At 59.8% G+C, this 56,651-nt stretch carries 52 protein-coding genes, 1 tRNA gene and 1 pseudogene; 33 read left to right on the forward strand and 21 right to left on the reverse strand.

Annotated features, from left to right (window positions below; translation table 11 throughout):
* The first annotated feature begins 278 nt into the window (after window positions 1-278).
* On the forward strand, window positions 279-767 hold the full coding sequence (locus SIAM614_RS17640) for a GNAT family N-acetyltransferase (protein WP_006936593.1): 489 nt from the start codon (window positions 279-281) through the stop codon (window positions 765-767).
* 587 nt (window positions 768-1,354) lie between these two features.
* Here the strand turns inward: SIAM614_RS17640 and pyc are convergent.
* Window positions 1,355-4,795 (reverse strand): pyruvate carboxylase, encoded by a 3,441-nt coding sequence (gene pyc / locus SIAM614_RS17645; protein WP_006936595.1) that lies wholly within the window; start codon window positions 4,793-4,795, stop codon window positions 1,355-1,357.
* An 800-nt stretch (window positions 4,796-5,595) separates the two neighbouring features.
* On the opposite strand from pyc, the gene SIAM614_RS17650 reads away from it, so the two are divergent.
* The 5 genes from SIAM614_RS17650 (at window position 5,596) to SIAM614_RS17670 (ending at window position 11,821) form a co-directional block, all read left to right on the forward strand.
* Window positions 5,596-8,778, forward strand: a complete 3,183-nt coding sequence (locus SIAM614_RS17650; protein WP_006936596.1) for a DEAD/DEAH box helicase — start codon at window positions 5,596-5,598, stop codon at window positions 8,776-8,778.
* 35 nt (window positions 8,779-8,813) lie between these two features.
* Complete coding sequence (locus tag SIAM614_RS17655) at window positions 8,814-9,179, forward strand: RNA-binding S4 domain-containing protein (RefSeq protein ID WP_085956406.1); 366 nt, start codon at window positions 8,814-8,816, stop codon at window positions 9,177-9,179.
* 215 nt (window positions 9,180-9,394) lie between these two features.
* Entirely contained in the window at window positions 9,395-9,727 is a 333-nt protein-coding gene (gene fdxA / locus SIAM614_RS17660; protein WP_006936600.1) for a ferredoxin FdxA, read from the forward strand.
* 456 nt (window positions 9,728-10,183) lie between these two features.
* Entirely contained in the window at window positions 10,184-10,768 is a 585-nt protein-coding gene (locus SIAM614_RS17665; protein ID WP_006936606.1) for a CarD family transcriptional regulator, read from the forward strand.
* Between the two features lie 189 nt (window positions 10,769-10,957).
* Entirely contained in the window at window positions 10,958-11,821 is an 864-nt protein-coding gene (locus tag SIAM614_RS17670; protein ID WP_006936607.1) for an RNA polymerase factor sigma-32, read from the forward strand.
* A gap of 84 nt (window positions 11,822-11,905) precedes the next feature.
* Here SIAM614_RS17670 and SIAM614_RS17675 read toward each other — a convergent pair whose 3' ends face one another.
* Window positions 11,906-13,432 (reverse strand): M48 family metalloprotease, encoded by a 1,527-nt coding sequence (locus SIAM614_RS17675; RefSeq protein WP_081455287.1) that lies wholly within the window; start codon window positions 13,430-13,432, stop codon window positions 11,906-11,908.
* Window positions 13,392-14,306: a hypothetical protein gene (locus SIAM614_RS17680; RefSeq protein WP_006936609.1), complete on the reverse strand. Its 915-nt coding sequence runs from the start codon at window positions 14,304-14,306 to the stop codon at window positions 13,392-13,394. The genes SIAM614_RS17675 and SIAM614_RS17680 overlap by 41 nt, the downstream gene beginning before the upstream one ends.
* A 376-nt stretch (window positions 14,307-14,682) precedes the next feature.
* Between SIAM614_RS17680 and SIAM614_RS17685 the strand changes: the two genes are divergently transcribed.
* From SIAM614_RS17685 to SIAM614_RS32055, 3 genes are all read left to right on the forward strand, one after another.
* A tRNA-Arg gene (locus SIAM614_RS17685) sits at window positions 14,683-14,759 on the forward strand.
* A gap of 910 nt (window positions 14,760-15,669) precedes the next feature.
* Window positions 15,670-17,124, forward strand: coding sequence for a hypothetical protein (locus tag SIAM614_RS17690; RefSeq protein WP_006936610.1), 1,455 nt, complete (start codon window positions 15,670-15,672; stop codon window positions 17,122-17,124).
* Between the two features lie 385 nt (window positions 17,125-17,509).
* Window positions 17,510-17,872 (forward strand): ParB/Srx family N-terminal domain-containing protein, encoded by a 363-nt coding sequence (locus tag SIAM614_RS32055; protein ID WP_157139929.1) that lies wholly within the window; start codon window positions 17,510-17,512, stop codon window positions 17,870-17,872.
* Window positions 17,873-18,223: 351 nt separating this feature from the next.
* Here the strand turns inward: SIAM614_RS32055 and SIAM614_RS32060 are convergent, their stop codons facing one another.
* Window positions 18,224-18,370, reverse strand: coding sequence for a hypothetical protein (locus SIAM614_RS32060; protein WP_006936611.1), 147 nt, complete (start codon window positions 18,368-18,370; stop codon window positions 18,224-18,226).
* 334 nt (window positions 18,371-18,704) lie between these two features.
* Window positions 18,705-19,436: a FadR/GntR family transcriptional regulator gene (locus SIAM614_RS17695; protein ID WP_006936612.1), complete on the reverse strand. Its 732-nt coding sequence runs from the start codon at window positions 19,434-19,436 to the stop codon at window positions 18,705-18,707.
* Between the two features lie 171 nt (window positions 19,437-19,607).
* On the opposite strand from SIAM614_RS17695, the gene SIAM614_RS17700 reads away from it, so the two are divergent.
* Genes SIAM614_RS17700 through acuI form a run of 3 tightly spaced genes read left to right on the forward strand, consistent with a single transcriptional unit; the run spans window position 19,608 to window position 22,045 of the window.
* Window positions 19,608-20,390: a DUF2182 domain-containing protein gene (locus SIAM614_RS17700; protein WP_040440565.1), complete on the forward strand. Its 783-nt coding sequence runs from the start codon at window positions 19,608-19,610 to the stop codon at window positions 20,388-20,390.
* A 10-nt stretch (window positions 20,391-20,400) separates the two neighbouring features.
* Window positions 20,401-21,027 (forward strand): DUF1326 domain-containing protein, encoded by a 627-nt coding sequence (locus tag SIAM614_RS17705; RefSeq protein ID WP_006936615.1) that lies wholly within the window; start codon window positions 20,401-20,403, stop codon window positions 21,025-21,027.
* 25 nt (window positions 21,028-21,052) lie between these two features.
* Window positions 21,053-22,045, forward strand: a complete 993-nt coding sequence (acuI, locus tag SIAM614_RS17710; protein ID WP_040440544.1) for an acryloyl-CoA reductase — start codon at window positions 21,053-21,055, stop codon at window positions 22,043-22,045.
* Window positions 22,046-22,190: 145 nt separating this feature from the next.
* Here acuI and SIAM614_RS17715 read toward each other — a convergent pair whose 3' ends face one another.
* Window positions 22,191-23,096 carry a LysR family transcriptional regulator gene (locus SIAM614_RS17715; protein WP_006936617.1) on the reverse strand — a complete coding sequence of 302 codons (906 nt, stop codon included), beginning with the start codon at window positions 23,094-23,096 and terminating at the stop codon, window positions 22,191-22,193.
* 99 nt (window positions 23,097-23,195) lie between these two features.
* Here SIAM614_RS17715 and SIAM614_RS17720 point away from each other — a divergent pair, with 99 nt between their 5' ends.
* The 8 genes from SIAM614_RS17720 (at window position 23,196) to SIAM614_RS17760 (ending at window position 29,201) form a co-directional block, all read left to right on the forward strand.
* On the forward strand, window positions 23,196-23,810 hold the full coding sequence (locus tag SIAM614_RS17720; protein ID WP_157139930.1) for an FMN-dependent NADH-azoreductase: 615 nt from the start codon (window positions 23,196-23,198) through the stop codon (window positions 23,808-23,810).
* Window positions 23,811-24,094: 284 nt separating this feature from the next.
* A complete protein-coding gene (gene rpmI, locus SIAM614_RS17730; protein ID WP_006936619.1) occupies window positions 24,095-24,292 on the forward strand; it encodes a 50S ribosomal protein L35 in 198 nt (65 codons plus the stop codon).
* A gap of 26 nt (window positions 24,293-24,318) precedes the next feature.
* A complete protein-coding gene (gene rplT, locus SIAM614_RS17735; protein WP_006936626.1) occupies window positions 24,319-24,678 on the forward strand; it encodes a 50S ribosomal protein L20 in 360 nt (119 codons plus the stop codon).
* Between the two features lie 213 nt (window positions 24,679-24,891).
* Complete coding sequence (locus SIAM614_RS17740; protein ID WP_006936636.1) at window positions 24,892-26,322, forward strand: alanine/glycine:cation symporter family protein; 1,431 nt, start codon at window positions 24,892-24,894, stop codon at window positions 26,320-26,322.
* A gap of 112 nt (window positions 26,323-26,434) precedes the next feature.
* Window positions 26,435-26,962 (forward strand): MAPEG family protein, encoded by a 528-nt coding sequence (locus SIAM614_RS17745; RefSeq protein ID WP_040440546.1) that lies wholly within the window; start codon window positions 26,435-26,437, stop codon window positions 26,960-26,962.
* Between the two features lie 19 nt (window positions 26,963-26,981).
* Window positions 26,982-27,638 (forward strand): 3'-5' exonuclease, encoded by a 657-nt coding sequence (locus SIAM614_RS17750; protein WP_006936638.1) that lies wholly within the window; start codon window positions 26,982-26,984, stop codon window positions 27,636-27,638.
* 323 nt (window positions 27,639-27,961) lie between these two features.
* Window positions 27,962-28,234 (forward strand): hypothetical protein, encoded by a 273-nt coding sequence (locus SIAM614_RS17755; RefSeq protein ID WP_006936639.1) that lies wholly within the window; start codon window positions 27,962-27,964, stop codon window positions 28,232-28,234.
* Between the two features lie 646 nt (window positions 28,235-28,880).
* Window positions 28,881-29,201 (forward strand): hypothetical protein, encoded by a 321-nt coding sequence (locus SIAM614_RS17760; protein ID WP_157139931.1) that lies wholly within the window; start codon window positions 28,881-28,883, stop codon window positions 29,199-29,201.
* Window positions 29,202-29,217: 16 nt separating this feature from the next.
* Here SIAM614_RS17760 and SIAM614_RS17765 read toward each other — a convergent pair whose 3' ends face one another.
* Together SIAM614_RS17765 and ggt are read right to left on the reverse strand one after the other, a co-directional pair.
* The gene (locus tag SIAM614_RS17765) at window positions 29,218-30,603 is read right to left on the reverse strand and encodes a multicopper oxidase family protein (RefSeq protein ID WP_006936641.1); all 1,386 of its coding nucleotides are present in this window, start codon (window positions 30,601-30,603) and stop codon (window positions 29,218-29,220) included.
* 107 nt (window positions 30,604-30,710) lie between these two features.
* On the reverse strand, window positions 30,711-32,306 hold the full coding sequence (gene ggt, locus SIAM614_RS17770; RefSeq protein WP_006936643.1) for a gamma-glutamyltransferase: 1,596 nt from the start codon (window positions 32,304-32,306) through the stop codon (window positions 30,711-30,713).
* A gap of 134 nt (window positions 32,307-32,440) precedes the next feature.
* On the opposite strand from ggt, the gene SIAM614_RS17775 reads away from it, so the two are divergent.
* Window positions 32,441-32,872 (forward strand): GlcG/HbpS family heme-binding protein, encoded by a 432-nt coding sequence (locus SIAM614_RS17775; RefSeq protein WP_006936646.1) that lies wholly within the window; start codon window positions 32,441-32,443, stop codon window positions 32,870-32,872.
* A 122-nt stretch (window positions 32,873-32,994) separates the two neighbouring features.
* On the opposite strand, the gene SIAM614_RS17780 is transcribed toward SIAM614_RS17775, so the two are convergent.
* Both SIAM614_RS17780 and phaR read right to left on the reverse strand, forming a co-directional pair.
* Window positions 32,995-33,495, reverse strand: coding sequence for a GNAT family N-acetyltransferase (locus SIAM614_RS17780; RefSeq protein WP_006936648.1), 501 nt, complete (start codon window positions 33,493-33,495; stop codon window positions 32,995-32,997).
* A gap of 19 nt (window positions 33,496-33,514) precedes the next feature.
* Window positions 33,515-34,105: a polyhydroxyalkanoate synthesis repressor PhaR gene (gene phaR, locus SIAM614_RS17785; protein ID WP_006936650.1), complete on the reverse strand. Its 591-nt coding sequence runs from the start codon at window positions 34,103-34,105 to the stop codon at window positions 33,515-33,517.
* 295 nt (window positions 34,106-34,400) lie between these two features.
* Here phaR and SIAM614_RS17790 point away from each other — a divergent pair, with 295 nt between their 5' ends.
* Window positions 34,401-35,582: an acetyl-CoA C-acetyltransferase gene (locus SIAM614_RS17790; protein WP_040440547.1), complete on the forward strand. Its 1,182-nt coding sequence runs from the start codon at window positions 34,401-34,403 to the stop codon at window positions 35,580-35,582.
* Window positions 35,583-35,702: 120 nt separating this feature from the next.
* The gene (phbB, locus tag SIAM614_RS17795; protein ID WP_006936655.1) at window positions 35,703-36,431 is read left to right on the forward strand and encodes an acetoacetyl-CoA reductase; all 729 of its coding nucleotides are present in this window, start codon (window positions 35,703-35,705) and stop codon (window positions 36,429-36,431) included.
* Between the two features lie 48 nt (window positions 36,432-36,479).
* Here the strand turns inward: phbB and SIAM614_RS17800 are convergent, their stop codons facing one another.
* Window positions 36,480-37,223: a DUF3299 domain-containing protein gene (locus SIAM614_RS17800; protein ID WP_157139932.1), complete on the reverse strand. Its 744-nt coding sequence runs from the start codon at window positions 37,221-37,223 to the stop codon at window positions 36,480-36,482.
* A gap of 139 nt (window positions 37,224-37,362) precedes the next feature.
* Here SIAM614_RS17800 and SIAM614_RS17805 point away from each other — a divergent pair, with 139 nt between their 5' ends.
* The 3 genes and pseudogenes from SIAM614_RS17805 (at window position 37,363) to SIAM614_RS31265 (ending at window position 39,456) form a co-directional block, all read left to right on the forward strand.
* A complete protein-coding gene (locus SIAM614_RS17805; protein ID WP_006936659.1) occupies window positions 37,363-38,004 on the forward strand; it encodes a septation protein A in 642 nt (213 codons plus the stop codon).
* 153 nt (window positions 38,005-38,157) lie between these two features.
* Window positions 38,158-38,604 (forward strand): annotated as a pseudogene (locus tag SIAM614_RS32985) (transposase); the annotation flags it as partial.
* 129 nt (window positions 38,605-38,733) lie between these two features.
* On the forward strand, window positions 38,734-39,456 hold the full coding sequence (locus SIAM614_RS31265; RefSeq protein WP_006936663.1) for a DUF3800 domain-containing protein: 723 nt from the start codon (window positions 38,734-38,736) through the stop codon (window positions 39,454-39,456).
* A gap of 520 nt (window positions 39,457-39,976) precedes the next feature.
* Here SIAM614_RS31265 and SIAM614_RS17820 read toward each other — a convergent pair.
* The 4 genes from SIAM614_RS17820 to SIAM614_RS17835 form a co-directional block, all read right to left on the reverse strand.
* On the reverse strand, window positions 39,977-40,399 hold the full coding sequence (locus SIAM614_RS17820; RefSeq protein ID WP_006936665.1) for a hypothetical protein: 423 nt from the start codon (window positions 40,397-40,399) through the stop codon (window positions 39,977-39,979).
* A gap of 188 nt (window positions 40,400-40,587) precedes the next feature.
* Window positions 40,588-40,773: a 50S ribosomal protein L32 gene (gene rpmF, locus SIAM614_RS17825; RefSeq protein WP_006936667.1), complete on the reverse strand. Its 186-nt coding sequence runs from the start codon at window positions 40,771-40,773 to the stop codon at window positions 40,588-40,590.
* 181 nt (window positions 40,774-40,954) lie between these two features.
* Complete coding sequence (gene mtgA, locus SIAM614_RS17830; RefSeq protein ID WP_006936670.1) at window positions 40,955-41,698, reverse strand: monofunctional biosynthetic peptidoglycan transglycosylase; 744 nt, start codon at window positions 41,696-41,698, stop codon at window positions 40,955-40,957.
* Window positions 41,685-42,905 (reverse strand): SAM-dependent methyltransferase, encoded by a 1,221-nt coding sequence (locus tag SIAM614_RS17835; RefSeq protein WP_006936672.1) that lies wholly within the window; start codon window positions 42,903-42,905, stop codon window positions 41,685-41,687. The genes mtgA and SIAM614_RS17835 overlap by 14 nt, the downstream gene beginning before the upstream one ends.
* A 145-nt stretch (window positions 42,906-43,050) precedes the next feature.
* On the opposite strand from SIAM614_RS17835, the gene SIAM614_RS17840 reads away from it, so the two are divergent.
* Entirely contained in the window at window positions 43,051-43,956 is a 906-nt protein-coding gene (locus tag SIAM614_RS17840; RefSeq protein ID WP_006936674.1) for a polyprenyl synthetase family protein, read from the forward strand.
* Between the two features lie 331 nt (window positions 43,957-44,287).
* Here the strand turns inward: SIAM614_RS17840 and SIAM614_RS17845 are convergent, their stop codons facing one another.
* Genes SIAM614_RS17845 through SIAM614_RS17855 form a run of 3 tightly spaced genes read right to left on the reverse strand, consistent with a single transcriptional unit; the run spans window position 44,288 to window position 47,245 of the window.
* Window positions 44,288-45,232 carry a prephenate/arogenate dehydrogenase family protein gene (locus tag SIAM614_RS17845; RefSeq protein WP_006936675.1) on the reverse strand — a complete coding sequence of 315 codons (945 nt, stop codon included), beginning with the start codon at window positions 45,230-45,232 and terminating at the stop codon, window positions 44,288-44,290.
* A 7-nt stretch (window positions 45,233-45,239) separates the two neighbouring features.
* The gene (hisC, locus tag SIAM614_RS17850; RefSeq protein WP_006936676.1) at window positions 45,240-46,376 is read right to left on the reverse strand and encodes a histidinol-phosphate transaminase; all 1,137 of its coding nucleotides are present in this window, start codon (window positions 46,374-46,376) and stop codon (window positions 45,240-45,242) included.
* Entirely contained in the window at window positions 46,373-47,245 is an 873-nt protein-coding gene (locus SIAM614_RS17855; protein WP_050789423.1) for a chorismate mutase, read from the reverse strand. Before SIAM614_RS17855 ends, hisC begins: the two co-directional genes overlap by 4 nt.
* Before the next feature lie 219 nt (window positions 47,246-47,464).
* Here SIAM614_RS17855 and metX point away from each other — a divergent pair, with 219 nt between their 5' ends.
* Entirely contained in the window at window positions 47,465-48,667 is a 1,203-nt protein-coding gene (gene metX, locus SIAM614_RS17860; RefSeq protein WP_006936678.1) for a homoserine O-acetyltransferase MetX, read from the forward strand.
* Window positions 48,668-48,671: 4 nt separating this feature from the next.
* On the forward strand, window positions 48,672-49,304 hold the full coding sequence (gene metW, locus SIAM614_RS17865; RefSeq protein WP_006936679.1) for a methionine biosynthesis protein MetW: 633 nt from the start codon (window positions 48,672-48,674) through the stop codon (window positions 49,302-49,304).
* A gap of 262 nt (window positions 49,305-49,566) precedes the next feature.
* Here metW and SIAM614_RS17870 read toward each other — a convergent pair whose 3' ends face one another.
* Entirely contained in the window at window positions 49,567-50,343 is a 777-nt protein-coding gene (locus SIAM614_RS17870) for a class I SAM-dependent methyltransferase (RefSeq protein ID WP_006936680.1), read from the reverse strand.
* 138 nt (window positions 50,344-50,481) lie between these two features.
* On the opposite strand from SIAM614_RS17870, the gene gloB reads away from it, so the two are divergent.
* The 4 genes from gloB to SIAM614_RS17890 all read left to right on the forward strand — a co-directional run bounded on the left by gloB (window position 50,482) and on the right by SIAM614_RS17890 (window position 53,363).
* Window positions 50,482-51,264, forward strand: coding sequence for a hydroxyacylglutathione hydrolase (gene gloB / locus SIAM614_RS17875; RefSeq protein ID WP_006936681.1), 783 nt, complete (start codon window positions 50,482-50,484; stop codon window positions 51,262-51,264).
* A gap of 125 nt (window positions 51,265-51,389) precedes the next feature.
* Entirely contained in the window at window positions 51,390-51,605 is a 216-nt protein-coding gene (locus SIAM614_RS17880; RefSeq protein WP_006936682.1) for a hypothetical protein, read from the forward strand.
* A gap of 44 nt (window positions 51,606-51,649) precedes the next feature.
* Window positions 51,650-52,093, forward strand: coding sequence for a cupin domain-containing protein (locus SIAM614_RS17885; protein ID WP_006936683.1), 444 nt, complete (start codon window positions 51,650-51,652; stop codon window positions 52,091-52,093).
* Between the two features lie 481 nt (window positions 52,094-52,574).
* Window positions 52,575-53,363 (forward strand): DUF1206 domain-containing protein, encoded by a 789-nt coding sequence (locus tag SIAM614_RS17890; RefSeq protein WP_006936688.1) that lies wholly within the window; start codon window positions 52,575-52,577, stop codon window positions 53,361-53,363.
* A gap of 38 nt (window positions 53,364-53,401) precedes the next feature.
* Here SIAM614_RS17890 and SIAM614_RS17895 read toward each other — a convergent pair whose 3' ends face one another.
* Both SIAM614_RS17895 and ftsY read right to left on the reverse strand, forming a co-directional pair.
* Window positions 53,402-54,832 carry a mechanosensitive ion channel family protein gene (locus SIAM614_RS17895; RefSeq protein ID WP_006936689.1) on the reverse strand — a complete coding sequence of 477 codons (1,431 nt, stop codon included), beginning with the start codon at window positions 54,830-54,832 and terminating at the stop codon, window positions 53,402-53,404.
* Between the two features lie 148 nt (window positions 54,833-54,980).
* Window positions 54,981-56,405, reverse strand: a complete 1,425-nt coding sequence (gene ftsY, locus SIAM614_RS17900) for a signal recognition particle-docking protein FtsY (protein ID WP_006936695.1) — start codon at window positions 56,403-56,405, stop codon at window positions 54,981-54,983.
* Window positions 56,406-56,651 lie beyond the last annotated feature (246 nt).

Below are 56,651 nucleotides of genomic sequence, written 5' to 3' on the forward strand. Positions count from 1 at the left end.
CTTGTCCGGAATGACATTGGTGGGAGCTCAAACGCCTCGAATTCGGCAACAATTATAACCGGAACATCACCGGACTCGCCTGCGCCTCTCCCCTCCAGTGACAGACGAAAGGAAAACAAAAGTTGCCCGAAATGATCCTGCGCGGCTTTTGAAATGGGTGTCCCAAGCGTTCAATCCTTCGCGACGCTTGCGCGGCTCTTCAGGTTGAGGCTGACTATGCAGAAAAACCGAAACAGCAAGCTTCTGGCAATCATTCAGAAGCGGGAGTAACGCACGTTTTGGACCGTTCAGTCATTCACCTTCACAACGCCCGGCCAGAAGAAACAGAAACTCTGGCTCGCATTGGCCTGGAGGCATGGCTGAACGGCATCGCTCCTCTTGTCCCGGACAAGGTCCGTCAGGAGATCCTTGCTGACAATCCCTTCCTCCCCTTTCTCAAGACACTCGGGCCTGCGGTGATCGTCGGGACAATCAACAGCGAACCTGCAGGCATCGGCGCCTGCGAACACGCCGATGACACCATCTCCGACATCTGGGTCGCTCCTGCCTTCGAGGGGCGCGGTGTTGGTTCAACCTTGGTCAGAGCACTTGAAACAGAGGTCCTCGGTCGCGGTCACCCCGTCGCCCACATCCAGGTCGCCGCGCTGAATAGCCGTGCTTTCGGCCTTTACCACCATCTAGGATATCGGGAAGAGTGGCGGCAGATCAGCTTCGATCCGATCCTGAAGATCGAGCTGGAAAAGGTTGGGCTGTCGAAGCGGCTTTAGCCTTTGGCCAAGCGAAAGCCTGAGCAGCTTCCAGGCAAACATTCAAAGAAACTCGGCCATCGTCTCTTGTTACCCCACACACGTTTTCACAGGAAACGCGGGCGGTGCCCCAGGATAATTCAGCGCTGCAAGCAATTTGCACTTGCCCAGGAATGCTGGATCTCGGGTCTGCGCTACGCTTCGCCCGGGATGACAATCTTTAGTCTGGAGGCCGTTAAAAAAGCGCGCCAAGACAGGCCTTTAACTCGGTCTGGAGCCTCCTTCACCGTCATTTCGGACAAGCGAGGCGGAGCCGAGTGCTGATCCGGAATCCAGACATCAGCGTGAGCGCAGCGAACGCCGAATACTCAAGCTGAAATATCGACGCGCTTTCAGCGCGACATATGTCTGGATTCCGGATCTGCGTGCAACGATTTTGCACTTGTCCGGAATGACATTGGTGGGAGCTCAAACGCCTCGAATTCGGCAACAATTATCACCGGAAAATCGCTTTACTCGCCCCGCACCTCCAGTGACGGACGCTAACGAAACAAAAAAGCCGCCCGAAATGGCTCCGGGCGGCCTTTGATATTGCTATCGCAAGCGTTTTAGCTTTCGAAGACGACCAGAAGGTCCTTGGCGTCGATCTGGGAGCCCGGTGACACCAGGACTTCCTTCACCTTGCCATCGCGTTCGGCGTGGAGCGCGGTTTCCATTTTCATGGCTTCGATCGAGACCAGCACGTCACCTGCGGTAACGTCCTGTCCGGCGGTGACCGCCACCGTGGAGATCACGCCCGGCATCGGTGCGCCGACATGGGCGGTGTTTCCGTCCTCGGCCTTGCGCATCGTGGCGGCACCGGTTGCGCCGTGGGCGCGGTCCGGAACCTTGATAATGCGTGGTTGGCCGTTGAGCTCGAAGAAGACCTTCTTCTCGCCCTTCTCGTCGGTTTCGCCAATCGCCTGGCAGCGGATCACCAGCGTCTTGCCTGCTTCCAGGTCGACGGAGATCTCGTCGCCCGGCTCCAGACCGTAGAAATAGACCGGGGTCGGCAAGACGGAGGTCGGGCCGTATTGCTGCTGGGCCTTGTCGAAGTCTGTGAACACCTTCGGGTACATCAGATAGGAGGCAAGCTCGATGTCGCTGATGTCGTGGCCGGTCTTATCGGAAACCGTCTTGCGCTCCGCATCCAGATCGGCCTCCTTCAAGAGCGAACCGGGGCGAACGGTAATCGGGGCCTCGCCCTTCAGAACCTTTTTCTGAAGCGCTTCCGGCCACCCGCCCGGAGACTGGCCGAGATCGCCGTGCAGCATCTTGACGACGCTGTCCGGGAACGCCACGTCCTTGGCCGGATCCTCGACCTCAGCCACACTCAGCCCCTGGCTGACCATCATCAGTGCCATGTCGCCGACGACCTTGGAAGACGGCGTCACCTTGACGATGTCGCCGAACATCATGTTGACGTCGGCATAGGCCTGCGCCACCTCGTGCCAGCGGGTTTCCAGACCGAGCGAACGGGCCTGTTCCTTGAGGTTGGTGAACTGACCGCCCGGCATTTCATGCAGGTAGACTTCCGACGCGCCGAAACGCAGGTCGCTTTCGAAAGCCCGGTATTGGGTGCGCACGGCTTCCCAGTAGAACGAGATCTGGCGGATGGTCTTGGCATCGAGACCGGTATCGCGCTCAGACCCGCGCAGGGCTTCCACGATGGAACCGAGGCATGGCTGGGACGTCAGGCCGGACAGCGCGTCCATGGCCGCATCCACCGCATCCGCTCCCGCTTCGACCGCAGCCAGAACAGTCGCCGCTGCAATGCCCGAGGTGTCATGCGTGTGGAAGTGGATCGGCAGGCCGACTTCCTGCTTCAAGGTCCGGATCAGAACCCTTGCGGCTTCCGGCTTCAACAGGCCGGCCATGTCCTTGAGGCCCAGGATATGCGCGCCGGCGGCTTCCAGTTCCCTGGCAAGGCCGACGTAGTATTTCAGGTCGTATTTCGGCCGGGCACTGTCCAGCATGTCGCCGGTGTAGCAGAGCACGCCTTCGCACAGCTTGCCTGCTTCCTGGACCGCGTCCATGGAAACACGCATGTTCTCCACCCAGTTGAGGCAGTCGAACACGCGGAAAAGGTCAATGCCGTTTTCCGCAGCTTCCGCCACGAAATACTTGACCACATTGTCCGGATAGTTGGTGTAGCCGACGCCGTTGGAGCCGCGCAGCAGCATCTGCAGCAGGATGTTCGGCGCTTTTTCGCGGACCTTGTGCAGGCGCTCCCACGGGCTTTCGGTCAGGAAGCGCATGGCGACGTCGAAGGTCGCCCCGCCCCAGCACTCCAGCGAGAACAGGCTCGGCAGGCCGGCGGCATAGGCGTCCGCAATGTTGATGATGTCGTGGGTGCGCATGCGGGTGGCCAGCAGTGACTGATGCGCATCGCGCATGGTGGTATCGGTCACCAGCGTCCGTGTCTGGCCCTTCATCCAGTCGGCAAAGCCCTTCGGCCCCAATTCGTCCAGCAGCTGACGTGTGCCGGACGGCTTGGCATCGCCGAAATTCGGGATGACGGGCGCAGCGACATCCTTCGGCGGACGGGCACGGCTCTTGGTTTCCGGATGCCCGTTCACCGACACATCGGCGATATAGGTCAGGAGCTTGGTCGCCCGGTCCTGACGCTTGGTCTGCTCGAACAGCGCCGGTGTCTCGTCAATGAAACGGGTCGTGTAGTTGTTGGCCTTGAAATCGGCGTGGCTGATGATGTTCTCCAGGAACACCAGGTTGGTGGCCACACCGCGGATGCGGAATTCGCGCAAGGCGCGGTCCATGCGTTTGCGGGCATCTTCCGCGGTCGGGGCCCAGGCCGTGACCTTTTCCAGAAGCGGATCGTAGAAGCGCGTGATGACCGCACCGGAATAGGCCGTGCCGCCATCCAGACGGATGCCGAAGCCGGTTGCCCCGCGATAGGCGGTGATGCGGCCGTAATCCGGAATGAAGTTCTGCTCCGGGTCTTCGGTCGTGATGCGGCACTGCAGGGCATGGCCGTGAAGTTGGATCTGGTCCTGGGAGGGAACGCCGCTTTCCGGCGTGCCGATCTTCTCGCCTTCGCAGATCTTGATCTGCGCCTGCACGATATCGATACCGGTGACTTCTTCCGTCACCGTATGCTCCACCTGAACGCGCGGGTTCACCTCGATGAAGTAGATATCGCCGGTGTCGGCATCCATCAGGAATTCGACCGTGCCGGCGCCCCGGTAATTCACCGCCCGGCCGATCTTCAGCCCGTATTCGCAAAGCTCCGCCCGCTTTTTGGCCGACAGATATGGCGCAGGGGCGCGCTCGACCACTTTCTGGTGGCGGCGCTGAATGGAACAGTCGCGCTCGAACAGATGAACCACGTTCTCGCCGTCACCCAGGATCTGCACTTCGACGTGGCGCGCCCGCTGAACCAGCTTCTCCAGATAGATCTCGTCCTTGCCGAAGGCTGCCTTGGCTTCGCGCTTGGCTGCCACAACTTCCTTGGAAAGGGTCGCCTCGTCCGGAATGACGCGCATGCCGCGGCCGCCGCCGCCCCAGGAGGCCTTGAGCATGACCGGATAGCCGATTTCGGCGGCCTGGCGCTTGATCTCGTCCATGTCGTCCGGCAGCGGATCGGTGGCCGGCATCACCGGCACACCGGCCTCGATAGCCAGATTGCGGGCGGCCACCTTGTTGCCAAGACGGCGCATGGTTTCCGACTTGGGACCGATGAAGGTGATGCCCGCTTCCTCGCAGGCGTCCACGAACTCGGGGCTTTCGGACAGGAGGCCGTAACCGGGGTGAATGGCGTCTGCGCCGGAGAGTTTGGCAACCCGGATAATCTCGTCGATGGAGAGGTACGCCTCGATGGGCCCGAGCCCCTTGCCGACCTGATACGCCTCATCGGACTTGAACCGGTGCAAGGCCAGTTTGTCCTGCTCGGCATAGATCGCGACGGTCTTCATGCCCAGTTCGTTGGCCGCACGGAACACCCGGATCGCGATTTCAGACCGGTTAGCAACGAGAATTTTTGTTATCGCCAAACGCCTTCTCCCCCTAATTTTGCGCAAAACAAAAGCCTGTTTCGGCAAGATTTCTACTTTGGTCGGACGCACTTGAAAAGGGCCAGAAGCCATGTCCCTTTTTTAACCTGGAAAAAATTTTTGCGCCTGCGCCCGTAACCGGCGGAAAACGAACATTAATTCGATTTAAATCCAGAGACTGTCGGACTTTTCGAAAAAGGTGCAGCGCAGCAATTGAGTCAGCGAACCAGCGGCCGTTGCCTCCAAAACCGACCTTCCGGCAAACGCGAGCCATTTCGGGACACATTCCTGTCAGACACCGCAAAAGCCTCGGCAGCCGTCCCGCCCGACTAGACAGAAACCCGCGGCAAGCCCACTAGATCTTGTGAGAACAAATCCGCAACCGGCTTGAATCACCGATTCGGACGGGATTCGTTCACCCTGTGTGCCGAAGTAAACGCCATCCGCCCGAAAGGGCACATCGGCGTTTTCCAAAAATTAATCATTGACAGAGATTCGAGCCAAATCAGCAGCCCCCGCTCAAAATGACTCAAGTTCTTGACGAGATTCACGATTTGGTGCCTCTGCCCACACTTGAAACCACATGTCGTAGGGAACAAATCCTGAATCGTCCGGAGTAGCCGATTCGGTTTCGGTTTGTTCCAGAGTCGTTCTCCACAACATTTTTCAACCGCCAAAAACCTGACTGACTGGCCAAAAGAATAAGGACATGCCCGCCTCGGCTGTGCTAGACACGCCACACCAGATATAGGCGCCACCCGTTTGCGCCGGTCCGAAGAAAGCCGATCACAAGCCTCTCCATGCCCCGCCCCCAGACCATGCCGCTGCCGCCGTCTGCCCGGTCCCGCACAGTGACGGCCGTGCTCGGACCGACCAATACCGGCAAGACCCATCTCGCCATCGAACGCATGCTGGCCCAGCCTTCCGGGCTGATCGGACTGCCGCTGCGCCTGCTCGCGCGCGAAGTCTATAACCGTGTGGCCGACCGTGCCGGTCCGGACGCGGTGGCCCTGATCACCGGCGAGGAAAAGATCGTCCCGAAGAACCCGCGCTTCTGGGTGTCGACGGTTGAAGCCATGCCGCTGGACCTGAAGACGGACTTCGTCGCCATCGACGAGGTGCAGCTTGCCGGCAACCTCGATCGCGGCCACGTCTTTACCGATCGCATCCTGAATGTGCGCGGTCAGTCCGAAACACTTCTGCTGGGCGCGGCCACTGCCCGTCCGCTGCTGGAAAAGCTGCTGCCGGGCCTCAACGTGGTCACGCGGCCGCGCATGTCGGTGCTGGAATATGCGGGTTCCAAGAAGGTTTCGCGCCTGCCAGCCCGGTCCGCCATCGTCGCCTTTTCGTCCGATGAAGTTTACTCCATTGCCGAGCTTATCCGCCGCCAGCGCGGCGGGGCGGCCGTGGTGCTCGGGTCGCTGAGCCCGCGCACGCGCAACGCCCAGGTGGAACTGTTCCAGAACGGCGATGTCGACCATCTGGTGGCGACCGATGCCATCGGCATGGGGCTCAACCTCGATGTCCATCACATCGCCTTTGCCGGCAACCGCAAATATGACGGCTATCAGTACCGCCAGCTCACCGCTTCGGAGATGGGCCAGATCGCCGGACGGGCCGGCCGCCACACCAAGGACGGCACCTTCGGGGTGACCGGACGGGTCGATCCGCTGGACGACCATCTGGTCGAACAGATCGAAAGTCACCATTTCGACAGCCTGAAAGTGCTGCAATGGCGCAACAGTGCGCTGGATTTTTCGTCGGCAAACGCTTTGCGTTCCAGCCTCGACATGGTGCCCCGGGAAGAGGGTCTCGCCAGGGCACCCATCGGTGACGACATCACCGCCCTTGAACATTTATTGCGCGATCCCGCAATATCCGGCATGGCAAAGGGCCAAAAAGCGGTCGAATTGCTATGGGACGTGTGTCAGGTCCCCGACTATCGTAAGATCGCCCCGGCGAACCACGCAGAGTTGCTGAACACCATTTACACCCACCTGATGCAGGACAATGCGATTGCCGATGACTGGTTCTCGCGTCAATTGGCCTTCGCAGACCGCACAGATGGTGATATCGACACTCTCGCAAACCGGATTGCACATATCCGGACCTGGACCTATGTCGCCAACCGTCCCGACTGGCTGGCCGATCCGGCCCACTGGCAGGGCGAGACACGCGACATAGAAGACAAACTATCTGACGCCCTTCACGAGCGGCTGACGCAGCGGTTCGTGGATCGGCGTACAAGTGTATTGATGCGACGTTTGAGAGAGAACGCAATGCTGGAAGCGGAAATTACATCGAGCGGCGATGTGCTCGTGGAAGGTCAGCACATCGGAAATCTGCTTGGCTTCCGGTTTGCCCCTGACGCGGCAGCGGAAGGACCGGACGGCAAGACCGTACGCGCCGCTGCGCAAAAAGCCCTGACCACCGAAATCGAGTCCCGTGCGGACAAGCTCGGCAAGTCCGAGAACTCCGATTTCGTCCTCACCTCCGAAGCGGTGATCCGCTGGCGTGGCGAACCCGTGGCAAAGCTTGTTGCCGGGGAAGACGTGCTGGCACCGGTCGTTCTGCTTTTGGCGGACGAACATCTGTCCGGCCCGGCACGCGACAACGTGCAGGCGCGGCTGGACCTGTGGGTCAAGGCTCAGATCGATACACTGCTGAAACCGCTTGTGGACCTGAAGGCCGGCGAAGGCCTGGAAGGCCTTGCCCGCGGCATCGCCTTCCGCATCGTCGAAGGCCTCGGCATTCTGGAGCGCCAGGAAGCTGCCGACGAAATTCGTCAGCTGGATCAGGACATGCGCGCCAGCCTGCGCAAGCACGGCATCCGCTTTGGCGCTTACACCGTGTTCGTGCCGGCCCTGCTGAAGCCGGCACCGAGCCAGCTTCTGGCGCAGCTCTGGGCCTTGAAGCACGGCTCGCTGGACATGAACGGCATGGCCGAACTGCCGCAGCTTTCCGCGTCCGGCCGCACCTCCATTCCGGTGGACGAGACCATCGACAAGGCGCTTTACAAGGTTGTCGGATTCCGCGTGTGCGGCCCGCGCGCCGTTCGCGTCGACTTTCTGGAACGCCTGGCCGACCTGATCCGTCCGCTGATCGCCTGGAAGCCGCTCGATGCGGAAGTCAGCCCGCCGGAAGGTGCGGTTGCAACCGGCGGCGGCTTTACCGTCCCCGTTGCCATGACGTCCCTGCTCGGGTGCGCCGGCGAGGACTTCGCCGCCGTGTTGAAGTCTCTCGGCTACCGGTCCGAGACGAAGGAAGTGCAGCGCCCTGCCGCAGCCAAACCGGCAGCGGAAGCAGCCCCGGAAACGCAATCTACTGAAACGCAGTCTACCGAACCTCAGGCTGCGGAAACGCCCGCAGCAGAGACGCCCGCAGACGAAGCAGACAAACCTGCCGAAACTGCCGCCGACGAGGCACCGGCTGTGAACGCGGCGGCCGAGCCTGCCAGCGCGGAAAGCACCGAAGCGCCCGCGGAAGAACCTGCCGCTGACGCAGCGCCTGCGAGCGAGACCGTAGAAGCACCTGCCGGTGATGCCGAAGCACCTGCCGAAGGCGAAACCGCTGAAGCCCCTGCTGACACGACCGCTGTGGAAGCTGCTCCGGAAGCAAAGGCAGACGGCGAAGCGGCTGAAGGTGCCGCTGAGCTGGAAACCGTGACCATCGAGATCTGGCGTCCGGGTCGGCACGACCGCCGTCCGCGCGGTCGTCAGGACCAACGCCGCGGTGGCGACAATCGCCGGAGCCAAGGTCAGGGCCAGGGTCATGGACCGAAAGGTGGTCAGGGCGAAAAGCGTCACGGCAAGGGCGGACCGAAAGGCGAAGGCCGCGGCCGTGGTGGCCATGGCGGCCAGAAGGGCTTTGACGGCGGTAACCGCCGCGACAAGGCTCCAAGGGACAAGCCGATTGATCCGAATTCGCCCTTCGCGGCCCTGATGGCCCTCAAGGCGAACATGGACAGCAAGGACAAAAAGTAATTCCTGCGCCTGATAACAATGCTGCCGGTGGCAGCCTGCGCATCGACAAGTGGCTCTGGTACGCCAGGGTCACCAAATCCCGCTCCCTTGCCCAGAAGCTGGCAACATCCGGTCATGTCCGGGTGAACAAGGACAAGATCGATTCCGCCAGCAAGACAGTGCGGACCGGTGACGTTCTGACGATCGGCCTGGAGCGCCGCATCCTTGTCCTGAAGATCCTTGCCCTCGGAAGCAGACGCGGCCCCTATGAAGAAGCCCGCAAGCTGTATGAGGATCTGTCGCCTCCACCCCCGCCGAAAGACGCCCCGCCGCCAGCCGCGCCCGCACAGCGTGATGCCGGCGCAGGCCGTCCGACCAAGCGAGAGCGACGGAAAATAGACGCGTTCCGCAGCGGCGACTGACACCGTTTCCCGCCAGAGGCCCGAAAACAGAAAAACTTTCTCTTTCCGGCCCGGACTGCGTCATCCAGAGCGCTTGCGCCCGTTTGACAAAAACGATACCCAACATCTGCACCAGACGTTATACGTGCGCCTTCTTTGAAAGAGCGGCACGAAACTGACCGCCAGGGCCTTGCGCGAAACGGCTGCAGACCGCCCGGCGCCGAATGAGGATAGCGATGACCTACGTCGTCACGGACAATTGCATCAAATGCAAATACACCGACTGTGTTGAAGTCTGCCCGGTGGACTGTTTCTACGAGGGTGAGAATTTCCTCGTCATCAATCCGGACGAATGTATCGACTGCGGTGTCTGCGAGCCGGAATGCCCGGCGGAGGCAATTTTGCCGGACACGGAGCCCGGCCTCGAGAAATGGATCGAGATCAACGCCGAATACTCTGAAAAGTGGCCGAACATCACCGAGAAAAAAGATCCTTTGCCGGACGCTGAAGAGTTTGACGGCAAGGAAAACAAGTTTGAAAAGTTCTTTTCGCCGAATCCTGCTTCCTGATTCGCGTAAAATGCTTGTGCGGCAGACTGCCGCAAGACAAATGAGAACCGCTTAAAACAGTGATTCTTCCATGATTTTCAGGCACCTGCCCGGGGCGACCGGGTGGGGCCGTTGTGGTGTTTTAGCACCAACAAAGCTCAGTACTTTAATTTTCCACAAAAGTGTGGTACACATGGAAGATAGTCGCCAACCACGAGAACAACCCCCAAAACGGAGTCTTTGAAAACTGTTCCGGATCTTCACAACCGGACAGCTCAAGCTCCCGGCAGCGCATACGACTGATCAAGGTTCTAGAGTGGAAAACGTCGACTGACCAGCCCTGACACGCCGCATATCAACAGGCGTTCCATTGTGGATCGCACTGCGGGGTACGTGTCGCACAAGAACAGGGGACCGCACCGCGGTCCGTCATCGGTCCGAACCCGGACCGCCAACTGCGCAGGAGAGAATACGAGTATGGCAACGAACACCAAAAAGACCGCGCAGCGCCAAGGTTTCAAGACAGGCGAGTACATTGTTTATCCGGCGCATGGCGTCGGCCAGATTACCGCCATTGAAGAGCAGAAGGTTGCAGGTCACTCTTTGGAGTTGCTCGTGATCGTTTTTGAACAGGACAAGATGACCCTTCGTGTCCCGGTGGCAAAGATTGCCTCCGTCGGCATGCGCAAGCTTGGCGACCCTGCGGCCGTCAAGAAGGCTCTCGAGACCGTTCGTGGCCGCCCGCGCGTGAAGCGGACGATGTGGAGCCGCCGCGCTCAGGAATATGAAGCCAAGATCAACTCCGGCGACCTGATCTCGATCTCTGAAGTGGTTCGCGATCTTTTCCGCTCTGAAAACCAGCCGGAACAGTCCTACTCTGAACGCCAGCTCTACGAAGCTGCGCTTGACCGTATGGCCCGCGAAATCGCGGCAGTGAACAAATGTTCCGAAACCGAAGCGGTCAAGCAGATCGAACAGAACCTGGCAAAATCTCCGAGCCGCATCAAAGCCGCTGAAGAAGCTGCAGCGGAAGACGACGAGGACAAGGAAGAAGCCGCTTGATCCAGGCGGACTTTCCTTACGAAAAAGACGACGAGGGCCTGGAGAAATCCGGGCCCTTTTCCATTTAAGGCTGCATCTTTGCGGTCCGTTCACGCGAATGTGTGCAAAAACTGCCCCAACGGAATCGATAAGTGATCTAACCTACGCTTCGGTACGTATTTCCCCCGATAACATATCGGAGCGTCGATCATGTCCCAGAGCGAAAAACGTCAACTGGTCAGAGCCGCAATGAAAGCGCCCTACCTCACGCGTGAGGAAGAACTGGAGCTGGCGATACGCTGGCGCCAGGAACGGGATGAAAAAGCGCTTGAGAAATTGTCTCTGTCGCACATGCGCCTGGTCATTGCCGTTGCCTCGCGCTTTCGCAACTTCGGCCTGTCACTGGGTGACCTGATCCAGGAAGGCCACGTCGGCCTGCTGGAAGCGGCCGCCAGGTTCGAACCGGAACGGGAAGTCCGCTTTTCCACCTACGCCACATGGTGGATCCGCGCCTCCATTCAGGATTATATCCTGCGCAACTGGTCGATCGTTCGCGGTGGCACTTCCTCCTCCCAGAAAGCCCTGTTCTTCAACCTTCGGCGCTTGCGCGCGAAGCTCTCCGGCAATCAGACACCGCTCACGGACAGCGAGCTGCATCAGAAGATCGCAGATGCCATTGGCGTCAAACAGTCCGACGTTGCACTGATGAACGCGCGTCTGTCCGGTCCCGACACCTCCTTGAATGCCCCGGTGACCGACAGCGAAGGCTCCAGTGCCGACCGCCAGGACTTCCTCGTGTCCGATGCCCCGCTTCCGGACGAAATCGTCACGGTCAGCATCGACACCGAACGCCGCCAGCGCTGGCTTTCTTCTGCGCTGGAGGTCCTCAGCGAACGTGAATTGAAGATCGTGCGCGAAAGACGCCTGTCGGAAGACGGCGCCACCCTGGAATCGCTTGGTGTGAAGCTCGGCATTTCCAAGGAGCGTGTGCGCCAGATCGAAAGCCGGGCCATGGAAAAACTGAAATCCGCCCTGCTGGCGGCGCAGCCCGACCGGGCCGCCTACAGCACCTGACCTATCTCCTCCAAGTAACTCTGACAGGCGGGCCTTCTGGTCCGCCTTTTTTTGAGCTGTTCAGGGAAACCGCTCGGCAAGCCGTCAGTCGACGATCAGCTTGATGGCCGTGCCGGCCGGGATCGGCTGGTTCGCATCCAGGTCGTTCAGGATAGTGAAGAATTCCAGCCGCCGCGACGGCTCGACACCGCTCATGCCGATCGCCAGTTTCCGCGCCGTGTCGCCCGGCTTCGCGGTGACGACCTTGATCCTGAGCGAGCGCAGGCGGGCCCGTTCGGTGGGCGAAAGCTGCTGGAAACTTTCCACCGTCTGATGGAAATCCCGGTCGAAGGTATCGTTGGGCGAACGGCTGGCGAAGATGAAGCGATACCCTGTCTTGCCGATCCGCACCACCGCAATGCGGAAGGACCAGCCCTGGGTGATGGCCGCCCCGGTGACCGCCGGCAGGCCGTTGATCGTCGTCTCGCGCACGCTTTCGGGCAGAAGCCCGTTGATCCAGCCGGAATTCATATAGTCGCGCAGGCTGGAATAGCTGCTGACATCGGCACCGTCGAAGCGGATCGCCGTGCCGTCGCCATTGCTGGCCAGCACGGCTTCAGGCGTGTTTTCCAGAATGTAGCCGGCAGGCACGGTGTAACTGATGCCGAGCGCCTTGTGCAGGAACGAACGGCCACGGACGAAGCCTTCCAGCGGATCGTCACCAAACAGCATGCCGTCGATCTGGCTGAGATACCGCGTGCGGTCCCGCTCGCCGATGCCCGGCGCACCGATCTGCCGCGCCGCGCGAATGGCGATCTGCAGCCGTTCTGGCGTCGAGGGGTGCGACGACAGGAAGTCTGGCGCGGTCGAGCCCGACTTGTCGGCAGACTGATATTGCGCGAAGGCCGCCATGGACCGCAGGAACCGGGCAGCCGCATAGGGGTCGAAGCCGGCTCTTGCGAGCGTCTTCACGCCGATATCGTCGGCCTCCAGCTCCTGCACCTGGCTGAAGCGGGCAAAGGAAAGCTGCGACGAGATGATCGCCTTGCGGGCCTCCTCACTGTCCTGCACGACATCGGTCAGGATCTTGTTGGCAAGCTGCTTGGCTTCGGCGCGTTGCTGGCGCTTGATCGCGTGATTGGCCGTCACATGGGCCATTTCGTGCGACAGCACGGCGGCGACTTCCGACGTGTCATTGGCAAGGGCCAGCAAACCACGCGTAACGTAGAGATACCCCCCAGGCAGTGCGAAGGCGTTGATGGCCGGGGAATTCAGGATGGTGATCTTGTAGCTTTGCGACGGATCTTCCGAGGCCGCCACCAGCCGGCCAACGACGCTGGCGACAGCGCGCTCCGCCCCGGGGTCCTTGTAGACGCCGCCATAGGTGGCCACCACGCGCGGATGCTCTCGCTCGCCGATATCGGCCGCAAGGTTGGGGCGCAAGGTGCCCGGCGTCACCGTGCCGACGGTCGGACCATCGCCAAGGAGCTGGCAGGAGGCCACCAGAAGCGCGGTCCCGCCTGCAACAAGGGTGCGCACCCAGGCCCGGCGCAGGCCGCGCCGTGCGGGCAAACATGCCGGCTGACGGAAATCAGTTGCTGCTTTGGCCGTCACGTCCTGCCCTTTTGTCATTCAGTACCACCAGTTGCTCCGGATGCCGGAGCACCACAGACGGCCCGTCCCGATCCTGAACGGAGCCGCGTATTTCGACAACCTGTCCTTCCAGGGCATCCAGCGTCCAGCCGGACCGCCCGAGGGCCGTGTTGACGTCGTCCTCGTCCGAGGCCTTCAACGTGACCGTGAAATCCGTCTTCCAGTAATTGCCGAAGTTCAGATAACGGGTGCTGCGTGTTTTTCCAAGAGAAACAATACGCCCCCTCGCAATAACATAGTGCCCGAAAGCGCTGGTGAAAGACTTCGGCGCATCAGCAGAATAGACAAGCCGCGGTGCGCTCTTTCCCCACAGGCCCGCCTTGGTCTGGCTGGCCTCTGTTTCCGCAGCCCGCAAGGCATCCGCGCAGGCTGCCTCGGCACGATCCGGCGCGAAGATGGCAACGCCTGCCCTCAAGAGCTCCGCCTGCAGAAGCGCGGCATCGCCGCCAGTCCCGGATGAGGCGAGCACCCAACCGGGCGTCAGTCCCCAGCGGTTTTCCGGTCCTGCAGGGACAGCCGTCAGTTCAACATCCGGTCGGGAGGTCAAAAAGGCGCGCAAGCTTTCGTCACCGCCATTTTGTCGACCCGCGATTTCTGCAGCTGGCGCAGGCATCTGGATATCGCCTGCAAAAAAGCGCGCTCCGGAGGCTGAAACAAGCACGGCCTCATCGCTGTCAAAAGTCACGGGAACGGCCTTTTCCGGCGTTCCGGCGCATGCAGCGGCAGCCGACTTCATCGGATCCAAGGGCGTAAGCAGCGCTTCGTCAGCGGCAAAGGCTGCTGGCGTGGCCACAACGCCCGCAAAACCGGCGACCACAGCAACGCCGGCCGCACGCAGGCTGATTACCCGCAACGTCCTCTTCCAACCCGCTGTCTGTCGCCCTTTCGACACGTCCGATCCCTTCAGCTTCTGGCGCGAACCTCTTCCACCGCGCCTCCTGCAAGCAGACGGCGCAAGGCACACGCCACCCGGCAACATGCATGGCACCGGGCAAGGCTGAGAAAGCGGTCACGACAAACCGCACTGCTAAGCAGCGAATAAGGCAAGTCCAAGACAGGTCGGTAAAACAGCGGTAAAAATGAGACGACCAGCACGACGCGGTAACGAGGCAGCCGCATCACCCGCGCCCCCGCCCGGCCTCCACCTGAAACAATCCCCACCAGAGCCCACACTCTGATGCAGCCAGGGGTCGCCACAGACGCCAAATCATGCTAATCGACCGCATCAAGGCCCCGTAGCTCAGCAGGATAGAGCATCAGATTCCTAATCTGAGGGTCGCGCGTTCGAATCGCGCCGGGGTCACCAATATTTTCAACAACTTAATCTGTGGATGAATTTCACTTTTGATAGATAGCGTCCACCGGAACTAAGCACTCTGCCTAGACCGTTTTGACATTGCAGCGAGCAATAACGCTTGTTGCGCCAGACACCGTAGCTATGTTCTCTGTTTTGCAACCTAATTGGGGCCGGGGAACGAACCCGCTGCGCGGGAGGGCGCGAGCGGCAAGGTCTCGGCAAGCGGGCCTGCCCGCTTGCAACAGCCCCGGGCACCGCCGCACTGCGCCGCATCAAGCCGGTAAGCCTGGCCATGACCCGGTACCGACAAACTGGACATGTACACCATCCCGGAGCATTTGCGCTTCGTCGAAGGCTCCGCTTTGCCCAAGCAGCCATTCCAACAGCTGCGATGATCATCAGAACCGGGCGGCTACATCACTTGCAACACACGAAACCGGCAATTGGCGGTGCAAACGTATCAGACGATACGCTCCCTCAAGCGACCAACGTACGGAACAAGACCGGTCGGAAATAGGAAATCCCCATAGCCCACTGTCTGTATCGCGCGAATTCGTTCCTCGGACACTTTCGTACCTCTGACGACGCCCGAAACTCTTCACGCAAGCGGAAAGTCGGCTTTGGGTTTGAGCACGGCTAGAGCGGACATTGACCAAACCCAGCACAAGGATAGGCGCCGTGGCTCAAAAGGTTCAGGGCTCGATTGAACAGTGCCCTGTCTTCATCGTTGTCCAGCGTCTTCAGGCAAAAAGGCGATACTCGGGTGGATGTTTTTTCCTTTGAGCAACGATCAGTTGAACCGCAGCCGAAATTATTTTGGAATTCGATCTGTTTATTGCTTGGCCCTATTGAATGTGCATCATCCATAACGCACTGATTAAATTTCTTCCATCCTAGGTTGATACAGGGAGGTATTAGCATGAGTCAAATAACAGACGCCGAAAACTTCATCTCAAAGTATCGACAAGATTATATGAAGTTGCTTGACAACATCAAATCCACTTGCGAACAAATAAAGAATGAATTGGGAATTGGCGCGATAGACGATGTCTATACACGCGGGACCTCCCAAAGAGGTAGTGAATTCAAAGACCCAAGAAAAATTGTAAACAAAGTGCGCCAAAAAGGTTTACCCGTAGGCGCGCATGGGTTCCGTGAATTAAACGATATTATTGGCTTAACAGTAGTTATTCAATACCCCGATCAGATCGTAGAAATCATAAAAAGAATTAGAACAAAACTGCGAAGAAATGGAATTAAATCAGAAAAGCCGGAGGAACATAAGAACAAGAGCGGCTATTACGCAACACATGTAGTTTGCTTCTCTTCTTTTGACGCAATTGTCTTGAGATGCGAGATACAGTTTAAAACCATGCTTCATGATGCGTGGGCGGCAAAAATGCACGATTTAACTTATAAGCCTTCAGGAATGCTAGATCCACGATTAAATTCGCTGATGGCCTCGATTGCAAATACGGTCGAAAATCTAGAGCAGCAGAGCATTTTGATTCGTGATTTGATAAAAACGGGCTGGGATGTAGAGGGCGAGGCTCGGAGAGCTGCTAGACATAACCTATTTGGAACAATGTTGGCTTACACAAGCCAAGCATTGCCAGAAGAAGAAGACGAAAAGATAAAAAAACTCCATGCCGAAATTGAGGCTGCAAGTGAGACAATCAATAAAAAGCCTACGTCTAATAAGCAAATAACAAAACTGACCAACGCAGTTGAAGAATGCTGCCAAGACAAAAACAAAGTAAGGCAAGGTTGGTTGATGGCAGGCCGCATTGCGAGTATGCGTAATGAGCCCGATTTATCGCGCTTCCTGCAAAATCAAGTTGAACGTTTATTGGACTTCGCGCCGGAACTCTTAAAATCTTCTTCGATTCTCCCAAAAGAAATAGCAGCAATACCACTCATGTTTTACGTGATTGGAGACTTAGATACAGCCATTGATTTTTCAGAACGCCTTCAAAAAGATAAGAATTACGAAGAATTTCCAGATGATATACGCATGATGATGATTACAAATTGCGCATCCTTTATGACTGAACGGGAATATCATAGCCCAACAGCAGACGAAGAAATAAGAAATAAAACAAAGAAAGAAATAGAAAAGGCCCTATGCGACGGTTTCAGTTATTATAAAATTGAATCTGAACCAGATGCCTATTCATCTATCTTAGATACGCAGGGTCTTATGAAAATTACTTTTGCAAAAACTATGGATGAAGTGCGTCAGGGTATTGAGGATTGCATTCAAGCTAAGGATCTATCTACTCCAGATGAGAAGCAGCTCTCACACGCCTATATGGACCTCAACTTAAAACTTGGCTGGAGGCGCTACTTCGAGCTAGAAACCTTAAAAACATAACAAAAACAATTTGGACAGCTAATCGGAAAGCGAAATTACATCATCCGCTCTTCGATTAGCTGCCCTCAATCGCTATCTGCCCCCATTATCCTATCTGATGATTGGGCGCTTGATAATTGGACGTTTAACTTGCTCACCTTTAATTATCGGCCGCATTTACACTCCTTTCAGCTTCTCTCCCTTCTGAACCCAGTTCGATCACAATAGGGAGACCATTAACTTACAATCGAACCGCTGTTCGCCCAAGCGCGAAATAGATACTTAATTAATAAGCTCTTTTAGCTTGGTTCACAAACGGTTAATTCCTTCTAAAAAAGTTCAGTTGGCATATGGGCATAGATTGTGGAAAAATTGCGGCACTTCCAGTTTTTTGCAGAGGGCTGATATGAGACATATTAAGATTCTAAAGGAAGATGGCTCAATCGAGCTACAAGCGTTATCAGATGAAATCAACAAGGCTGCCAGTCAACTAAAATACTCTCCAAGTCAATACTTTAAGAATCTAGCAAGTAGTGTTGCAATTAAGACGTCCGCGCTTATTCAAAGCCGAGCTAGAGCAAAGGGAATAGAGAACGCCGTATTATTGATGGCAGCTGCATATGCCGGAACACAAAGTAAAAGATCACCCATCTCTGTACGTCCTTTTGATGAAGGAAATTTTTTAGTAGTTGATGGAAACTCAACAACATCAATTGCAATAGCAGCAGGATGGCCAGATATACCTTGTATAATTTTAGAAAGTACTTGAAACAATATTTGTGAGACTATCTCCGAAACAGCGAATACATTAAATGAAATCTTAAAACCACAAAGAAAATATATTTGTATTTTTTTATATATTATTTGTGCTTTGAATCTAAGGCTCTGTATATGGTCTTAGCGCACAGCGCTCTCATAATCTATGCTTTGAAAGACAACTCCGACTTAGGGGTCACCAGTTTCCAAACAAAGTCATCATGTGAGACGAGGCACGGCCGAGCTAAGATCGCTCAAGGCCGGATATAAGGCTGCGCGCAGGGTATGCAGCCGAAGCAAGTTGCATAAAACAAGTCTGGGCGCGCAGGCAAAAGGCGCCTGCGCCGGCAATGTGTCGGTGGCCTTACGGCGTGACCGGTGTGTGCAGCGTCGTGACCGGAACGCCGGAGGCGACGGAACTGTCGGTCAGGGCGTGGCTCGGGTTGGTGGCCTTTGTGGCGGCGACGCCGGCGAGGATCATGGCGACGATGGCGATGCTCCAGAATTTCATGGCACTTCTCCCTCAAGTGAAGACCGCCCCTGCCAATGCAGATGCGGCTTCTGTTCGGATCTCTGCACCGGGCCAGATGGGACAGGGTGCACAAAAGCCGAGCTTTTCGAAGAGCGGTGGATCCGGCGACTGTCTCGGCAGACGCGGGAGGAAAATCCGCCACGATTCGAACTTCGACTTTCGTCTATATTATACTTTAGGATGAGATCAGGCAATGCCGTAGAGTTACCTATGCCTTAATGCGCTGACAAACCGGAGTTTTCGGCCCGTTTTCCACCCGAAACAGCCCTTCCGAGTCGCTCCGGAAAGAACAGATAAGGCGTGAGAGGCGGCGCTAGGCGCTGCGCGGCTTGCGCCTTTGCGCTGCCAGTTCCCGCGTATAGGCCGACAGGGCGTCCAGATGCTGCGCGGCCCCGGCGCTGTCCCGCGCTGCCAGCGCATCGGCCAGGGCCTGATGCAGGTCGGCGATCCGCTCGCGGTCGCGCAGACGGTAGACCAGCATGTTCATCAGCGGCTGCATGGCTTCGAAAGCGGCCGACAACTGGAAAATCAGGATCGGGTTGTCCGTTGCCCTTGCTATCGCCGAATGAAACGCAACATCCGACGCGCAGAAATCCTCGTCGCTCGTATCCCGGTCTCTCTGCCGGGAAATCTCGCGGGCAAGCTCGGCAAGCTGTTCGTCGGTGCGTTTTTCCACCGCCAGCGGCAGGGCGGCAGCTTCCAGCGCGAAGCGGGCCTCGATGGCATCTTCCAGCGGAATGTCATTCATGCCGATCAGAAGGCGCGTGGTCGTCATCAGGTTGTCCTGCGCCTCGGCCCAGGTCATCCGATTGACGAAAGCCCCGCCGGAAGACCCACGCTCGCTGCGGATCAGGTTCTGGGCGGCAAGCCGTTTCAGCGCCTCGCGCACCGTAGAGCGTGACACGCCGAAGCGTTCCGCCAGGTCTGCTTCGCTTGGCAGGCGCTCCTCGCCGGCAAGCCGGCCTTCCAGAATGGCATTGCGGATGGCATTGGCGATCTGGACCGAAAGGCCCTCTTTTTGAATCGTGTTGAATTCAATCGCCAACAGAACCTCCGCATTTTCGCCTGAACCCCGCCAAACCTAAAGAGGCTGCCCGGCACGGTCAAACAAATTGTTTAAATGTCTGACAATTAAATGTTTGACTTTTGTGAACCTCCCCCGCAGCCTAGGCAAAAATCAAACCGGGAGGATCGGGTGGACACCGTGGCACGGCTCATGCCTGGCAGCAGAATGCTCTGGCTGACCTTTTACGCCGCCATCCTGGCGGCCTGGGCCGTGCTGTTCGCCATGCAGGCAGACGGCTTGCGGGAAACGGCAGGCTGGCAGCTTGCTGGACAGCCGCTGGAGGCGTTCCTGTCGCTGTGCTCGGCAACGGCCGCAAATGCCGGCTTCGGGGCCGCCGTCCTGATGTGGGCCCTGATGGCCCTGGCGATGATGGCGCCAACGGCCTTTCCCGCCTTTCGCACTTATGCGCAACTGACGCAGACGGCCGCTGCCGGCAGCCTGCCGCTGGCCGCACTGGTGGGCGGCTATCTGGCTGTCTGGCTCGGCTTTTCGGGTCTGGCCGGGTCTCTGCAGGTCTGGCTGGCGGGGCAGACCCTGCTCGATCCATTCGGCAAATCCGTGTCCAATTCCTTGAACGCGGCCCTGCTACTGCTGGCGGGGACTTACCAGTTCAGCCGGCTCAAGCAGGCCTGCCTCAGTTCCTGCCGGAACCCGCTGACCTTCTTCTTCAGCCATTGGCAGCCGGGGGCCCGGGGCGGGCTTTCGCTTGGCCTCAGGCTTGGTGCTGTCTGCCTTGGCTGCTGCTGGGCCTTGATGCTGCTTGCCTTTGTTGCCGGCACCATGAACCTCGCCTTCATGGGGCTCGCCATGGTGCTGATGACGCTGGAAAAACTTCCCGACATCGGTGCGAAACTAACCGCACCACTCGGCGTTTTCCTCATTCTGGCCGGACTGGTTGTTCTGGTTCTGCCGCTATTGCCAATAACCATATAGGGAGAAAACCATGACCGGCTGGTCCATCCGCGGGGAGCTGATCCTCAATTGCAACTGCACCGTCTTCTGCCCCTGCGTGGTGTCGCTCGGCAAACACCCGCCCACCGAGGGTTACTGCCAGGCCTGGGCGGGCGTGCGCATTGACGAAGGCCACTATGAAGGCGAGGACCTCTCCGGGCTCAATGTCGGCCTGGTTCTGGAAATTCCCGGCCTGATGGCCCGCGGCAACTGGAAGGCGGCCGCCTATATCGACGAGCGCGCCAGCGAAGCGGCCTATGACGGGTTGATCAAGATCTTCTCCGGCCAGGCCAAGGGCACCACCGGCCTGTTCCGGGTTCTGGTCAGCGAGTTTCTGGGCGCCGAACGCGCTCCGGTCTCCTACACCAACGAAGGCAAGAAACGCCGTCTAATCGTCGGCAAGGCGATCAAGGGCGAGGTGGAGCCGGTACGCGGCGCCAATCCGGACGAGGATATCGTCGTCAGGAACACCGAATACTGGATGGGATCGGACATAACGGTCGCCACCGCCAACCAGGGGCGCGTGCGCGCTTATGGCCGGGTCTGGGATTTTGACGGCAGAAGTGCTGAAATCTGCCAGATCGACTGGTCCGGCCCGGCCGCGGAAGCCGCTGCCTGAAACCGCAGAGAAAAGGGAACAGCTCATGACCTTCAAGGCACTGATTGTCGACAAGGACGAAGACGGCAAAACCCACGCCTCGATTGAGAACATCGACGTAAGCCGGCTGCCGGAAGCCGATGTCACCGTTGCCGTGGAATATTCCACGCTCAACTACAAGGACGGCCTGTGCCTTGGCCCGGGGGGCGGCCTGGTCAGAAACTATCCGCATGTGCCCGGCATCGACTTTGCCGGCACGGTCGAGGAAAGCTCCGACGACTGGTACAAACCGGGCGACAAGGTGGTGCTGACCGGTTGGCGCGTGGGCGAAGCCTGGTGGGGCGGCTATGCCCAGAAGGCACGGGTCAAGGGCGAGTGGCTGGTGCCCCTGCCCGAAGGTCTGACCACGCGCAACGCCATGGCCATCGGCACGGCAGGCTTCACCGCCATGCTTGCCGTCATGGCGCTGGAGGAGCACGGGCTGAAGCCGGAAAACGGTCCTGTGCTGGTCACGGGCGCAGCAGGTGGCGTCGGGTCTGTGGCAACCGCCATTCTGGCCAATCTGGGATATGAGGTTGCCGCTGTCACCGGACGGGAAAGCACCTGGGATTATTTGAAGTCCCTTGGCGCGGCCCGTGTGGTGCCGCGCGACGATGTTGCCGAAACGATCAAGCGTCCGCTGGAAAGCGAAACATGGGCCGGCTGTGTCGATGCTGTCGGCGGCCCGATGCTTGCCCGGGTTCTCGGGCAGATGAAATACGGCGCCTCCGTTGCTGCCGTCGGCCTTGCGGGCGGCGCCAACCTGCCGGCAACGGTCATCCCGTTCCTGCTGCGCGGTGTCAATCTGCTGGGCATCGACAGCGTCATGAAGCCGTACGGTGGCCGCCCGAAAGCCTGGGAACGGCTGGCAAAGGACCTGCCAATGGACAAGCTGGAAGCGATGATCCAACCGGCAACGCTTGAAGATCTGCCGGCGCTTGGCGCCGATATTCTGAAAGGCCAGGTCAAAGGCCGCGTTGTCGTCGACGTAAACGCCTGACACGGCGTCTTGCCCGGGTGGACAGCATGCCTGCCCGGGCAAAGCTCTTCAGATCGTCTGCCAGGAGCCCCTCAGGCCGCCACTGCTTTTTCCTGCGCCAGCATGAAATCTCGATAGCGAAATGGCTTGGCCTTTGTGCAAGCACTCAGGCTCCGGAGCGCCCAAACTCCGCTTTCAGGAAATCGATCATCACCCGCACCTTGAGCGGCAGATAGGCCCGACTTGGATAGAGGATCCAGGCGGCGGTCTCGAAATTGGCTGGTGCGCAGGCGTAGGCGGGAAAGAGGTCGACCAGCTTGCCCTCCTTCAGATCATTGCCAATCAGCCAGTCGGCCAGCAAGGCCGGGCCAAGCCCGAGCCTGGCAGCTTCACGCAGCGCAAGTGCGCTTGCGATTGTCGTTCTGCCGGACACGTCCACATCGAAGGGCGCGTCGTCCCCCAGCCTGAACCGCCAGGCGTTGCGAAAATCCGGGAGGGCAAAACACAGGCAATTGCGCACTGACAGATCGCCGGGCGCTTCCGGGTGACCTTCCCCGGATAGATAGCCGGGCGACGCGACCACCCGGTAGCGGGTTTGCAGCAGCTTCGTGGAAATGAGATCGCCCTTTGGCGCCGCCGCCAGACGAATTGCAAGGTCCAGGCCTTCGGCCAGAAGATCAAGATTGCTGTCGGAGGGAAAAAGCTCGATCGAGATATCCGGATAAAGCTCCTGAAATTTCGGCAGAAGCGGCACGATCCCCTCCAGCACAAAGGCGACCGACGCCGTCATGCGCAAGATCCCGCGTGGCTGCCGGCTTCTGGCGGCGATATCCTCGTTCGCGGCCTCGATTTCCTCGACAAGGGGTGCAACCCGCTGCAGATAGGCTTCTCCCGCCTCTGTCAGCGACAGTTTGCGCGTGCTGCGCTGGAAAAGCCGCTGGCCGAGCTCCCGTTCGACCGAAGACACGGTGCGGGAAACATTCGAGGCATCGAGATCCAGCGCCCGCGCGGCGGCCGCCAGGCTGCCGAGGTCGCGAACGAGCAGGATTGTCTTGAGTGCTTGCAGGTCCATTCATGCAGAATAAGCATGAATATCCTGCAAGCCACAGTATTTTTCGCGCACAATCGCAGAAATAGCCTGCGGACCTCATCCAAATCCGGAGATACCCGCATGACACTGCTTCTGCGCATCAATTCCAGCTCCCGCCAGACCGGCTCGCATTCCACCGCCATTGCCGATCATTTCGAGGAAAGCTACCGCCGCAAACACCCCGATTGCCGCGTCATCACGCGCAATGTTGCCGACGGCTCCATCCCGATCATCAGCCAAAGGACCATCGAAGGCTTCTATACCGAGCCCCAATGCATGACGGCGGACCTGAAGCAGGCAACGGCGCTCTCCGATGCGTTGATCGCAGAACTCCAGGAAGCCGACACCCTGCTGATTGCCGCACCGATCTACAATTTCTCGGTTCCGGCGGCCCTCAAGGCCTGGATCGACCAGATCGTTCGCGTCGGACACACGTTTTCCTATGACGGCACCAGTTTTCAGGGCCTTGCAAGAACCCCGCGCGCCGTGGTGATCTCCGCCTATGGCGCTGAAGGCTATCTCGATGGCGAGCCCTTTGCCGCCGCCAATTTCGTGCAGCCTTACCTCAAGTTCCTGTTGTCGTTCCTGGGCGTTGAAGATATCCGCTTCATCGCCGTTCAGGGCACTATTGCCGATCCTGAAAAGGTCTCGGCCAGTCTTCAGGCCGCCCGGCAGGCGTGCGACCTGGCCGCCTGATCCGCCTTGCGCTCCCGCAACTCATCTCCGCGGCGTCTCAATTGGTCGCGGAGATCGCCCGCCAAAACGCGGCTCAAACCGCTAAAAAGGCGCGGAAACCGGTTGCATTCGGGGGAAAGCTCCCATATAAGCGCCCGGTCCAGAGTCGTCCGGCTCGTCGTGGACTGGATTTCTGTGTTCTTGCGCAGACCGTTTTCGACAACCAAGGGCATGCCGTGTCGGCTCTGAATGCACCAACAAAAGAGTATCCGTTCTGAACGGATGCACCAAGGAAAGGATGCAAAATGCCCAAGCTGAAGACGAAGTCCGGCGCCAAGAAGCGCTTCAAATTGACTGCGACCGGCAAGGTGAAGGCCGCGCAGGCCGGCAAGCGCCATGGCATGATCAAGCGCACGAACAAGTTCATCCGCGACGCCCGTGGTACCACCACGCTGAGCGACCAGGATGCAAAGATCGTGAAGCAGTTCCTGCCCTACGCGTAAAGCCAGCCCCGAAGGAGATCACCTAAATGTCACGCGTCAAACGGGGCGTTACCGCCCACGCTCGTCACAAGAAAGTTCTTAAGGCCGCAAAAGGTTATTACGGCCGCCGCAAGAACACCATCCGCGTTGCGAAGCAGGCTGTCGAAAAGGCAGCTCAATACGCTTACCGCGACCGCAAGGCCAAGAAGCGCAACTTCCGTTCGCTCTGGATCCAGCGCATCAACGCGGCAACCCGCCAGCACGGCATGACCTATGGCCGCTTCATCGACGGTCTGAACAAGGCCGGCATCGAAGTCGACCGCAAGGTTCTGTCCGATCTCGCCATCAACCAGCCGGATGCCTTCAAGGCCCTGGTTGATCAGGCACAGGGCGCTCTGGCCGCTTAAGGCAGAGGTCCCGATCCGATCTGAAAAACGCGGTTCTTTCGAGCCGCGTTTTTTGTTTGCCGGCAGCAAACAGGCGAAGCTGGCAATTCAGAGCTGCAAAATCAGGCCTTTCTCTTTTTTATTGCAAACGCCGGAACTTGAAGCCTACCCTTTCCCTTCCGGCAGAGCTGCCCTTTCGTCAGCCTTGCGGAACAAAAAAGGAGGGTTGGTTCCATGCAGTTTGTCGAGGCGTTCTTCGCCCTTATCGGCGACCTGACATGGGGGTGGGCACTTATCCCATTTCTCGTTGTCATTGGCGTCTTTTTCACGGTCGTTACCGGTTTCGTGCAACTCCGTTTCTTCTTGCGGATGTTCCGGGTTCTGTCTTCCAAGAACCAGTCCGGCGACCCCAACGCGATCTCTGCCCGCGAAGCACTGCTTCTGTCTGTCGGCGGCCGGGTGGGCGGCGGCAACATTGCCGGGGTTGCGGTAGCCATCACCCTTGGCGGGCCAGGGGCGGTCTTCTGGATGTGGGCCGTTGCTCTGGTTGGCATGGCGACCAGCCTGATCGAATGTTCTCTCGCCCAGCTTTACAAGCGCTCCACCGGTGACGGCACCTATCGCGGCGGACCGGCCCGCACCATCATTCACGGCCTTGGCGCGGACTACCGCTGGCTCGCGGTGCTCTACGCCCTCTGCCTGATGGCCTCCTTTGCGTTCGGCTTCAACGCCTTTCAGGGCAACACGGTGGCAGGCGCGGCGGAAGAAAGCCTCGGCATCGGCCGTCTTTGGACCGGCATCGGCCTGACGCTGCTGACCGGCCTGATCGTCTTCGGCGGCATTCACCGCATTGCCAAGGCAGCGGATATCATCGTGCCGATCATGGCCGTCGGTTATATCGGCATGGCGCTGCTGGTCATCCTGCTCAACATCACCGAAGTGCCGGCTGTCATCTCGACAATCGTCATGAACGCCTTCGGGCTGGAAGAAGTGGTTGGCGGGGGCATGGGCGCTGCGCTTGCGCAAGGGCTGCGGCGCGGGCTCTTCTCCAACGAGGCCGGCCTCGGCTCGGCGCCCAACGTGGCTGCGACGGCGGAAGTCCGCCATCCGATCAGCCAGGGCATCACCCAGTCGTTCTCGGTCTTCATCGATACGATGATCATCTGCACCTGCACGGCGCTGATCATCCTGCTTGGCGATGTCTATGTGCCGGGTGCTGAAGGCGTTGACGGCGTGGTTCTGACCCAGCAGTCGCTTGCCTCCCACCTTGGGGACTGGACGAGCTATTTCCTCACCGGCGCGGTGCTTCTCTTCGCCTTCAGCTCCATCATCTACAACTACTACCTCGGCGAGAATGCGCTCAGCTCGATGACATCCAGCACCATGGCCCTGCAGGTTCTCAGGGTTGCCGTCATGGGTGTCGTGTTCCTGGGGGCGACGGCGCCGAATGCAACCTCGGTGTTCTTCTTCTCCGACCCGCTGATGGGTGTTCTGGCCGTGGTCAACCTGCTGGCGCTGATGATGCTGTTCCCGACGGCCAAGCGGATCCTGGACGACTTCAAGAGCCAGCTCCGTGAAGGCATCGCCCGGCCCGTATTGAACCCGGACAAGTTCGCGGATCTCGATATCGACCGCAGCGCCTGGACCGGCAAGGCACCGGACTGACAGGCAAGGGAAATAATCCATCGGGAAGCGCGGCCGGCCGCCGGCCGCGCTTTCCTTTTGCAGCCGGGTGTGGTCCCCTGCCTGTGTCGGCACAGCATCTGAAGGCATCAGGATGCCCCTTACAGCGAAACAACAGGGTGTCAGGAAAGGCATGATCGCGGCGGTGATCGTCGCGGCCACCGGTCTTGGCCTCGGCGCTTTTCAGTATCCGCAGGACTGGCTGCCGGACGGCTCGCCACAGGCCCGCTTTACGCTGGTCGCCCAGTGCCTGCTTGCCAGCGCGTTCTGGCTGCTGATGTCCATCGGCCTTCTGGCACGGCATCGCTTTTTCACCCCTGAGGATATCGACGGCAGCGGGCTGACGTCTGGAACCGCCAAGGCCAGGGTGCTGCAGGCCGTGCTCCAGAACACGCTGGAACAAACCGCGCTGGCCGCCCTGACCTATCTCGCCTTCGCGGCGCTGGCGCCAGCCGGGTATCTCGGTGCCTTGCCTGCCGCCGCTCTCCTGTTCTGGTGCGGACGTGCGCTGTTCTGGCACGGCTATGCTCAGGGGGCCGCAGCCAGATCTTTCGGTTTCGCGCTTACGTTCTACTCAACGGTTCTGCTGTTTGTTGCCGCCCTGTATTTTTCCTTCGTTTGACCCATCGGATCCTTTTTGCATGCATCACGTGATCATTTACGACTGCGAATATCTGACCGCGCCCGGCGCCATGCGCCGGCAATGGTGCGGCCCGCTGGATCCGGATCCGAATGTCGCCCAGATCGGGGCGGTGAAACTTTCTCTGCAGGGCGGATATGACATTCTGGATACCTTCAACGTCCTGATCAAACCGCGGGACAGGTTCGGTGCGCATCCGAATGTGGATCCGTTCTTTACGGAACTGACCGGCATAACCCAGGCGGACATCGACCGCGAAGGCATTGCCCACGTCGACGCACTGGAAAGATTCGCGGATTTCTCAGAGGGGGCGAATTTCTGGTCCTGGGGCAAGGACGAACTCACCCTTCTGGCGATCAGCTCCTATATCGAAGGCCTGACACCGCCAATCCCCGCCCACCGCTTCGGCAATGCCATCGGGCTTATCTTGAATGCAGGCATCCCCCTTGCGGATATGGGCCAAATGACGAGCGGGCGTCTGGCGGAATATTTCGGCCTAGGCACACCGGACGGCCGGCAGCACGACGCTCTCGACGATGCCATGTCGGTTGCCGTGAGCCTGCAGCATCTTCTGAAGACCGAAAAACTGACGGCCGAAGACTTCTCTCTGCCACTCGCGGTCCGGCTGCCAGAGCTGTCGGAACATCGTTCAGGCTGAGTCTTCCGCCCCCAATAGACCCGATTCCCCTTGCCTTCAGGAAGGGAGCCCGGCTGCAACAGGCTGTCCGCGGTTACCACCGCTATCCCCGTTTCTCACCGAGAAGTGTCCGGTTTTGCGTCACTTCGTTAACGATTATTAATACGAAACGGCTGTTTTCTGCGGACAAAAAGTTAACAAGAGGTTAACGTGGCACGGTGATTGCGACGTTTCAGGTGAGGCCGCCCAGGGCGTGCCATTCTGAAACAAAGAGGCGTTAAATCGTGCGAGTTAACCCGGTTTCTTCTGCAGGTCGTGCCAAAGTGAGGCGCAAGCGTCCCTCCGTGGGAGAGACGGAATCCGAGCGTCAGGCAACTTTCGCCGCGTATCTTCCCGTTCCCGTGGAACCGGAGCTTGAGCGTGAACAGATTGCCTTCAGCGCGCGCTACCGTCCGAACTCGATCTTTCTCGCCCATCTGATCGCGACCCGCGATGGAGAGCCTCAGACAAGGTTCCGCAGGCAGACTGAACCTCTGACCGGCATCAACTCCTACCGCGCCACAGCCGCCCTGCCGCGCCAGCGGCCGGCCGGCCGGCTGCTCAAGACCGAGCGCTAGGCCAACCGTCTTACAGTTCCAGAAGTACCACTGGAGACCTTCAGCCCGGGGCATTGCTCCGGGCATTTTTTGGGTTCAGCACCGAACGCTCAAGGTGGGTGCGAGTTGCCTTCCGGCTTGCCTCCTGCCCACCAACCTCATCCTGAGTGTCTGACCCGAAAGTGGTGCCCGGGGAGACTGCCTCAACCACATTTGTCATTCCCGCGAAAGCGGGAAACCAGGACTCCGTGAGGTAAGTATTGAGCCCTTAAAGCAAACTCATGAGGTTACTGGGTCCCCGCTTTCGCGGGGATGACAACTGAGAAGGGCGCAAGTACGTGACAGATACCGTGACAATTGCGTCCTTTGACACTTTCGAGTCCGACTTTGTGGAAGCGCGCAGCGCAGTCCCAGGATGAGGCGAAGGAGGCTTATCAGAGGGAACTGCAGACACCTGGGATTGAAGCACCATTCAAAATGACGTCAGCCCGGAACAAACTCGGCAGACAACCGTTACTCCCTTACGGAAACCGGCAAACGCCTTACCCGACAAAGCGTGATGCACGTCACGTTTATCTGTTGCCGGACACCCTATATTGAAAGACAGATCCGGACTCCCCGGACCTCCGAAAGACTGGCCACGGACTGGCCCACGCCGGAGACTGAAATGCAAGTAAGACCCGTATCCGCCATCCATCCCATGCGCATCCGGCAGAAGCCGGTGACCGCACCCACTGAAAGAACCGGCTTCGGTTCCGCCTCAAACGGTCTGTTCAGTGGTCTGGATGCCGTTCCCGCGCATATTGCTGCGCACGCTTCGAGGCGCGATGCCTATCACGGCGCTCATGCCGAATATGCCACTCAGCTTCTGGCCGGCGATGGCCCTGATGAGGAAACCTGGCTGGAGCGCCGGCTGCACGTCGCGCAATATGCGTCCGCCGCCGACGATGGCGACGAACGCTCCTTCACCATATCCCTGTCTGCCTGATCGGCCACAAATCGGCTCAGGCTTCGACGCGCAGAAAACCGGCCAGGCCGGTTTTCTGGTGTTCGATCACATGGCAGTGAAACGCCCAGTCGCCTGGATTGTCGGCAACCAGGGCTACTTCCATCGTTTCTTCTTCCAGCAGCAGCGCCGTATCCGTCACCAGCGGCGGCAGCTTGCGCTTGTTCGACCGCAGCAGCTGGAACGACATGCCGTGAAGATGGATCGGATGATCGTTCGGCGTCTCGTTTCTGAAGCGCAGAATATACGACTTGCCGTGCCGCAAGGTCGCCAGGGGATCGAACGGCCCCGGCACATCCCCACCCCAGGCAACCCGGTTGATCGACCAGAAGGTATAGCCGAGCGAACCGCAAATGCTTGCCTGCGGCGCGTCCCCACCCGGCGACCAGCCGAACACGAAATCCAGAACCTCGGCATTGGCAAGATCCGCCAGGGGTACGGGGTTGGGTAACAGCGGCTTCAGTTCGCGCAAATCCCTGCCGGCGGACGCGCCTTTCGGCTGGAACGTTGCCAGCACCTTGTCACCATTCGGCTTTTTCAGAACAAGCGTGGCAACCTTATCTTCGCTGTCCGGCACGCGCAGGGCAACGTCCGCGCGCTGGCCAGGCGCAAGCACGATTTCGTCCATCGCCACCGGCTGCGGCAGCGGATTGCTGTCGAGCGCGATCACCAGCGCCTCCGCCCCGGAGATCGTATAGGTGCCAACCCGTGTCAGGTCGGTGACGGCCAGGCGCAGGCGCACGAGGCTGCCCGCGGCAAGTTCATAAACAGGCTCAGGCCGCCAGTTGACCGTCGATACGGTGCCCAGCGTGCCACCGCGTGCGGCATTTCGGGGCTTGTAAAAGGCAATGAACTGGCCGTCGCCACCAAGACGGAAATCGCGAATGTTGAGTGGCAGGTCGCTGTCGAAACCGACGTCTTCCTCGTCCTCCACCACGATGACCCCGGTCAGGCCACGCGCGATCTGTTCCAGCGTGTTGCAATGCGGGTGATACCAGAAGGTGCCCGCGTCCGGCGGCGTGAACTCGTATCGGTAGGAGTTTCCGGCTTCGATGGGATATTGCGTCAGATAGGGCACGCCATCCATGTTGTTGGCGATTCTGAGCCCGTGCCAATGCACCACCGACGCCTCATCAAGTGCGTTGTGAACGTCGATCGTGGTGGTCTGCCCCTTGCGGAAGCGCAGCACGGGGGGCGCTCCACCAGGGCTGAAGCTCATCATGTCCGCGGTCACCGTTTCCGGCAGCAGGGTATGATTGAGATTGGAAAGGGTCAGGCTATGGTCGGCAGCCAGCGCCTGCCTGGCGCCAAGCCCGCCGGCCGCAAACGCGGTCAGCGCTCCGGCGCCGCCAAGCAGGATCTCCCGCCTCGTAAATCCGGGCATTTTGAAAACCTCATATGATTACCGGCGCGTCCAGGCGCACCAAACACCCGCTAGGCGGCAATCACAAGGTTCAAATTGACGCGGCCAGACCGCCTGACGACGCCGGCTCAATAGCCCGCGGCGTGCCCGTCCTTGCGCGGGTCGGACCCGGCCATGAGCAGATGCCGGGCCTTGTTGATCATGATCGCCTGGGATCCGCCAATCGGGCTGTTCGCAGTCACGACGGAGTGGCCAAGGGCACGCAATCCGTCCAGCGTGGACGGTGGCACGAGCCTTTCCGCCTGAAGTTCATGGCGGGCCATGTCGAAGAACATGCGCGGGAAGTCGATGGCTGCCTGAACGTCCATGCCGTAGTCGATGATGTTGGTCAGCACATGCGCATGGCCGCAGGCCTGATAGTGGCCTCCCATCACACCGAAGGACAGGAACGGCGCGCCCTCCTTCAGCACCATCGCCGGGATGATCGTATGCATCGGCCGCTTGCCGCCGTCGATGGAATTGGCGTGCCCGGGCTCCACCCGGAACGACTTGCCCCGGCAATGCAGCAACACGCCGGTTTCCGGAGCAACGATGCCGCTGCCGAAGGAACTGAACAGGGAATTGATGAAGGAGACCGCTAGTCCGTCCTTGTCGACAATCGTCAGGTAGACCGTATCGGTCTGCGGGGCCAGCGCGCTTGTCGGCACGGAGGTCATGCGCTTGGTCAGCGAAACCTGCCCGGCAAGCTGCTCGATATAGTCGGCACCGGTCAGCCGTGTGTGACACACATCCATGTAGCCCGGATCGGTTATGAACTGTTCCCGCACGCCATAGGCCAGGCGCGCCGCTTCCATTTCCAGGTGGAAGCGCTCCGGGCCGAGTGGATCGAGGCTTTCCAGGTCGAACCGTTCCAGAATGCCGAGCATGATCAGGGCGACGATGCCCTGCCCGTTGGGCGGCAGTTCGGCCACCGTATGGCCTCTGTAGTCTCTCAAAACCGGCGATACCGCCGTCGTATGGCAAGCGGCCAGATCGTCATGGGTCATCAGCCCGCCGCGAGACTTCAGCGCACTCACGATGTCATCGGCGATCGGGCCGGAGTAGAAGGCGTCAGCCCCACCCTCGGCAATCGCCGACAGGGTGTCTGCAAGATGCGGATATTTCAGGATGGTGCCGGTTTTCGGCGCTTCGCCCTTGATCAGGTAGCGCGCGGCCGAAAGCTCGTCGGCCCGCAGCTTGTCAACCTCGCCGGCCCAGTCGCTGGCAACGCGCGGGGCAACGGGAAAGCCGTCACGGGCATATTGAATGGCCCGTTTGAACAGGGACTTGAAGCTCTTGGTGCCATGGGCCTTCAGCAGCGTTTCCCAGGCCCGAATGGCGCCGGGAACGGTCACGGCGTGCGGCGAGCCGTCGGTGATCTCTTTCACGCCCAGTTCGGCCAGCTTTTGCGGCTTTGCGGCGCGCGGCGCAGCACCTGAGCCGTTGAACCCCGTCAAGCGGCCGTCCGGCTCCATCACGATGGCAAAACAGTCGCCGCCGATGCCGGTCATATGCGGTTCGACGACACATTGGACGGCAACCGCCGCGATGGCGGCATCGACGGCATTGCCGCCAGCCTGAAGCACTTCCAGAGCCGCACTTGTCGCAAGAGGATGAGAGGTCGCAACCGCCGCTTCCCGCGCAAAAACCGGGGACCGGCCCGGAGCCTGAAAATCACGCTTCACTGAATGTCTCCTGCCCGCACTGTCTTTCTTTCCGAAATGCAGCAATAGCTTCTCGGGATTGCCGCCTATTCGCCAATGCCGTGATCTGTTAGCAAATCGGTATCGCGGCCAGCACCTTAAGGAGAAGAGGGAAAATGCGCAAACTGACATTATCAACGGCAGAAATCATCATTTCCGCCGCTTTTGAAAAGGCAGCCGAGCTGTCTCTCAAGCCGCTTACCGTCGCTGTGCTCGATGCCGGTGGCCATGCAATCCTGCTCAAGCGCCAGGACGGTTCCTCGATCATGCGTCCGCAGATTGCCACGGGCAAAGCCATTGGCGCGCTGGCCGTCGGCACCGGCACCCGATGGCTGAATGCCAACGCAGAATCCCGTCCGCATTTCGTCAATGCGCTGAACGGTGTTTCCGGCGGCGCCATCGTTCCGGTGCCAGGCGGTGTTCTCGTGAAGAACGATGAGGGCGAAACCCTCGGCGCCGTCGGCATTACCGGAGACACCTCCGACAATGACGAAGCCTGCGCGGTCGCCGGTATTGAAGCCGCCAAGCTGGTCGCCGACTGCGGCTAAGAAGGACTTCTCCACGTAACCTCATCCTGACCGTCGGTCGTGCCTTTCAGGATGAGGTTGGGGGAAGCTGCTGCAATCAGCGCTGCGCGACGAGCCGGCAACCTGAAGAGGGCGGACAAGGCTCAATCAGCTTCCAGAGTTTTCCGGTAGATGCCCAAAGGCCTCGTTTCCGGGTGCAGCGTTTCGACCAGCAGCCAATCGCGCTTGAGGACGAGCGACCGGGCTGTCGCCGTCGCAGTCAGAATTTCCGGAAACCCGAGCTGTTTTGCTTGCCTTTCGGCGGCGGCAACGAGCTCAGCGCCGATCCCCGCTTTCCGGAAATCGCGATGCACCAGCAGCGCGGTCAGCCAGGCTCCCCGATAAAGGTCCGATCCCGGCGAGGTATCGCGAAGCGAAACCGTGCCCAACGGCCTGTCTCCACTATCCAGTGCAACCAGACAGCGAGGCAGCCGGGTGCCGGGCTGAAGGCATTTTTCCAGGTCCTGCCGCGCGTCGCCTGGCCCGTCAGGGCCATACCAGCCCGGCCATTCGTCGATGAACCAGGTTTCCAGGGTATCCATCGCCGCCGGCGCATTGCCAAGCGCAGCGATGGTGACGTTTCGGCAGGCTTGATCACAGCTCATGTCAGGCGTTTTGAACGCCTCAGGACTTTTCGCTGAGCTGGTTGATCTTTTTCTGCATGTCTTCCAGCTGACGCTTCATCTCATCGAGATCGCTGCCACCGGACTTTGCCGGTTTGGCCGTGCTTGCCGGGTTGGAAGATGCAGCCGTGTCGCCGCCTGCGGCCGGAAAGGGCATGAACATCTTCATGGCCCGTTCGAACATTTCCGTGTTCCGCTTGACCTGATCCTCGATGGCCTCGAAAGCCGTTGCGCCGAAAGCTTCGCTCATCTGCGAGCGCAGCTTTTCCTGCTCCTTGGTGAGCGAGGTCATGGAGTATTCCAGGAAGCTCGGCACGAGACCCTGCATGCTGTCCCCGTAAAAACGGATCAGCTGACGGAGAAACGTAACGGGCAGAAGGTTCTGCCCCTTGCCTTCCTGTTCGAATATAATCTGGGTCAGGACCGACCGTGTGATGTCTTCACCGGACTTTGCGTCATAGACGACAAAGTCCTCCTCCCCCTTCACCATCACCGCCAGGTCTTCGAGCGTCACATAGGTGCTCGTGCCCGTGTTGTAGAGTCGCCGGTTGGCGTATTTCTTGATGATTGTCGGCTCGTTGGTCTTGGCCATACGTGAATTCCGCCTATCAGCCTTTTGGCTAGTTTCCCATTTGACGACAAGGCTTTCGCAGACCTGTCATCTCCTCCGGATAAGAGACTAAGCCAATCGCATCGGATCGTGCCAGCCTTTTTATGTGCGCTGACGAAAGGATGATACCGCAAATGCGAAAACACGCCTTCGATACGGAGTGATACGGTTGACACAAATCCCGGCGCAGTTTCTAGTCGACGCATAATAAGCATCGACAGGTGCCCCAACGGCACCAGTCCACTACGGTCAATTGGCCTCAAGTCTGGAGAGTATGATGAGCGCTTTCACCGATATCGTCATTGTCAGTGCGACCCGCACGCCCGTGGGGTCGTTCCTTGGCGCTTTTGCCAACACCCCGGCGCATGACCTTGGTGCAATTGTCATGAAGGCAGCCATGGAACAGGCCGGCGTCGACGGCGGCGACATCGACGAAGTCGTGTTCGGCCAGGTCCTCACGGCCGGTCAGGGCCAGAACCCGGCGCGCCAGGCAGCTATCAAGGCCGGCATTGCCGACAGCGCCACCGCCTGGACGCTCAACCAGGTCTGCGGCTCCGGCCTTCGTACCGTCGCCATTGCAGCGCAGCAGATTATCTCGGGCGATGCCACCATCATGATGGCCGGCGGCCAGGAAAACATGTCGCTGTCGCCGCACTGCGCCCACATGCGCTCCGGCTACAAGATGGGCGACTACAAGATGATCGACACCATGATCAAGGACGGCCTCTGGGATGCCTTCAACGGCTACCACATGGGCCAGACCGCCGAGAACGTCGCCGAGAAGTGGCAGATCAACCGCGAGCAGCAGGACGAGTTCGCCGTTGCCTCCCAGAACAAGGCTGAAGCCGCTCAGAAGGCCGGCAAGTTCAAGGACGAGATCACCCCGGTGACCGTCGTCGAACGCCGTGCGGAGCGCGTTGTGGAGGATGACGAATACATCCGCCACGGCGCAACGCTGGACAGTGTCGCGAAACTGCGCCCGGCCTTCACCAAGGATGGGTCCGTGACAGCGGCCAACGCCTCCGGCATCAACGATGGCGCTGCTGCCATCCTGGTGATGAGTGCCGCTGAAGCCGAAAAGCGCGGCCTGAAGCCGCTGGCTCGCATCGCGTCCTGGGCAACTGCGGGCGTCGATCCGGCAATCATGGGCTCCGGCCCGATCCCGGCATCGCGCAAGGCGCTTGAAAAAGCCGGCTGGTCCGCTGCCGATCTCGACCTCGTGGAAGCCAACGAAGCCTTTGCCGCTCAGGCTTGCGCGGTCAACAAGGACATGGGCTGGAACCCGGACATCGTCAATGTGAATGGCGGCGCGATTGCCATCGGCCACCCGATCGGCGCATCCGGCGCCCGTATCCTGACGACCCTGCTGCACGAAATGAACCGCCGCGACGCGAAGAAGGGCCTCGCAACCCTTTGCATCGGCGGCGGCATGGGTGTCGCCATGTGCCTGGAGCGCTAAGCAGCTCACGGCAAGGAAGATCATGGCCGGAAGCCCGGCCATGATCGGGAACAGCAAACTAGACTGAATTGATGTCAGAGAGCCCAAAGGGCCCGGAACAGGAAGTCAGGAGGAAATGGAATGAGCAAGGTCGCATTGGTCACGGGTGGCACACGCGGTATCGGCGAAGCAATTTCGCGAGGCTTGAAAGACGCAGGTTACACCGTGGCGGCCACATATGCCGGCAACACGGAAAAAGCGGAGGCTTTCAAGGCCGAAACCGGCATTCACGTCTTCAAGTGGGACGTATCCGATCCTGACGCCTGCGCGGCAGGCATTGCCCAGGTGGAAAGCGAACTGGGGCCGGTGGAAGTGCTGGTCAACAACGCCGGCATCACCCGTGACGGCATGTTCCACAAGATGAGCTTCGAACAGTGGCGCGAAGTCCTGTCGACGAACCTCGATTCCATGTTCACCATGACCAAGCCGGTGATCAACGGCATGCGCGAACGCGCCTCCGGCCGCATCATCAACATTTCGTCGATCAACGGTCAGAAAGGCCAGATGGGCCAGGCGAACTACTCCGCCGCCAAGGCCGGCGTGATTGGCTTCACCAAGGCTCTGGCGCAGGAAAACGCCTTCAAGGGCATCACCGTCAACTGCGTCTGCCCGGGCTACATCAACACCGACATGGTTGCCGCCATGCCGGAAAAGGTGCTGGAATCGATCATTTCCGGCATCCCGGTCGGTCGCCTTGGCCATCCGGAAGAAATCGCCCAGACCGTAGTCTACCTGGCGTCTGACGCAGCTGCCTTCATGACCGGCGCGGTGATGACGATCAACGGCGGCCAGTACATCGCCAACGGCTGAGCCCAAAGGCTCAATCACAGGAAAAGGCGCCCCCTTGCGGCGCCTTTTTTATTTGTGCTTCCAGGAGTTTTCCGGCACCGGGCCCTTGAAGAATTTCCAGATCCGGCTCATCGGGTCCGGGGATGTCTCCTCACCCAGGCTCTGGGCGCCGGTGACCTCCATCTCGAAGGCTGCGATCATGTCGACCTGACCGTCCAGGAGCGTGATTTCCTGACGGGTTGTTTTCAGAGACAGACGCCCGGTCAGCCTGACCGGTTCATAGACGTATTCTGCCCGCCAGCCCGTCGACAGCCGGTACCGGATCATCTGGTTGGGGTCAGGCGCCGGCATGTGGCTGCACATGCCCTGTTCGGGAACCAGATAGCCGGCAATCACCTCATCGCTGCCGGGTTCCTGAACGGGGATCACATAGCCGGTAATCTCGATGTCCCTCCCGGCCAGAGCCTTGTTGCCGGCAAGCGACGCAGCAGCCCGTTTCTTTGCCACCTCGAAGCGCTGCGACAACAATTGGTCCGTCGGCACGCCGGCCGCTGCAAGCTGGGCCTCTTCCTGCCGAAGACGCTGTTCGAACGTCGAACGGTCCCCGTCAGTCGCATCCATCTCGTCCAATTGCTGGCGAAGCCGCAGCACCGTGCCGAGCGACCGCAGTTCCGAGCCGCTCAGCGCGGCAAAGGGGTCTTCATAGGCTGCAGCCTGAGGATCCTTGAGCTGGTCCCAGCGTAGAGGCATCGCGGCAAAGGCAGGGGCCGTAAACAGCAGGGTGGCGGCGAGGCACAGCATCCAACGTTTCATGATCACGCTTCCCGGTGTCTCTCTACTGGCCTTGAAAATTTCCGGCTCTATTTTCCGAATCGGGCCGGAGTCCTTGACCCTGGCACCCTCCATCACCTATGTCCGGAATCAGGCTTCCTGAACAGGATAACGTAAAAACATGGAATTCGAACACGCCCCGAACGACCCGACCCGCAAGGAACTCTCGCCGCTTCTGAAGCTGGCGCTGGAATTGGGACCGCTCGGCGTGTTCTTCCTGTTCAATGCCCGCGGCGAACAGATCGCGGCGGCCTTTCCCGTGCTGCAGGAAGTCGGCAAGCCGATCTTCCTGGCAACTGCGGCCTTCATGGTGGCCATCACCATCTCGCTGGTCGTATCGCTGTGGCTGACGCGGCGGCTGCCGATCATGCCGCTGGTGTCCGGCGCTGTGGTTCTCGTCTTCGGCGCCCTGACACTGTGGCTGCACGACGACCTTTTCATCAAGCTGAAGCCGACCATCGTCAACTGCCTGTTCGGTACGGTTCTGCTGGGCGGCTTGCTGTTCGGCAAGGCCCTGCTCGGCTACGTCTTCGACAGCGCTTTCCGCCTGACGGACGAAGGCTGGCGCAAGCTGACCTTCCGCTGGGGCGTGTTCTTCTTCGTGCTTGCCGCGATCAACGAGATTGTCTGGCGCAGCTTCTCGACCGATTTCTGGGTCAGCTTCAAGGTCTTCGGCATCATGCCGATCACCCTCATCTTCACCCTGACCCAGCTACCACTGATCCAGAAGCACGCGATCGTCGAGGACAGCAAGGACGCCTAGCCGTTCGGGTCTTGCTCCGCGCCCGTCCTTTCGGACACGTGCAGCGCAACGCTGCACGCCGATATCCGGTTTCCGGATATCGGCGTGAGCGAAGCGAACCCATTTTCCGGGAAATTAACAGAGTAAAATGTCGCCAACGTTTCAAGGCTTCTGTCTGGCAAGCGTCAGGTTGTCGTTGCTAAGCGCCAGCGTGAAGGCGGTACCCTTACATATGTGACCGGCTCAGAGGGCCGAAAGCGTCAAGCTGGTGGCTGCCAACGTCAACCACGAGTCCACCGTCCATGCTGACGAAGCATCCTATTGGGACAAACTGGCAGCTTATTTCCCGATAAAGCGTGTCAATCAGAAGGAAGCCTTTTCCAAGGACGGAGCCTGCACCAATCAGGCTGAAAGCTTCTTCTCTCGCCTGCGCCGCGCCGAAATCGGCATTCATCACAGATCGCCGGTCGTTACCTCGACGCGTATGCCGTCGAAATGGCATGGCGTAAAGATTACCGCGGCGAAGCAAACGGTACTCAGTTCACAATGGCAGTAAGTGCAACATCGGCTGCCCCGAAATCCAAGCAATGGCGCGGATATTGGCAGCGCCACACCTTGTGAATTGCGGGGGATGGCTCGACCATCTGTGAGTATTCAGGCTTGATTGTGGTATTTTTATTACCGAATCACTGATTGAGATACGTAGCGTAAGGCGTTCAATCCTGACTTAGGATTGAACGATAAACTAGCATGCACCTAGTATATATTGATGACTCAACAGATCGGCCGGTGAATGTTTTTTCGGCCATCGCGATTCCTCATAGGAATTGGAACGAAGTTTTTGAGTACATCAAAAGCTGGCGCGCCCATCTGCGTGATGTTCACGGTGTACCTGTAACCTATGAACTTCACGCAACCAATTTCCTGTCTGGCAGGGGTAGCCGCTCCACGCTCGGCCACCTTAGTAGGCACAGGCGATCCCAGATCTTTCATAAGCAGTTTCAGGTGGTCGAATACATGAAGCGCTGGAATGTCCGCGTTTTCAACGTTTGCAACGCGGGTGATGACCAGTTTCGAGCCTTCGAACGCCTTTTGAACAGGATCAATCGCACTCTTTTGGCCTGGGATTCGTATGCTTTCCTTATCTGTGATGAGGGAAAGGAGCAGCAGTACACCCAACTCGTCCGGAAGATGCGTGTTCACAATCCAATCCCGAGCAATCAGACGTTTTGGTCTGACGGAAACGTCACGCGTAACATTCCGATTGATCGGATTCTGGAAGATCCGCACTTTAAGCCGTCACACGAAAGCTATCTTATTCAGACAGCAGATTTTCTTGCCCACGGCTTGCTGCGTAGAGAGGTTCCGACCAGTGCAGCAAGGAAGCGCCGCATCCACCTTTCCTTTGATCAGCTGGACGCTGTTCTTGTTCCAGAGTGCAACCGAGCAGACCCCAAAGGCGTGATCAGATAGACGAAGGGCGAGGTTTTCACCCCGCCCTTAAGTCAAACCTACCCCGGCTTCTACCACCGGATCAGTTAGACCCCTTCAACATAGGTCCTAACTTAGAAAAAGTCAAGTTATTCAATACTTTGTTACGATTCCGGTAACTATTTGACGGGGAATCCTTTTTTAGACGCCAGAGTTTATACGGTCCGTTTTAATCGTGATCCTTTGTCAGTCCGCATTCCTCAACAAGCCCCTGATTTACACAGGTCTTTATACAAGCGCCGATCCGCTTTCGGGGTAGCGTTACCGTGGCTTCATCGACCACCAACCCCCTGTCTGCTGCCCACATTTCGCTGATTTGCGACACGTAAGCGGGCCGGATGCTTCCCTGATCGTATTCAGGACAAACAAACCGCTTCAACGTTTCCTTCTCAGGTCAGTGTTTTGTCACCTATTCCTTTATTGCCATTGCGTCGGCCTCCCGGACCTGCGTCCGACTGCCTCTCCCTTGTCCGGAATAACAGCGGTCGAGCAGGAAGCAGTCTTAGTGCATATCCCCATGGCCGAAGGAAACGTCCCGCCGTGCGCCGGTGATGGAGATCGAGAACCCAGCGATCACGTCGATCAGGGAGATCGCCATCAGGATGAAGAACAGCGACGTCGCCGCGGGCTGCACCACCAGAAACTCCACCAGATAGGCGACGAACACCAGCACCGAGAACATGTGGTCCAGCAAAGCCGTCGTGCCGATGCGGGTCGCCTTCAGAATTTCGATGAACAGGAACAACAGCCCGACGGTGATGAGCAGATCGCTCGTCAGAAGCTCGAAGGTCGCGCCGGAAACCATCTGGATGGTGATCATCGGCTGCGCCCAGAAGCCTGGGTCTCCCGCGCCTGCCGTGAAAGCAAGGGCGTTATAGATCAGCAGCGAGAAAAGCGTGAAGGGAAGGGCTGAGAAAAGGCGCATGGACGGCTCCCGGTATAAAGGCCACCCGAAGCGGGCGGAATTCGGAGCGAGCTGACACGATCTTGAAAGCCAATTCAAGGCGCGGAAAAGAAAAAGGCCGGCCCGTCGAAACAAGGCCAGCCTCAATCTTGTTTTGCCATGCGGCGATCCGATCCGGACGCTACCTGCATTCAAGAAGAATGCGGGTGTTATGCGTCGTCTTTCGCGGAAAGGATCTGACGGCCCCGGTACATGCCGGTCTTCAGGTCAACGTGATGCGGACGGCGCAGTTCGCCCGAATCCTTGTCCTCGACGTAAGTCGGCTGCTTGAGGGCGTCCGCGGAACGGCGAAAACCGCGCTTGGAGCGCGAGGTTTTTCTCTTTGGAACGGCCATTTTGTTTTTCTCCGTGGTCCATAACCGCGCGGCCCGGACCGGGTTAGCCCGGGGCGTGGCGTCACGCAGCGTGTTGGAATGCGCGGCGTTATACAGGCAACGCCAACGTTTTGCCACCCCATAGAGAAAAAATTCTTGGTCTGGATAGAACAGCCCGGACCAAAGCGCCATCCGCCTGCGCCTATTTCCCCAGAACACAGCCGAAAATTGGCCCTGCACCCTGCACGCGGGCCAGGTTGGTGCCGGCCAGTTTCCGGTGTCCGGACCCGGGTTTTGCGGGGTTCCGGCCGCGTGGATTTGGCAAAGCTGTCGCCAATCTGGCAGCCTCGGTGCGCGACAGCTCCTTGGCGCTCTTGCCGAACCAGGCCTGGGCAGCCGCTTCAGCACCGAAAATGCCTTCGCCCCACTCGGCGATATTGAGGTAGATTTCAAGGATCCGCTTCTTGGTCAGGATCGCATCCAGCATCAGGGCCAGCGGCAGCTCCAGTCCCTTGCGGATGTACGACCGCTCGCCCCACAAAAACAGGTTCTTGGCCGTCTGCATGGTGATGGTGCTGGCACCCCTGGGCTTTTCGCCTTCGCTCAACGCTTCGACCTGGTCCTGAAGCGCGTCCCACTCGACACCGTCGTTCTCGCAAAAGCCGCTGTCTTCCGAGGTGATGACCGAGCGGATGAGATTTGGCGAAATCTCTTCAAGCGGCACCCACTGCCGGTCGACCCACAGAAACTGAACATACCGCCCGATCATGAGGGTGCTGACGGGCGGCACCACGGAATAGATAACAGTGAGGACCGGCGGCAGCAGCACAAGAACCAGCAGCAGCTGCAACAGGCGTTTGCGGACAACGCCGAAGATGCCACGGCGGCGTCCGGACGGCCCTCCAGAGCCTGTCGTTCCTCCCGTCGCAGGTTTAACCCTTGCCATTCAGTTCCCGTTCGTTATCGACAATGAAGTCGCGGACAATCGGCACGGCATCCCTCTCTTTCGACAGGAGGAGCTGGAAGACCATGTTGGATCCGTGCAGGAAACCCAGCTCGACCGCACAGAGATAAAACTCCCACATACGACAGAAAGTTTCGTCGTAAAGATCAGCAGCAATCGACCTCTTGTCTTCGAAACGAACGCGCCAGTCGCGAATGGTGTAGTAGTAGTGCAGTCGCAGGATTTCCGCATCGCAGACCCATAACCCAAGCCGTTCGGTGGACGCAAAGACTTCCGACAGCGCCGGAACGTAGCCCCCGGGAAAAATATACTTGCGAATAAAAGGCCCCGTCGTGCCCGGAGGAGTCATCCGCCCGATGGAATGTACGACAGCATAGCCTTTCGCGGTCAGGCATTTGCGGATCTGGCCGAAATACTCATCGAGATGACCGATGCCGACATGTTCCATCATGCCCACCGAGATGATCCGGTCGAACTGCCCTTCGAATTCCCGGTAGTCCTTCAGAACGAAGGTTACCTGGTCCTGAAGACCGGCGGCACGCACGCGCTCCTCGGCGATCTTCACTTGCTCTGGCGAGACGTTGAGCGAGGTAACCTTTGCACCTGCCTGGGCCATGCGGATGGCGAGCGATCCCCAGCCTCCACCGATTTCAAGCACCTCCATCCCCGGTTTCAGATCGAGCTTGGCGACCAGATGGGTCAGCTTGGCCGCCTGGGCTTGTTCCAACGTGTCGTCAGGTGAAGTGTAATAGGCGCAGCTGTAGTTGAGGCCCTCGTCCATGAACAGCCGATAGAGGTCTGTCGAGAGGTCATAGTGGTGCCGAGCCTGCGACTTTGCCCGTTCGACGCTGTTCTGCTGCTGGCGGCGCCGCAAGAGCTTCCAGCCCTTCCGCAACAGGCCCTGCACCGGATTGGCCCCAAGCGGCGCCCTGTTGATGGAAAACAGGAACATGAAGTCATAGCAGGTCGACCCTTCCTCCATGGTCAGGGTTCCGTCCATATAGGCTTCGCCTGCGGCCAGCTCCGGATTGAGAAAAAGGGATCGGTAAAGCTTTTTGTCATGCAGCCGGATGGTCACTGTTGGACCGTCCTCGCCCGACCCGAATTCGTGCACGGCACCCGCGACGTCGATCACACGCATGCGCCCGCGCTTGATGAAGGATCGCAGAAGGCTCGACAGCAGTTTCATGGAAAAGTCTCCAAATGGGTCAGTTTGAAAAGATCGGGCAGGTAGCTCCCGCATTTTTTTGAAATTCGAGCCTTGACGATACAGAGAATTGGTTTCAGGGAAACCCGGACTTTGAAAATGTTGCCGATCCGTCCCGGAGCCAATCGTGACCCTTGACCCAAACCAGCATCTGACGTTCCAGGCCAAGTTCGTGGAGGCTACACTGGAAACGCTTCTGGCCGACCAGGCGCTGCCGGGCGAACAAGTGCGCCCCCCACGGCTGCTTGCCGCCATGCGCCACGGCGCGCTCAACGGCGGCAAGCGCCTGCGGCCGGTTCTGGTGATGGAGACAGCCAATCTGTTCGGACGGGCAGATGACGGTGTTCTGCAGGCCGCCTGCGCGCTGGAACTGGTCCATTGTTATTCGCTGGTCCATGACGACCTGCCCGCCATGGACGACGACGATCTTCGCCGGGGCCAGCCAACCGTGCACAAGGCCTATGACGAGGCGACCGCCATTCTGGCCGGTGACGCGCTGCTGACGCTCGCGTTCGACGTGATCACCGGCGAGGCGGTGCATGCGGATGCAGCCGTGCGCCTGCGGCTATCGCGCGAACTTGCCCGGGCTTCCGGCTTCGGCGGCATGGCGGGCGGACAAATGCTCGACCTGGAGTCCGAGCACCGCGAGCGCACCGAGGCGGAGATCCGCCAGCTTCAATCCATGAAGACCGGCGCACTGCTGCGCTACGCCTGCCGGGCGGGCGCCATATTGGCCGATGCACCGGAAGCGGATATCGACCGGCTGACGCGCTTCGGTGAAGTGATCGGCCTTGCCTTCCAGCTTGCAGACGACCTTCTGGACGTGGAAGCCAGCGCGGAAACAATGGGCAAGGCCACCGGCAAGGATGCGGAAGCCGGCAAGGCAACGCTTGTGGGGCTCTGGGGCACGGTCAGGACGCGCGACGAGCTTGGCCACCTGGTCCGGGAGGCCGAAACGCTGCTTGCGCCCTATGGCAGCCGTGCGGCGATCCTGAGCGCCCTCGCCCGTTTCATCGTCGACAGGACGAACTGACCAGACAAAAAGCCTTCGAAGGTCGTACGATCCTCAGAGGCTGACAGGAAAGTGCCAAAGGGCGCAATTGTCGTGGTTCCTGTCACGAACTTGCGCCTTTCTCAGGTGTCATCCCCGCGCAAGCGGGGACCCAGAAACCTCATGAGTTTGCTTCACAAACTTCATTCTTGGCTTACGGTATCCTGGTTTCCCGCTTTCGCGGGAATGACAGATTTGGTTGAAGCCGTCGCCCCGCGCTCCGCTGTCAGGCCAGACATCCCGGTGCTGAACTGCATCAAGGGATCAACGCCCGGGCAATTCCCTGGCCAGCTCCGGTTCCAGGTGGAAACACTCACTCCGCAGGCACACCGGCCTTGTCCTTGGCGTGACGGCCAAAGTCGGGGGCATCTGTTTCCTGGCCGGCCTCGATGATCGAGCGGCGAATGCCCCGGGTGCGGGTGAACAAGTCGAACAGCATCTGGCCATCGCCCCAGCGGATCGCCCGCTGGAGAGCGGAAAGATCTTCGGAAAACCGCGCCAGCATTTCCAGGATCGCTTCCTTGTTGTGCAGGCAGACGTCCCGCCACATGGTCGGATCGGACGCCGCCAGACGGGTGAAATCGCGGAAACCGGACGCCGAATACTTGATGACTTCTGACTTGGTGACCGTTTCCAGATCGTCAGCGGTGCCGACGATGTTGTAGGCGATCAGATGCGGCAGATGCGAAACGATGGCCAGCACCAGATCGTGGTGTTTGGGGTCCATCGTGTCGACGTCGGAGCCGCAGGCGCGCCAGAACGCGCTCAGTTTTTCGAGGGCCTCGGTATCTGTGCCCTCAGGCGGTGTCAGGATGCACCAACGCTGGTCGAACAGCGTCGGGAACCCGGCATCGGGGCCGGACTGCTCGGTCCCGGCAATCGGGTGGCCCGGAATGAAATGCACGCCTTCAGGCACATGCGGGCTGACCTGATCGACGACGGAAGCCTTGGTGGAGCCGACATCGGTCAGGATCGCGCCTTTCTTCAGCGCAGGCGCAATCCATTTGGCAATAGCCTCATTGGCGCCCACCGGGGCGCACAGGATCACCAGATCCGCCCCCTCCACCGCAACGGCGGCGTCGAGCGCATAACTGTCGCCCAGACCCAGTTCCTCTGCCCTTTGCAGGGTATCCGCGGACCGGGTGGAAATCGCGATTTCCTTGACGAGGCCGCGCTGACGGGCGACCTGCGCAAGCGAGGAACCGATCAGGCCGATGCCGATCAGGGCCATGCGCTCGAAAATGGGGGCAACAGTCATGTGATTCTTATTTCTGTTCCAGGAAGTCCTTCAGGTGGCCAATGATGGCCCGGTTGGCTTCTTCGGAGCCGATGGTCATGCGGATCGAGTTCGGCAATCCGTAATTGCCGACCATGCGCAGCACGCAGCCCCGCTCCAGCAGATAGGCATCGGCATCCGCCGCGCGCTTGCCGTCCTCATCGGGGAAGTGAACCAGAACGAAGTTGCCGACGCTTGGGGTCACCTTCAGGCCAAGCTTTTCCAGCTCCGCAGTTACCCACGGCAGCCATGTGTCGTTGTGCTCGATCGACCGCGTGACGAAGTCCCGGTCGCGGACGGCGGCAATGCCGGCGGCGATTGCCATGCCGTTGATGTTGAACGGCCCGCGGATGCGGTTGAGCGCGTCGATCACATGCGCCGGGCCGAAGCCCCAGCCGAGCCGCAGATTGGCAAGGCCGTAAATCTTGGAGAAGGTCCGCGTCATGATGACATTGTCGGACGTCGCCGCCAGTTCGAGACCGCTTTCATAGTCATTGCGGCGGACATATTCCGCATAGGCGGCGTCAAGCACCAGAAGAACATTGGCCGGCAGGCCCTCATGCAGCCGCTTGACCTCCTCGAACGGCAGATAGGTGCCGGTCGGGTTGTTCGGATTGGCGATGAAGACCATCCGGGTCTTGTCCGTGACCCTGGCCAGGATCGCGTCGACATCCGTGGTCATGTCCTTTTCCGGCGCAATCACGGGCGTTGCCCCGGCAGCACGGATGGCAATGTCATAGACCAGGAAGCCATGCTCGGAGTAGATCGCCTCGTCGCCCGGGCCGAGATAGGCATTGGCGATCAGGCTGAGAACCTCGTCGGAGCCGGCGCCGCAGATGATGCGGTCCGGATTGAGGCCGTAGACCTCGGCGATGGCGGCACGAATCTCTGTGGCAGACCCATCCGGATAAAGCTCCAGGTTCCGGGCAACGGCTTCGATGGCCGCACGGGCGGCATCGCTGGTGCCCAGCGGTGTTTCGTTGGACGAAAGCTTGTGCACGGTCTTACCGTGGCTGCCCTTGGACTTGCCGGGAACATAAGGCGCGATATCCAGAACCCCCGGCCGCGGCTGCGGGCGGTTTGCGGTTGCCTTGCCAGCTTCGCTCACTGTCGTCATCTCGTTCATCCCTGAGGCTCCTCGTCCTCGGCAGCAAAAGTGTCGTCCGGATCGCCATTGCCGTCGATCGGTGCGGCATAGCCGCCGACACGTCTCAAAACTTCCGGGGCGGCGCCTGCGGCAAGGCAGGCCGCGCGCACATCCTCTTCCGTCAGCTCGCCGGAAATCGCAAGCAGTGCGTCGACACCACTGGCGGACCGGAAGAAACTGAGCACCTCAATGCCCTCATCCATCAGGTTACCCGGCAGAAGATCGGACCAGCGGGCGTCATAAACCGCCACATCCGCGTTGTCGATCATGCTGTCGGCCTTGGCCAGCACCAGCGCCGGGAGATCTGCGGGACGCTCGTCCAGAATGACGAAAGGCAGCCGTGCCCGCACCAGTGCGCCGGATTCGCTGAGGCCGCGCCACCAGGGCAGTTCCGCCCGGTCGATCAGCGCCACCAGGCCCAGGTCGCAGGCAGAGGCCGTCACGGCGCCGACCACGTCGGCCGCATCGCTTCCCGGCACCAGCTCCACGGAAAAACCGAAATAGAAACGCGCCAGGTCGAGCATCTCGATCAGATCGGCGCTGCCGTCCAGATGAACGGCGGTATCCGCCTGCAGGCTGGTGCAGGCGCAGATGAGGTCCCGCCAGATATGTTCGACGGTTGCCAGCGGCAGATCGCCCTCGTGGCGCTCCACCATCTGGCGCATCAGGTCGGCGTCGCGTTCGGGTTGAAACAGGGCGGCTGCGGCTCCTGCGGCGCGGCCGGCGGCCTGGATGCCGGCTTCGGCCTGGGCGCGTTCCATCAGGGCGGTGTGGATGCGTGCATCGATCTCGTCGACCCGCGTCCTGAGGTCGTCCAGCGACAGCCCGCTGTCCGGCAATTGAGACATGAGGTGGCTCCGGCCTTCGTTTGGGTTCAGCGGCGCATAGTCATAGGCATGTGATTGCCCAAAGGCAAAAGAAAACATTGACTCAGGCGTTCCGGCACGGCTAGGTCGCCAGTCTGGCCGCGCTGACGGGCACCTGCCGTTTCCCGGCGGCGGACTGTGGCCCGCGCAACCGGCCTGAAACTCTCCCGGCCCGGGACAACAGTTAATTCTAAAAGAGCCATGTCCGCAGACACATCACGTCCAGCCACCCCGGAGGATCTGAAGGCAAGCGAAGCGGTTTCGCCCTCAAGCAAACTTGCGCGCTTTCCGGCGGAAGAACCGCTGGAGCTCGATGCCGGCGTGAGACTTGGCCCCTGGCAGATCGCGTATGAGACCTATGGTGAGCTCAACGCGGAAAAGTCCAATGCCGTGATCGTGTGTCATGCCCTGACCGGCGACCAGTATGTGGCCTCCACCAACCCCGTGACCGGCAAACCCGGCTGGTGGAGCCAGATGGTCGGCCCGGGCAAACCGATCGACACCAACCATTATTTCGTGATCTGCTCCAACGTGCTCGGCGGTTGCCTCGGCACCACCGGACCGGCCTCCATCAACCCGGAAACCGGACAGGCCTATGGCCTGGCGCTGCCCGTCATCACGATCCGAGACATGGTCCGGGCTCAGGCACGCCTGGTCGATCACCTCGGCATCGACACGCTGTTTGCGGTCATCGGCGGCTCCATGGGCGGCATGCAGGTGCTGCAATGGGCAGCCAGCTATCCCGAGCGCGTGTTTTCAGCCGTGCCGATTGCCGCGGCAGCCCGGCACACGTCCCAGAACATCGCCTTCCACGAAGTCGGCCGGCAGGCGATCATGGCCGACCCGAACTGGTGCGGCGGCAGTTATCTGCAGCAAGGGCAACGTCCGACCAAGGGTCTGGCGGTTGCCCGCATGGCGGCGCATGTCACCTACATGTCGGACGAATCCCTGCATCAGAAATTCGGCCGCAACCTGCAGGACCGGGAAAATGTCACCTTCGGTTTCGACGCGGATTTCCAGATCGAAAGCTATCTGCGCCACCAGGGCATGACCTTCGTCGACCGGTTCGACGCCAATTCCTATCTCTATGTCACCCGGGCGATGGACTACTTCGACCTGGCGCATCAGTTCGGCGGCTCGCTGGCGAATGCCTTCAAGGGAACGAAGACGCGGTTCTGCGTCATGTCGTTTACCTCCGACTGGCTGTTCCCCACGTCCGAAAGCCGGCGCGTGGTCAAGGCGCTCAACGCGGCAGCGGCCAACGTTTCCTTTGTCGAGATCGAGAGCGACCGGGGTCACGATTCGTTCCTGCTGGACGTGCCGGAGATGTTCCAGACCATTTCCGGCTTCATCACCGGCGCAGCACACGCCCGCGGCCTGCCCGCACCGGGCGAGGAGGCCTGATCCCGTGAACCTGGCTCCAAGACAGACCAAATCCGGCGACGTGCGCGGCGACCACAAGGTTGTGGCCTCGCTGGTGCCGCACAATGCGCGCGTGCTCGATATCGGTTCGGCCGACGGCGAATTGCTCGACCTTCTGGTGCGCGAACGCCAGGTGGACGGTCGCGGCATCGAACTGTCCCAGGAAGGCGTGAACCGCTGCGTTGCCCGCGGCCTGTCGGTGATCCAGGGCGATGCCGACCAGGACCTGGCCGACTATCCGGACCAGGCCTTCGACGTCGTCATCCTCAGCCAGACCCTGCAGGCCACCCGCGAACCGAAAAAGGTCGTCAGCGAACTGCTGCGCATCGGCAATCAGGTGGTGATCTCGATCCCGAACTTCGCCCATTGGCGCAACCGGGCCCAGCTCCTGTTCCGCGGCCGTATGCCGGTGACCAAATACCTGCCTTACGAATGGTATGACACGCCGAACATCCACTTCTGCTCCCTGCGCGACTTCGTTGAACTCTGCCGGGAACTGGACGCGAACGTCGAAAAGGCCATCGCCCTCAGCGGCAGAGGCAACAAGATCCCGGTCAACGCCCCCTGGTGGGTGTGGAACATCGTCGCCGAACAGGCCGTGTTTCTGCTGAAGCGGTAAGCGGGCTGGATCAACCGGCGGCAGGCAGGTAGCTGGAGTTTCAGGTGAGATTTTGGGGAATCAGACCCCCACCCCTAACCCCTCCCCACAAGGGGGAGGGGAATTCTGCCTTGCCGCAGACAAGGCCTTCAAATCAACATCAACCGCTGAATTGTGGCCTTACCGCATATGAGGTCTGGTCCCCCTCCCCCTTGTGGGGAGGGGTTAGGGGTGGGGGTTCAGCCAACAATGCACACCGCACCCCCCAACCAAACCACCAGCCCTAGTCCGCCTTCACCTGCCGATGCACGGACCTGACAGGTTTCAGACCTGTCGCGACGCCCTCGGGAATGAAGACAGGCCGCAGCACGCGGAACCGGCTTTTCTTGCCATCTACAGGCAGGCTCTGGAAGACGACCTTTTCCGCTTCCATGATCAGGACTCCGCCGAAAGCAGGCCAGATGCGCCGGCCGATGCCTTCCCAGGTGCGGGCCGCGCGCAGGATGGTGCGGGCGCGCGAGGGCGGCATGAAGAGGGCTTCCTTGTCGTCGGTCACGTTGAACTGGCAGCTCTTCAGAAGATCCTTGAGCTGGCTGCCCGAATAAGGCCGGCCATAGCCGAAGGGGGAAAGCTCCGACTGCGCCCACAGGCCGCGCCGGTTGGGCACGACGGCAATCAGCCGCCCGCCCGGCGCCAGCACCCGCCAGGCTTCCCTGAGAACCGCCGCCGGATCGGAACAGTGATCGAGAGCATGCACCAGCATCACCCGGTCGAAATAGGCATCGGGAAACGGCAGGTCCTGGTCTTCCACCAGCGTACTGGCGCTTTGCCGCTCGCGCGGCCAGTGAACGGCACCCTGGGGCGCGGGCATGGCCGCGATGGCCCGGTCGACTGTATCGAGATAGGGCCGCATGAACGGGCCGGCGTAGCCGATACCAAGCAGGGCCTGGCCGGTGAGGTCCGGCCACATCTTGCGAATCGGGCCTCCGATCAGGCTGCGCAGCAGCCTGCCGAGCGGCAAATCGTAAAAGGCGCGCAAATGAACGACGTCGAGATACATTCAGCCTTGCTCGGTCAATAAGGGTCGCGGCGATTGAACATGGAACGGTGGGAGAGCGCAAGATCTCTTGCCTTGCCCTTGGCGCCTGTCTTTGCCAGTCTGCACATCAACCAACAGATCTGAGCAGGGAGCCGTTTCATGGCCTTGAGCGACACCACCGAAATTCACCAGTTTACCTGTCTCGACGATAATTTCGGCGTGCTGATCCATGACACCGACAGCGGCACGACCATTGCCGTCGACGTTCCCGACGCCGCTGCCTATGAAAAGGCGCTGGAGCAGACCGGATGGTCGCTGACGCATATTCTGATCACCCATCACCATTGGGACCATGTTCAGGGTCTGGGCACGCTCAAGCAGAAGACCGGCGCCACGGTGATCGGCCCCGAGCGCTCGCGCCTGAAGATTGCCGAGTTCGACCGCACCGTGGAAGACGGCGACGAGGTCCGCTGCGGGCCTTACGCGATCAAGGCGATCTCGACTCCGGGCCACACCCTGGATCAGATCTCCTGGTACATCCCGGCAATCAAGGTGGCCCATACCGGCGACACGCTGTTTGCGCTCGGATGCGGCCGGGTGTTCGAGGGCGACAAGGAGATGATGTGGTCGTCGCTTGCCAAGCTGATGCGCCAGCTTCCCGACGACACCACCATTTATTGCGGCCATGAATACACCCTGGCCAATGCACGCTTTGCCCTGACCATCGACCCGGACAACGCCGATCTGAAAGCCCGGGCAGAGGAGGTTGAAACGCTTCGCCAGGAAGGTGCCCCGACATTGCCGACGACCATGGCGAAAGAGAAGGCGACGAACCCGTTCCTGCGCGCAGGCGAAGCTTCGGTTGCCAGGGCCCTCGGCATGGAAGGAAAAAGCGCTGCCGAAGTCTTCACGGAAATCCGCACCCGCAAGGACAACGCTTGATCATACCTATGGCATCTGCCGCAAAGATCTTGTGCCGCCTTCCGGTTTTTCTTGGCCGGGAGCCTTAAAACAACGCGAAGTTGCCCCCATATGCACGCTATCGTGATCATGAAGGGGCACTCACCATGACACCAGCGAGTTCCGAAAACCATCTGACACGCTCTGCGGAGCAACGGGCACGGGATGTGGTCAGCCGAATAGTCGGCCAGGCCGAACCGATACCGGGTCATCTGGGCGGCGGACACAGGCTGGACATGCAGTTGCTATACGAGGAAGTGGTTGCGGCCTTGCGCGAAACCATTGATGATCTGGCTTTCTGCACCGGGCCCAAATCCTCCTGAGCGATCCCGTCCCGGAAATACTGTCAAGCCGTCCGGGACCTTTCATGTCTTCTTCCGCCAGTCTGACCGCCGAGAAGGTCATCGATCTTCTCAACATGCAGCCACACCCCGAAGGCGGCTACTATGCCGAAACCTTCCGTGACAGCGTCACCGACGATGGCGGCCGGGCTGCATCAACGCTGATATACTTCCTGCTTCCCGAAGGTGTGCTGTCCCGCTGGCACAAGGTGGACGCGGTCGAGACCTGGCACTGGTATGCCGGCAGCCCGCTGGAACTTTCCATCAGCACGGACGGAGCCACCATAAAGGTGCTCACCCTGGGCAACGACCTTCTGGCAGGTGAACGCCCGCAGGGCATTGTTCCGCGCGATGGCTGGCAGCAGGCCCGTTCGCTCGGTTCATGGACCCTTGTCGGCTGCACTGTCGCACCCGGATTCCAGTTCGAAGGATTCGTCCTGGCACCTGAAGACTGGGAACCGGGACACTAGTTTTCACATCTCTGCGCGTTTCGGCGGAACCAAATTCGGTTTGGCGAGTTCTCTTTCCAACGAAAGGAGAGAGGCATGAACGGTATCATCTATCTGGTCGGTCTCGTCGTCGTTGTCGGCGCGATTCTGTCTTTTATTGGACTGATCTGACCCACTCCCGGTAACACTGCCGCGCCCCCGGCAGATGACCTCCAACTGTTTGGGCCGGACGCTTGCCCCCGCCCATGAACGGCCGCCCCCCCGTTCACACAGCGTCCGGCCCTTTTCCGTTTCGGCAAGGATTACATCATGCACAACATCATCTATCTCGTCGGACTCATTGTCGTCGTTGTCGCGATTCTGTCGTTTCTCGGCCTCGCCTGAATCTTCCGCAGAAAGCTATCCGCGCAAACGCGCCTCCCGCCAGCGATCCTTCAAAAGGCGGCACTCCGCAGCACACATCTGATTGTCAAAATGCCGGCATGGCGGAAAGACCAGGGTCATGAGACACGCGAACTGGTTACAAGCTGCCGCGCGCGCCGGTTATCTTTCGCGCGGTGTGGTCTACGGCGTCGTATCGTTCTTTGCCATTCTCGCCTCCGTCGGCGCGGGCAGCAGCAAAGGCACCAAGGGCGCGCTCGTTACCCTGTTATCCCAACCTTTCGGATCTGTTCTCGTGGCTGTTCTGGTCGCAGGCCTGTTCGGCCTTGTCGTCTGGCGGCTGGTTCAGGCTGTTCTGGACGCGGATAACCACGGCTGGAGTGCGCAGGGGCTCGTCGTCCGCCTCGCCCTTCTGGCAAGCGCTGCCACCTATACCGCGCTCGCACTCTACGCCATTGGCCTGCTTGGAATAACCGGCTCAGGCGGAGGCAAACTGCTGCCGAACGTGCTGAACGCCGTTTCGCAAGGTCTTGGCCAGCGCCTGTTCGTGGCCGGTCTGTCGCTCGTCTTTCTGGGCATTGCAGCCGCGCACTGGTGGAAAGCCTATTCAGGCAAATACACCAAGCATTTCGACGAAAACGAGGCCCCGATGCGGGTCGTCCACGTTGTGTCGGTACTTGGCCTTGCAGCGCGCGGTGTCGTGTTTGCCCTTCTGTCGGTAATGATCTGGCTTGGCATCGAGGGCGCAGCAACGTCCGACGGCGATCTGCCGAGCACCCTCGACGCGCTTAGATACATTCAGGAATTGCCTTACGGGCGGATCATGCTGTTCGCCCTGGCGGTCGGCCTCATGATTTTCGCGATCTACTCCTTTGTGGAGTCCCGCTGGCGCAGGGTCAGCCTTGCCTGACCTGCCCAGCGGATAGCCGCTCAGTCTCAGATCGCCTGTCAGGAAAGCTTGGCGGATTTCGCGCCGAATTCCTTCGGCGCATCCTCATCGAGGAGGTCTTCCGACTGGGCTGCTCTTCTTTCCTGGTCGACCTGCTTTTCAAGGTCCCTGTCAGCTTCCGTATCGTTCAGCACTTCTTCCACCATTTCGGGGAAGACGGTCTCTTTGCTGGCGATTTTCCGTTGCTCCCGATCCGGCCGCCCCCTGTCTGCCAGGAGGTTTTCCAGAGCAGGCGCATCATCGAAGCGCAGCCGGTAGATGGGTTCGGGCAGGGAGAAGCCGTTTGCTTCAAGCGCAAGCTTGACGAGGCGCATGGCCTCGGACCGGGCTTTCTGGAAATCGGTGCGTGTCTGGTCGATCCAGCCGACGAAGCTCAGGACAACGTTGGAATCCCCCAATGCCTCGATCCAGGCATCGGGAGAAGGTTCTTCAAGAATGAACCCCTGACGGCGAAGCGTGTTCAGGCCGACATCCAGCGCCTTGTCCAGATTGCTGTCCGCATCGACACCCAGTTCGAACACGAAGCGCCGCCGTGGATTTGTGGAGAAATTGACTAGCGTGCTCTTGAAGACGATCGCGTTGGGGATGCGGATGTGGTTTCCATCCTTTTCCATCAGGATCGTGGCACGAGACGTGAGGCTGATGACATAGCCCTCATACCCTTCGATCCTGACGAAGTCCTTCGGATTGAACGGCTGCCGGATGCTGAGCATGATACTGGCGATGTAGTTTTCGACCGTGTCGCGCACGGCAAAACCAACCGCCAGGCCCACGATACCCGCTGCACCGAGCAACGTGCCGATAACGGCGGTTGCCCCAAGCACATCGAGCGCTAGCACGATGCCGATCGTGAAAAACAGGATCCTGATCAGCTGCCGGACGAGATCTGCAATGAAGGCATTGGGGGTCAGCTTGTTCCAGGGCCATTCAAGCCGTGCAATCAGCACGCCGGCTGCACTCGCCAGCAGCCAGACAAGCAAGGCAACCAGCGCAAGCGGCAGATAGTTCGCAGCCTGGGACAGACGCGCCTGCAACCGCTCGTAAACCGGAACAAGGCGTTCCTCCAGCGCGGTTTCTTCAGTGAGATTGTTCTGGACCGCAACAACGCCGTCCACGCGGCCGGCAAGCTCTTCGGCTTTCGTGGCAAGAACGGCCTCGGTCACCGTACCATTCAGATTGACCACACCCGATTTTACCGAGACGGAAATTCCGGCAAGCCCGTCCAGTTCATCAAAAATGTCGTTGATACGCTGCTCTATCGCCTGATCTTCACCGGCACCGGGCATCGCGGTGATGGCGCCGGCCTTATTTTCCGTTTGCGACAACACAGGCAGTGCCCCTGGCAGGGACAAGACCAGGGCGAGAAGGAAGGATTGCAACAGTCTGGAAATCATGACGGCCTTTCCGCGCTTGCGCCCGGCTGCCGTCATTACAAGGGTTTCCGCGCGCGATAGACTTCGACGCTAGCACAACGCGCCCAGGGCGTTCAGGTTCCCGCGCAAGGATCGATAAATTCAGATCCATTGCCGGATCTGACCAACCTCGCACACAGCCCAGGGCCTCGACCCGATGTTCGGTTCAAGCCATCCCTGCAATTGCGCTGGCAAACTCCCTGGCCGAGAAGGGCTCGAGATCGGCAACCCCTTCGCCGACACCGATGAAATGAACCGGCATGGCGTGCTTGGCGGCAATTGCCACCAGGATGCCGCCGCGCGCCGTGCCATCCAGCTTCGTCATCACCAGACCGGTCACACCGGCAACCTTGCCGAAGATTTCGACCTGATTGAGCGCGTTCTGTCCGGTCGTTGCGTCCAGCGTCAGCAGAACCGTGTGCGGAGCTTCCGGATCGTGTTTCTTGATCACACGGATGACCTTTTCCAGCTCATCCATCAGCTCCGCCTTGTTCTGCAGCCGCCCGGCGGTATCGACCAGAAGCACATCGACGCCCTTGGCCTTTGCTTCCTTCATCGCGTCATAAGCAAGTCCGGCGGCGTCCGCGCCGGTGTCGCGCGCAATCACTTCAGCGCCCGTGCGCTCACCCCAGATCTTCAACTGTTCCACTGCGGCGGCCCGGAAGGTATCGCCGGCGGCAAGCATGACGGTCTTGCCTTCGGAACGCAGCTTTTGCGACAGCTTGCCGATGGTGGTGGTCTTGCCGGTGCCGTTGACCCCGACCATCAGAACCACATGCGGTTTCTTGCCGGTATCTAGGTCTAGCGGCCTGGCAACGGGCGCCAGAACTTTCTCGACTTCTTCCGCCAGGATCGCCCGGACTTCCTCCGGCGAAATTTCCTTGTTGTACCGCCCGTCGGACAGCCGGTCGGTGATCGCCATCGCCGTGTCGACGCCGAGGTCGGCCTGGATCAGGATATCTTCCAGCTCCTCCAGCATGGAGGCATCCAGCTTGCGCTTGGTGAAGATCGAGCTGATGCCTTCGGTAAGCGATGCGGAAGAGCGGGAAAGACCGTTCTTCAGCCGCTGAAACCAGGACAGCTTCGGTTCTTCGGCAGCGGGCGCGGCGGGCGCAGGTGCGGCAACAGGCTCTTGCGCGGGAGCGGGCTCGACGACCGGATCTGGAACACTTGCCGGTTCAGGCGTATGTGCTTCGGGTGCAGGTGTTTCGTGCGCTGGCGTTTCCGGCACTTCCGGCTGAACTGCTTCCGGCTCCTCTGCAGGCGGTTCAGTCGTTTCCGTCTCCAGGGGCTCGACGTCGTCGGAACCGATATCGGTGGACGGAATGTCTTCTGGCTGCAGCACCGGTTTCATCGGCGACAGTTCGGGCGCGACACCCGGCGAGACGTCCATCGAAAACGGCTGGAACGGCTCGTTCATCGCGGCAACGGGGCGAACCTCCATCTCCACGTCGAGCGCCGGGTCCTCGTCCTGAGGCTCTGCGGATGCTGCTTCCTGTGCCGCATCTTCGGCGGCCGGAACGGCCTCGTCTTCCGGTTTGCTTTTGCCGCCGAAGAGACGTCCAAGAAAGCCGCGCTTTTTCTCGCTCATGAACCTGCCTTAAAAATTCTGCCCGTTACTGCGTTCTTAAACTGTCGGCATCCGCCGCCAAAGCCAAACCCTGAACCTCATCCTGAGGAAGCGCTCCGCGCTGTCTCGAAGGATGGGCCACTTGCGCCGAGATTGCCGCCCATCCTTCGAGACGGCCCTTCGGGCCTCCTCAGGATGAGGGTTACATTGCAATTCGCCCCGGCTTCAATTCAATCAGACACACACCACAGGATAGCCCGTCACCAC

Origin of the sequence: Roseibium aggregatum IAM 12614 (genome assembly GCF_000168975.1) — a bacterium.
Taxonomy (GTDB): domain Bacteria; phylum Pseudomonadota; class Alphaproteobacteria; order Rhizobiales; family Stappiaceae; genus Roseibium; species Roseibium aggregatum.

Excerpts from the sequence above, each read along its gene's own strand:
- SIAM614_RS17780 (WP_006936648.1), bottom strand. The coding sequence starts at position 33,495 with ATGAGCTGTGATCAAGCCTGCCGAAACGTCACCATCGCTGCGCTTGGC.
- SIAM614_RS17800 (WP_157139932.1), bottom strand. The coding sequence starts at position 37,223 with ATGAAACGTTGGATGCTGTGCCTCGCCGCCACCCTGCTGTTTACGGCC.
- fdxA (WP_006936600.1), top strand. The coding sequence starts at position 9,395 with ATGACCTACGTCGTCACGGACAATTGCATCAAATGCAAATACACCGAC.
- SIAM614_RS17835 (WP_006936672.1), bottom strand. The coding sequence starts at position 42,905 with ATGAAACTGCTGTCGAGCCTTCTGCGATCCTTCATCAAGCGCGGGCGC.
- SIAM614_RS17665 (WP_006936606.1), top strand. The coding sequence starts at position 10,184 with ATGGCAACGAACACCAAAAAGACCGCGCAGCGCCAAGGTTTCAAGACA.
- rpmF (WP_006936667.1), bottom strand. The coding sequence starts at position 40,773 with ATGGCCGTTCCAAAGAGAAAAACCTCGCGCTCCAAGCGCGGTTTTCGC.
- SIAM614_RS17855 (WP_050789423.1), bottom strand. The coding sequence starts at position 47,245 with ATGTCTCAATTGCCGGACAGCGGGCTGTCGCTGGACGACCTCAGGACG.
- SIAM614_RS17885 (WP_006936683.1), top strand. The coding sequence starts at position 51,650 with ATGTCTTCTTCCGCCAGTCTGACCGCCGAGAAGGTCATCGATCTTCTC.
- SIAM614_RS17765 (WP_006936641.1), bottom strand. The coding sequence starts at position 30,603 with ATGCCCGGATTTACGAGGCGGGAGATCCTGCTTGGCGGCGCCGGAGCG.
- SIAM614_RS17775 (WP_006936646.1), top strand. The coding sequence starts at position 32,441 with ATGCGCAAACTGACATTATCAACGGCAGAAATCATCATTTCCGCCGCT.
- SIAM614_RS17805 (WP_006936659.1), top strand. The coding sequence starts at position 37,363 with ATGGAATTCGAACACGCCCCGAACGACCCGACCCGCAAGGAACTCTCG.
- SIAM614_RS17675 (WP_081455287.1), bottom strand. The coding sequence starts at position 13,432 with ATGACAAAAGGGCAGGACGTGACGGCCAAAGCAGCAACTGATTTCCGT.
- SIAM614_RS17845 (WP_006936675.1), bottom strand. The coding sequence starts at position 45,232 with ATGACTGTTGCCCCCATTTTCGAGCGCATGGCCCTGATCGGCATCGGC.
- rplT (WP_006936626.1), top strand. The coding sequence starts at position 24,319 with ATGTCACGCGTCAAACGGGGCGTTACCGCCCACGCTCGTCACAAGAAA.
- gloB (WP_006936681.1), top strand. The coding sequence starts at position 50,482 with ATGGCCTTGAGCGACACCACCGAAATTCACCAGTTTACCTGTCTCGAC.
- SIAM614_RS17705 (WP_006936615.1), top strand. The coding sequence starts at position 20,401 with ATGACCGGCTGGTCCATCCGCGGGGAGCTGATCCTCAATTGCAACTGC.
- SIAM614_RS17690 (WP_006936610.1), top strand. The coding sequence starts at position 15,670 with ATGAGTCAAATAACAGACGCCGAAAACTTCATCTCAAAGTATCGACAA.
- SIAM614_RS17720 (WP_157139930.1), top strand. The coding sequence starts at position 23,196 with ATGACACTGCTTCTGCGCATCAATTCCAGCTCCCGCCAGACCGGCTCG.
- SIAM614_RS17895 (WP_006936689.1), bottom strand. The coding sequence starts at position 54,832 with ATGACGGCAGCCGGGCGCAAGCGCGGAAAGGCCGTCATGATTTCCAGA.
- SIAM614_RS17820 (WP_006936665.1), bottom strand. The coding sequence starts at position 40,399 with ATGCGCCTTTTCTCAGCCCTTCCCTTCACGCTTTTCTCGCTGCTGATC.
- SIAM614_RS17670 (WP_006936607.1), top strand. The coding sequence starts at position 10,958 with ATGTCCCAGAGCGAAAAACGTCAACTGGTCAGAGCCGCAATGAAAGCG.
- phbB (WP_006936655.1), top strand. The coding sequence starts at position 35,703 with ATGAGCAAGGTCGCATTGGTCACGGGTGGCACACGCGGTATCGGCGAA.
- metX (WP_006936678.1), top strand. The coding sequence starts at position 47,465 with ATGTCCGCAGACACATCACGTCCAGCCACCCCGGAGGATCTGAAGGCA.
- SIAM614_RS17700 (WP_040440565.1), top strand. The coding sequence starts at position 19,608 with ATGCCTGGCAGCAGAATGCTCTGGCTGACCTTTTACGCCGCCATCCTG.
- mtgA (WP_006936670.1), bottom strand. The coding sequence starts at position 41,698 with ATGGCAAGGGTTAAACCTGCGACGGGAGGAACGACAGGCTCTGGAGGG.
- SIAM614_RS17740 (WP_006936636.1), top strand. The coding sequence starts at position 24,892 with ATGCAGTTTGTCGAGGCGTTCTTCGCCCTTATCGGCGACCTGACATGG.
- SIAM614_RS17880 (WP_006936682.1), top strand. The coding sequence starts at position 51,390 with ATGACACCAGCGAGTTCCGAAAACCATCTGACACGCTCTGCGGAGCAA.
- SIAM614_RS17650 (WP_006936596.1), top strand. The coding sequence starts at position 5,596 with ATGCCCCGCCCCCAGACCATGCCGCTGCCGCCGTCTGCCCGGTCCCGC.
- SIAM614_RS32060 (WP_006936611.1), bottom strand. The coding sequence starts at position 18,370 with ATGAAATTCTGGAGCATCGCCATCGTCGCCATGATCCTCGCCGGCGTC.
- hisC (WP_006936676.1), bottom strand. The coding sequence starts at position 46,376 with ATGAACGAGATGACGACAGTGAGCGAAGCTGGCAAGGCAACCGCAAAC.
- SIAM614_RS17745 (WP_040440546.1), top strand. The coding sequence starts at position 26,435 with ATGCCCCTTACAGCGAAACAACAGGGTGTCAGGAAAGGCATGATCGCG.
- rpmI (WP_006936619.1), top strand. The coding sequence starts at position 24,095 with ATGCCCAAGCTGAAGACGAAGTCCGGCGCCAAGAAGCGCTTCAAATTG.
- SIAM614_RS17760 (WP_157139931.1), top strand. The coding sequence starts at position 28,881 with ATGCAAGTAAGACCCGTATCCGCCATCCATCCCATGCGCATCCGGCAG.
- ftsY (WP_006936695.1), bottom strand. The coding sequence starts at position 56,405 with ATGAGCGAGAAAAAGCGCGGCTTTCTTGGACGTCTCTTCGGCGGCAAA.
- acuI (WP_040440544.1), top strand. The coding sequence starts at position 21,053 with ATGACCTTCAAGGCACTGATTGTCGACAAGGACGAAGACGGCAAAACC.
- SIAM614_RS32055 (WP_157139929.1), top strand. The coding sequence starts at position 17,510 with ATGAGACATATTAAGATTCTAAAGGAAGATGGCTCAATCGAGCTACAA.
- SIAM614_RS17890 (WP_006936688.1), top strand. The coding sequence starts at position 52,575 with ATGAGACACGCGAACTGGTTACAAGCTGCCGCGCGCGCCGGTTATCTT.
- SIAM614_RS17870 (WP_006936680.1), bottom strand. The coding sequence starts at position 50,343 with ATGTATCTCGACGTCGTTCATTTGCGCGCCTTTTACGATTTGCCGCTC.
- phaR (WP_006936650.1), bottom strand. The coding sequence starts at position 34,105 with ATGGCCAAGACCAACGAGCCGACAATCATCAAGAAATACGCCAACCGG.
- SIAM614_RS17790 (WP_040440547.1), top strand. The coding sequence starts at position 34,401 with ATGAGCGCTTTCACCGATATCGTCATTGTCAGTGCGACCCGCACGCCC.
- SIAM614_RS17750 (WP_006936638.1), top strand. The coding sequence starts at position 26,982 with ATGCATCACGTGATCATTTACGACTGCGAATATCTGACCGCGCCCGGC.
- SIAM614_RS17715 (WP_006936617.1), bottom strand. The coding sequence starts at position 23,096 with ATGGACCTGCAAGCACTCAAGACAATCCTGCTCGTTCGCGACCTCGGC.
- SIAM614_RS31265 (WP_006936663.1), top strand. The coding sequence starts at position 38,734 with ATGCACCTAGTATATATTGATGACTCAACAGATCGGCCGGTGAATGTT.